The following is a 55443-nucleotide window of genomic DNA, read 5'->3' as shown; positions in this document are numbered from 1 at the left end:
TTTAACTCAAAAATCTCTTTTAAAATTTTAAATCAGATAATTTTAGAGTTAAATAAAAGAAAAAAATATTTCGTGGTTGCTATGAATAATTCAGGAAAAAGTATTCCGATTAATAATAAACTAAATCTACCAATGATCATCTTATTATTTTTGCTTAATTTCTTTAAATCAGCCATTGTATTTTGACCCCTTTCTACTTTAATCTTGCTCAAATTTATATTTTCAAAAACAATTCTATTTTCTGCTTTCATTTAGATTTCTCTTAAAGCTTCTGTTGGCTCCAGTTTGGCAGCTCTTCTAGCCGGAATAATCGCAGTTAAAGTTGTAACAACTACTCCGATTGCAAAGGCAAAAAGCATATGCTCCACTTTGTAAGTCGGATAGATAACTGGATTCATCAAAACATCAATATCCTCAAAAGCTGCACTGTAATCAAAACCAACTCCTGCCAGATAATAATTTAGAGCTCCACCTCCAAGGGCACCAAGAAAACTACCAATCAATGCCATAGCTGATCCTTCTAGAATAAAAAGCTGTAGAATTTCTCTGCTTTTCAGTCCCAGCGCACTCATCATTCCTATCTCCTGAGTTCTCTCTTTAACAATCATCACCAGAGTATTAATTACCACAATTGATGACAGTAGAACCAAAAAGAGATAGATGAAATTATAAATTGTCTCACTGACTTCAAGCAGCTGAATAAAGGTATTGCCTTCCTTCCAGCTCTGGGCCAGATAATTATTTCCACCACCCTGACTTAGATAATTTCTCACCTGCGGCAGAAACTCTCCCGCTAGCTCGCGGTCTTCAGTCACCAGCAGCAGTTCAGTCGCCTCATCATTTAAATAAAGAAGATTTTGAGCGGTATCAATCGGCATAAAAACAACCTGTTCATTTAAAAGCGGCAGATTACTCTGAATCTCACCGACTATTTCAAAAGTGGCTCCCTGAAAAGAGCTGAAGGCTGTCGTATAAACCATTGTTACCTTTTCACCTACACTGCGGTTAATCTTTTTTAAAAGTTCAGAACCCATTACAACTTCTCGCTGGCCCGGCTCCACCATCCGTCCCTGGCTTAGTTCTCTCTCCAGATTGGTAAATTTCAGTTCTTTAGCTCCATCTACTCCCCAGGCCAGCATCTGCACCAGTTCTTCTTCCGTACTGACTGCTGCTCCAAACTTCAGCCTGGGTATAACCATCTCAATTCCTTCCATCTCACTTAGATCAGCCTGCATTTCACTTAAACTCTTGTTTTCCAGTCCCTTGACTGTATAATTTAGAGAAAGCAGTTTTTCCTTCTGCTCATACTCTTCGTCAATAATTTTAATATGGCCTGTATCATAGTGAATATAGAGTGAATAAGTGTCACCAATCATTCCATCGATCAAGCCCCTGGTAAAGACAATTACCATCACAGCAAAGGCAATAGCCAGGATTGAAACTATAGTTCTCAATTTATTTCTGAACATATTTTTAAAAGCAATATTAATTAAAAATGTCATTTCCCAACCTCCTTAGCGGTGATATATAGCTTTTACCGGGTCTTTGCGCGCGGCCCATAAAGCAGGTAAAACACTTGCCAGCACAGAAACAACAACTCCATAGACAAAGACAAAAATAAATGATTCAAGCTCCCAGCCAGCATAAATTGTTCCACTTAAAGGAAAGCCATAGGTCATATCGCCACCACCGGTCATAGTTGCCATATCAATACCATTAATATTGAAAATCGCCAGACCAATAATTCCCATAATAACTCCCATTACTCCACCAATCAGACCGATCCCGGCTGCTTCGCCCATAAATGTATATACAATTTCTCGCTCGTGCATTCCTAAGGCCTTCATCATCCCCAGCTCTTCCATCCGCTCCAGAGCAGATAAAATTACTGTATTAACGATTCCAACTGCTGCCAGAGTTAAAATTATAGCCAGAATAATCTGAGTCTCTATATCCTGCATTTCAAGCATTGTTACCAGGCTCCGGGCTGCATCCCGCCAGGAGTAAGCCTGATAGGGAGCACTAAGTCGAGAACTTAGCTCTTCTGCTGCATTACTAGCCAGGTCCTGATCATTTAAACGGACTACATAGTGGCTTATTTTATCCTCCACATTCAACCTCTCCTGGACTGTTGACAGCGGCAGAAAAACATTGCTTTCATTTAAACTGGGATGGGGAGTGTTAAACAAACCCACAATCTCACCATCAATTGTATTAAAAGTTTTTTCTTCAGTTCTAATCAGCATTATCGCATAGTCTCCGAGCTGAAAATCCATCAATTCTGCCAGCTTGGCTCCCATAATAATTTCGGTACTTCCCGCTTCCGGCATCCTACCTTCTACCAGATGCTGGTCCAACTCAAAGACTCTACTGTCAGTCTCCAGATTAATCCCAACCCCGGTAACTGGAAGCTCGTCGATGCCATTATTAAGATTAACTGCAAAGTTTAAGCGCCTGGTTAAAGCCTCAAAACCATCAGTCTGACTGATTTTATTCTCGATCTCTGCTGCCGGAGTGATTAAATTTTTAAGCTGCAGCTCTTTTCTATCTTCCCAGTAATTTTGATCTGCAACCTGCAGGTGACCACTTTCTAAATTTATAATATTATCAAAAGACATTTCTGTCATGCCAATCATTAAGCCTTCTGTAATTACATAAATTAAAATCGCAAAGGCAATTATCAGAGCAGTAATGATAGTTCTCCTTTTGTGACGTGTTAGATTTTTAAACGCCATTTTAAGAAAAAACATTACTAATCCCTCCTCTGGTCTTTGCTGATTTTTCCGTCCTTAATTTCAATTAAACGGCGGGCATAATCCATTACCTGAGGGTCATGGGTGGAAAAGATAAAGGTTGTATTTAACTCTTCATTCATTTCTTTCATTAGCTCTAAAACCTCTTTGCTGGTTTCAGAGTCAAGGTTAGCAGTCGGCTCATCAGCCAGAACCAGTTTTGGCTCTTTGATTAGAGCTCTGGCAATTGCCACCCGCTGTTTTTGCCCCCCCGAAAGCTCATTTGGACGTCGGTCAGCCATATCTCCCAGCCCCACTTCTTCCAGCAGCGACATTACTTTATCTCTTCTTTCTTTTTTGCTGTGTTTGTCAATTAAACGAATTGCAAACTCAACATTTTCAAAAGCTGTTAAAACAGGGATTAAGTTATAGCTCTGAAAAACAAAGCCCAGATTATAGCGGCGGACTTCAGCCAGCTCCTTACTGTTCAGATCATTGATTGAATGTCCGTCAAATACAATTTCTCCGGCTGTTGATTTATCAAGACAGCCAATCATATTTAAAAGAGTTGTTTTACCTGAACCAGAAGGACCAAAGATAGTTGTAAATTCTCCTGATTCAATCTCCATATCTATTCCTCTTAAAGCGGGAACTTCAATCTTACCCTGCTGATAAATTTTTTCTAAACCTGTTAATTTAATTAATGACATTTTTATCCCCCTTTGCTATACCATTTTTCATGATATAGAGCATTTTATCTGCATAATCCATAATCTGGTCTACATTTTCTGGATTATGATTTTCAAAAAAATAACTTACAATGCTGATTGAAAAATCAGTTAACATAAAAGCTGTGAGTTTTATATCAATATTTGGATCAACTTCTTCTTTCATAACTGCTTCTTCTAATAACTCTTCAAAAAACTGGTTGCTTTTTGGCCGACTGTCAGCATAAATTTCTTCTTTTAGACTTTCATTACTTCCATCGAGAAGATAATCCCCTATTTGAGAAAAAAGTGGGTACTCTCGTTTGAATTCAATTCCAGCAATAAAGAGTTCTCGTAAAAGCTCAAAAAACTCAAGCTTTTGGTAATCCTGAAGCTTCTGAGCCAGAAATTTCATCTTGGCATCTGATGCCTGATCAATAACATATTTATAAAGATCTTTTTTGTTGCTAAAATACTGATAAAAACTACCCTTTGAAATATCTGCCCGCTCAATAATCCGATTAATGCTTGTCTTTAAATAGGGATGAGCAGCAAATTCGTCAACCGCAGCCTCAATAATCCGCTCTTTTTTTGCTTCTTTCAGGTTGAAAAAAGTTTGTTTGGGCATTGCTTCACCTTCTTTTTTAAAATAAAATTAATTTTCAGATTTTATATGACTTTTAAGTCACATGACTTTGTAGTCACATTATATTCTTTTAAATTTAGTTTGTCAACTTTTATTTTTAAAAAAAAGAGCAGCTGCCAGAAACAGCTGCTCATCTAAGTTAATTATTCTATATTTTTATATGGTTTTTGCAGGACACTAACTTTTAATTTCTATAATACTCAGCAATAATTTGATCCATCACCCGTGTTGTTCTGGCTGCACTTTCACCAGTAGAAGGCGACTCTCCCTTACCCAGTAAACTGGCAACTACTTTTTCTAAAAGCGGCTGCTGAACATGTTCCGGATAAGGAAATTCTATTTCCTGGCGTCCGTCTTCATTTTCTAAAATTATAGCTTCTTCACTAAATGAAGAAAATAAAAGTCTGCCTTTACTGCCGATTATCTCATTCTGGTCCAGATCATGAAAACCATTGAAAGTCCAGCTTCCAATTCCCTGAATCCCATTTTCAAATCTAAAGGTCATTACAACATTATCTTCTGCAGGATAATAACCAGCCTGATTGGAAGCAAAACCAGCCGCTGCATCGATTGGGCCAAAATAATAATCAAATAGATCAAGGGTATGTGCTGCCAGATCTAAAAACTTGCCTCCTCCTGCAATTTCAGGTAATACTCTCCAGGGAAGACTGCTTTCATCTTTTTCTTCTGCTGCTACTGGCTGGGCCAGCCTGATATTTACTGTTCTAATTTCCCCAACTGCTCCTGAATCAAGCAGCTCTTTGATTTTTAAAAATCTGGGCATCGCCCGGCGGTAATATGCTGCATGCAGCTGCACATCATTTTCTTCACAGACTCTGATCATTTCTGCTGCTTCTTTGTAGTTTCTGGCCATTGGTTTTTCTACATAAACCGGCAGTCCTGCCTCAGCTGCCATAATAGTATATTTCTTATGGGTGGAAGGCGGGGTGGCCACATAAACAGCATTAACCTCTGGATCATTAATTAAATCTTCTGCTTTATCATACCAGCGGGGGACATTATGCCTTTCAGCATAATCCTCTGCCAGTTCACCCGTCCTTCTCATTACAGCAACTAAGTCTGAATTCTTTATTTTCTGCAGTGCTGGTCCACTCTTCTTTTCTGTTACATCACCACAGCCAATAATTCCCCATTTTACTTTTTCCATTTATAATTACCTCCCTCTAATAATTAAAAAATCTATATAAATACTATCATCAGATACAAATTTATTGATAGATAAAGTTTTCACTATTTACCTTCATGTCCGATCGGCTCAATATGAACATAAACTAAATCGACCTCTTCCAGTCCTTCAACAGCCTGCCTCACATCTTCTCCAATTTGATGGGCTTTGCTCAAAGGAATATCGCCATCGACATTTATATGCATATCGACCCTTAATTGAGGACCTACATATTCAGCTACAATCCGATGCACATCTGCAACTTCAGTTACTGAAAAGGCAGCTTCGGCTATTTTTTCAGTTAATTCTAGATCAGCTCCTCTACCGATAAGATATCCTACATTTTCCCAGGTGATTTCCCAGGTGGCTTTGAAAATCCAAAGAGCTACAATAAGACCAGCAATGGGATCTAAATATGGATGGATAAAGTGGGATCCCAGGACACCTATCAGAGCAAGAGTTGTACTTATAATATCAACCAGATTATCCCGAGCACTGGCTTGAATAGCCGGGCTATATACTTTCTCTCCAATCCCGGAAACAAGATAATACATTATATATTTTACAACAATAGCTATCACCATCACCAAAGATGTCCATCCCAGAGCTGTAGGCTCTGTTTGCCCCAGAAAATTTTGAATGCTCTGCCAGACTGCAGCAATTCCCGCAGAAGCCATAGCTGCTGCAATAAAGAGGCTGACCAGTGGTTCAAACTGACTGTGCCCCTGAGGATGTGTTTCATCGGCTGGACGCTGGGATACATAGAGTCCGATTCCCATAATTATGCTGTAGAGCGCATCTGATAAAGAGTTTGCTGCATCAGAAAAGACAGCACTACTGCCTGAGAGCCAGGCCACTATGCCTTTAATGACTGCTAATAAAAGATTACCCCCAATTGCATAAATTATTGCTTTTATATATAATCTGCTCCGTTTAGAATCAGAGACATCAGTTCTGACTCGTTCAATACAGCGGCTATTATAGTATGCTGTCTTTTTCCCACAGTCTTCATCCATTTCCCGTTCTCTATCTTTTTGTTGATTATCATTTGACCCTGATTTGGTCATTTTTATCGCTCCTTAACTCTACAAATTTAAACAGTTTTTAAAAATAAATCTGTTCATTTTAAAGAAGAGTCTAATAATAATTTAATCAAAAAAATATCTTACATAAATTATTTTTTGATTTTCAAAAAACTGAATATTGATATTTTTTCAAAATTATGCTATTCTTAGTATATAGTTTCAGTGTTCCAGTCACGAAAAAGGTAACCTTTGAGCGAAAGCTAAAGGGCGCAAAGCTCTGGAGCCTAAGATCACTTTTTTGTTGATTATGGCTGCCTGGCTGCCGAAGCAGGAACAGGATTTTTGTTTCTCAAAAAAATAAAACTTTTTATTCTGTTCCTCCAGTAGGGGTAAATCCATCGGGAGATGGAGACACAAAGCCACGGGTCTCAAAAAGAGATAGCCGGGTTACAAAAGGAGGCAAAAAAATGTTTAAAAAATCAGTAGTTTTAGCAATTGTAATGGTGATGTTAGTTTCTTTTTCAGCAGCGACTATAGCTGAAACAAAAACAACTACAGGTGAAGGACAGGCTCCCAACAATAAAGCTGGCGTAAGGGTTTTAGTTGATGATAACAATGATGGAGTAAAAGAAATTCATTTCCTTCCTGCGGTTAACGAGAATGGTAAAGAAAATGGCAAGCCAACTAACCCAATAGCTGTTGCGGGAAAATAAATTTTTAATTTATTACTTCTACTGCTTACTTTTAAAAGTAAGCAGTAGATTTTTTGTTTTTAACTCTGACCAACAAATTTCTTTTCTGCTTTTAAAAAAGCCTCTACAGCTCGCGGCGCAAACTGTTTACCCTTTTCTCTCTTAATTTCTGCCAGAGCCTCTTTTCTTGTAAGAGCCCTCTGATAGGGCCTTTCATAAACCATAGCATCATAAGCATCAACAACTGTTAAGATCTGCGCTTCGATTAAAATCTCATCACCTTTTAGACCCTGAGGATAACCCTGACCATCATAACGCTCATGGTGTTGATATATGATTTCAGCTACCTGTTCAAAATATTTATTACTAAAACGCTCAAGCAGAATTGTCTTACCCCATTTAGCATGCTTTTTCATAATCTCCCATTCTGACTCTGTTAATCTTCCAGGTTTCTGCAACAATGATTTCGGTACTTTTGCCTTACCAATATCGTGAAGAAAGGAAGCATAACCTAAATTAAATAATTTTTCTTCACTCAAGTCAAGTTCTTTTGCTGTTAGTCTGCTTAATCGCTGCAGGCGATCACAGTGGTCATGGGTTTCGGTATCTTTATCAGCGATTTGTTCATTCAGTGCTAAAAGCTCATTAATTTTCTTCTGCTCACTGGCAAAAATAGGTGTAGATGAAATATATAGCAAAGTTACTTCAGTTAAAGTCTTAAAATATTTTTCTTCTTCACCACTTTTGGCAGTAATTGAATCTCCAGCTGCTAAAGTAATTTTTTCATCCTCAGAAGCAACAGTTCCTTCTAAAATATAAAAAAGTTCAAAACTATTCTCTTCTCCAGCTGCTATCTGAAAAGTCTTATCAGCTGTAATATGCTGTTTGATAACCTCAAGGTTGTCATTTTTAGCAATCAAGAAGAGCTGTGTCGATCTTTTTTCCACTTTATCAAGATATTCGTCTTTTCTATTTATAATAATATTGTTGGGGTTTAAAGGAAATTTATTCTTTTTACCTTCGATTTCTTCCATATTTTGATATCTCCTTTTATATTGAAGCTAAATTTTAGACTTTATAGCATTTAATAACTTTATTAATATAATTATATTCTTTTTCACCAATATTATCAAACATCATTCTTTATAAATCGACATCTTTTAAATTTAGTTTTTCTACTCACTTACTCAAAACTTTTTTAATATCTAAAAACTCCCCTTTAATTAAATTATTATTAAAGAGGAGTCATAAATTCTTAACAGTTATTCAATTAAATGTTTTTTCTTACTTTACAACCATCACTGAAGTCTTCGCATGTCTAACTATCTTGTCACTAATACTGCCAAGCAGGAAGCGCTCTACCTTGCCGTGCCCTTTATCAGCAACTATAATCAGCTCAAAATTATTTTTTTCTGCATAATCACAAACTTCATCTGCAGGATCACCATGAAGCAGTACTTTTTCAGGTTTAATACCCCTATCTTCAAAAAACTCAGCATCTTCATCAAGTATCTTCTGCCTCTTTTCTTTTATTGTATCTTCCTGCTGAGACATAATCTCTTCCATTGTTTCTGCAGATAGATAAGAGGCCACTTCGTTAAACTGGTTAACTGGAATCTGAGCAGATTCCGCGTAAACATGAATCAGGGTTACTTCGGCCTTTAAATCTTCAGCAAGCTCTGCAGCTTTCTTTGCAGCCTTTTGAGCACTTTTAGAACCATCAACAGCCACCAGAATTTTTCTCATAATATCGACCTCCTGTAATTATATAATTCTCTATCTACTAAAAAAGTCCTTGTTAGCTGAATAAATTATAATAAATGTAACTTAGTTAACTAATTCTGCTTTTCTTGCTGCCTTTTTATTATACTCATGAACTATCGAATATAGATATTCCTTTTCTGAAAAATTGATCGGCTGACTGTAAACTTCAACCTCTTTAATCTCACCTGAGGCTAATTGATGTTTAAATAAAAATCTATTTTTATTATTTGCTTTAGCATTTTCCATTTCTGCCTTTATTTCAGCTGGACTTAAACAGTTGATCTCTGATATCTTTTTTGACTTCAATTCAGTCCTGCTCCAGCCATAAAAGTTTTCAGCTGCTGGATTAGCATCAACTACTTGACCTGTTTCGGGGTCAATAATTAGAATAATAATATCTTCGTTTTCAAATAAGGCTCTGTATTTCTGCTGTGAATTAAAGTATTTTCTTTCTAAATCTCTAAATTCGCTTATATCCTGATAAATTATATAATACCCTGTTTTCCCTCGGGCCAGTGAAATGGGAAAACCCTGGATAGAAACTTCTACTTTTTCGCCACTACTGTCTTCTCTAAATGACCTGGCATTAACTCTTTCCCCACTTTTAACAAGCTCCATAAACTTTTCAGTCTCATCACTTTTTTCTCCAGGAACCACAACATCTTTAATGTGTCTGTCTAAAACTTCATACCTTTGATAATCAAACATATCTAAAAAATACTGATTGCTTTTTATTATTCTAAATTCACTGTCTAAGACTACAATTCCTTCTGCACTTTCTTCAAAAAGATATTCAAAATAATCTTCGTTAAAACTGAGAGAAGATTTGCTGCTTCTAGAATCTATTGCAGAATTTTTGATAGAAAAATTATCTTTTGATACAAGTTCTAAAAATTTATCAGCAACCTCAGGTGAAAACTGGCTGCCTCTGTTATTTTCAATCTCTGCCAGTGCCTCTTCTTTTGTTAAGGGCTTTCTATAAGATCTTTCTGATCTCATTGCATCCCAGGCATCAGCAACAGCAATAATTTGAGAGACCAGTGGTATCCTGTCTCCTTTTACTCCCTCAGGATAACCGCTGCCATCCCAGCGCTCATGATGATATAAAATATATTTTGAAATATGCTTTAAAACAGCAGAATCTGCAAGAGCCTGGCTTCCCCAGACCGGATGTTTTTTAATCAGCTGATACTCTTCTTCTGTAAGTCTTCCCTTTTTATTTAAAACACTGACTGGAACTAAAAGTTTACCGATATCATGGACCATTCCTGCCCAGTAAGTATCGACAACCATTTTGCGGGAAAGCCCTAATTTTTCGGCAACCCCCGCTGCCAGGTTAGCTACATTTTCCGAATGACCTTTTGTATAACTATCATAAATTTCTAAAATCTGAATTATAGATGAAATTAATTCTTTGGTGAATTCTCCCTGCAGTTTATCAAATCGCTTAAAAGCAAAAAAGGAAGAAGCTAAAGTTGCAAAAGACTGAAGAACTTTCTTGGTGGTATCTCTAAATTTGGCACTGCTTTCGGCAGCTATATCCAGAGAAATTCTGCCGACAACACTTTCATTAACATTGATATTGATAAACAGAGAATCTTTAATTTCTTTTAAAGCCTTTTCAAATTCCTCCTGATGTTTTCGCGGGATTTTATCTAAATTTATTGAATACTGCTCAGAAGTAAAAATACCTTTTTCATCATAATGAAATAAACTTTTCTGATCGATTTTTAGATTCTTTAAAATTTCAATGTCATGACCCACAGCATCAACAAATCTGCAGACTCCATCTTCTATCAGATATACCTTACCATAATCAGCTTCCGGCACAATTTGAACTGCCTGTTTTAATAAATGTGACAGAAATTCAACCTGATCTAAGTTGTTCTGCTTATCCAGATCTGAAACCAGATTAATCATTGAAATAAACTTTTCGTTTAATTCGTTCAACTCATCTAAAGACTGGTCCAGTTCCTCATTCATTGCTAGCAGCTCTTCATTATATGCAGTTAGCTCCTCATTTAAAGAATTAACCTCGCTTTTTTGTTCTTTTAAATTATCAGCATAGCGTTTAATTAGTAAATAAAGCAAAACTGCAGTTGCCAGAACATAAAAGGCACCTTTAAAAGACTGAAGGATATTAAACTGCTCCAAATCACCTGTTAAAACAAGTAAAAGTCGGTCTGAAAAATATATCCAGGCAAAACCGATAATTACATAAATTATTATAATCTTATTTTCTTCTTTAAAAAAATTTTTCATTATTTATACCCCCAGCAATTTAGAACAATTAAGATCAAATAAACTGCAGTACTTTTTCTATAATTCTAGACTTAGAGATAATATCCTCTTTTGAATTAGATTAACAGAGAAAGATCTGCTTAGAAAGTTAAAGCAAACTTTTCTTTTGATATTTTGAAGGAGAAAGCCCAACTTCTTTGCTGAACTGTTTGTAAAAATGAGAGTAGTTTCCAAATTTTAATTTTTCGGCAACCATACTGCAGCTGTAATCCCGGGCCAGAAGTTCTTTCGCCTTCATTATTTTTTTATAATTAATATACTGAATAATTGAAAAGCCTGTGTTTTCTTTAAACAGGTGGGATAGATAATATTTATCTAAGTAAAATTCCCTGGCAATGTCGTCAAGACTGAATTTTTTCTCCAAATTCTTATTAATATATTCTATTACTTTAGTTATTTTTTCATTATATTCGATTGAGCCTTCATTTAATTTATCATCTTTAACAAAAGCTTTGTTTAAAAGGTACAGAAGTTGAACAAAAAGGCTTTCCAGCATAATTCCCTTACCCTTCTCCTCTTTTGCTAAATAGCTTTTAATCTGCTCATAATAACTATCGATATTATATTTCTCTGCTCTTTGAGCGGGAATCAAATTGAAATAACCGGATTTACGATTTTCAAAACATTTTAAAATATTAAAATCATCTCTATTATATTTCGAAAAATACCAGGGAGCAAAATGAGCTGTTATTCTCTCATATTCTTTTTGAGAGTTAAATACTGGTTTGTGCATTTCCTTATTATTTATTAATAAGGTATCTCCAGGCTTAACCTGATAAACATGTCCTTCAATATGATAGCTAACATCACCTTCAATAAAATAATAAATCTCATATAAATCATGAATCTGCAGTTCGTAATATTCTGCCCTTTCACCTGGTATAGTCCGTGCATAATTAATATTAAAATCCTGACTTGATATGCCCAGATTAGTAATCTCAGCTGGAAAACTTCTAATAATATTTTTCAATTTAATTTCTCCTTTTCCACTTTTAAAACAATTATATAACAAGATTTGAAATATTTAAAGCAATATAGCTAAAGATATATACTATATAATATTTTATAATAGTCTTACAATATTGAATAATTGAAATTTTAATTGAACTGATGAAAAATTATTAGCATCATCAGGTAATTTAAATGAGGAGGGATTTTATTGTATTTTTCAGGATTCGCTGATGAAGCAGCTGATTCAATAGAAAAACAAATTCAGGTTACTAAAGAATTAGGCTGGCAATATATCGAGTCAAGAAATATTGATGGTACTAATATTACTGAAATCAGTGAAGAAAAATTTGAAGATGTTTATCAAAAATTAGAAGCTGCCGGAATTAAAATTAACTGTTTTGGCAGTGCAGTTGCCAACTGGGGAAAGGATCCTCGTGATGAGAAGTCTTTTACTGAGAGTAGAGAGGAATTAAAAAGAGCTATTCCCCGAATGAAGAAACTGGGAACAAAAATGATCAGAGGTATGAGTTTTGGTATTCCCCGGGATTTAGCTCCCAGAAATCCAGAATTAGAAAAAAAGATAATTTCTGAACTCAAAATACTAACTGCAATGTGTGAAGATGCAGGTATTACCTATGTCCATGAAAACTGTATGAATTACTTTTCTCAGTCTTATCAACATATGGATTATCTCTTAAACGAAATTGATTCTCCAAACTTTAAAATAGTCTTTGATACAGGCAACCCGGTAATGGCAGATAATAAAATGGGGTCTGAGCCCTACCAAAAGCAGACCAGCTGGCAGGCCTATCAGCAGCTCAAAGATAGAATTGCTTATGTACATATTAAAGATTGTGTATTTAAAGAAGACACAGGAGAAATTTTCCCGGAGATGGATTACAAATTTGCCGGTCAGGGTGATGGCCAGGTTAAAAAAATAATTAAAGATCTCTTAGAAAATGGCTATGACGGCGGTTTTTCTATTGAGCCTCACATGGGAGCTGTCTATCATGATCAGGCTGAAAGTGGAGAAGAAAAAGCAAAATATAATACTTATCTAGAGTATGGAAAAAGATTTATGCAGCTGATGACTGAAATTAAAGCAGAAGTAAATAAAAAAATTAAGAGGAGAGATACTATGGAAAAAGTAAGATTAGGTATTATTGGTTTTGGAACTCAGGGTTCCTATTACGCAGAATTTTTAAATGAAGGAAAAATAGAACAAATGGAGCTTGCTGCTCTCTGTGATATTGATCCTGCTAAAAAAGAAGAGGCTGCAGAAAAATATCCTGAGCTGCCTTTTTATGAAGATTATCTAGAAATGCTGGAAAGCGGAGAAGTTGATGCAGTTGTAACTACAGTTCCCCACTATCTGCATCCAGAGATGGGAATTGAGGCTTTAAAGCGAGATATTCATGCTCTATTAGAAAAGCCGGCTGGTGTTTACAGCAAACAGGTTAAAGAATTAAATGAATTTGCTGCTTCAAAACCTGATTTAACTTTTGCAATCATGTTTAATCAGCGCACAAATCCGCTTTATCAGAAAGTTAAAGAAATTGTAGACAATGGAGAAATTGGTGACCTTCGTCGAGCCAACTGGATTATCACAAGCTGGTGGAGACCACAGAGCTATTATGATCAGAGTGCCTGGAGAGCAACCTGGGGCGAAGAAGGTGGCGGTGTTTTAGTTAATCAGGCACCTCATCAGATTGATTTAATGCAGTGGATCTGCGGAATGCCTAAAAAAGTATATTCTAATGTTAAATATGGTTATCAAAGAGATATTGCAGTTGAAGATGAAGTAACCGCTTTATTTGACTATGGTGATGGAGCAACAGGCAGTTTTATTACCTGCACCCATGATCCAATTGGTACCGATCGCTTTGAGCTCTTTGGTGACAAAGGAAAAATCATCGTAGATAACAGCAAAAAAGTTACTATTAAACGCCTTGTTAAATCAGAACAGGAAATGAGCGATAATATGACAATGATGGAGGTATATAATCTGGTTCAGGGTGGAGATACCGACGAAATGTATACAGAGGAAGTAATTGAATTCGAAAGCAACTGGCAGGAACAGCATCCTAATGTTATGCGCAACTTTGCTGCAAATATTCTGGATGGAGAAGAATTGTTGGCCCCAGGTGCTGAAGGAATTAACGGGGTTACAGTGGCAAACTCTATTCATCTCTCCAGCTGGCTTGACAAAGAGGTAGAACTTCCAATTGACGAAGAATTATTCTTAGAAGAATTAAATAAAAAAATCGAAGCAGAAAAAACAAATAATTAATATAGTAATTTTGAATTGAAATTATAGAGGAGGATTTTTAATGAGTAAGGGAAAAATTGGTGTCCAAATGATGATGCTCAAAGAAAAAGTTGAAGAGATTGGTATTTATAAAACGATGCAGAAAATAGCTGAGCTAGGCTACAGTTGTGTTGAAGTTTCTCAAATTCCAATGACAGAAGAAAATGTGGCTGAGCTCAAAAGATCTCTAGCTGACTTTGATTTAGAAGTGGCAGCTTTATCTGCTAATCTAGAGCCCATGATGCCGGGAATGGAAGGTGAAACTTTAAAAGATGATTTCGATAAAATTGTAGCTGACTGCAAAAAATTAAACTGTAATTTCTTGAGAATGGGTATGCTCCCCTTAAGCTTGATGGGTAGTAAAGAAAAAGCCCTTGAATTTGTAGAAAAAGCTGATGCTGTAGCTGAAAAATTAGCTGAGCATGATATCAAACTATATTATCATAATCATCATGTTGAGTTTCAAAAATTTGAGGGTGAATACTTATTAGATATTATCAAGGATAATACTTCTCACATCGGTTTTGAGCTTGATGTCCACTGGATACAGCGTGGTGGTGAAGACCCTGTAGATTTTATTAAAAAATATGATGGAAGAGTTACACTTCTTCATCTAAAAGATTACCGGATTGGAGAGCTTGATAAGAGCAGTTTAGAAACTGGAGATATGGAGCAGTTTATGCAGGACTTTAAAGCTGTTGTGCAGTTTGCAGAAGTTGGAGAAGGTAATCTTGATATGAAAGCAATCATTGAAGCTGGACTGGAAAGTGGTTCAAAATATTTCTTGATTGAGCAGGATGACCAGTATGGCAGAGATCCTTTTGCCTGTCTTGAAACTTCTAGAGATAATCTAAAAGAATTAGGCTATGGTGGCTGGTTTAAAAACTAGAACATTTTTAAAAAAATAAAAACAGGGGGAAAATAAATGAACACTGGAAGATTAGAAACAGCAGTTGAGCCGGAAGGGAAATTTGAGTATACAAAAGCTAAAACCTGGGAGATAGCTGCCTTTGCAGCCAATAATAGTGCTACTAATGTATTTTTATTCTTAATGATGTATGTTGCCTACTATGCCTCTGGAATTGTAGGTCTGGGAACAGTTCTGGTTTCTAATGTAATTGCGGGCAGCCGCTTTTTTGATGGAATTACTGACCCAATAATTGGTCTCTTAATAGATAAAACAGATGGTAAATTTGGCAAGTTTAGACTTTTTATGATTGTTGGCTACTCTATTATGTCTATTTCTGTCTTAACTATGTTTTTTACCACTCATTTAGTTCCAGAAGCCTTTAGTTTAATCTACTGGGCTTTATTATATGTAATTTATATAATTGGTTATACATTTCAAACTGCCTGTACAAAATCAGGCCAGTCAGCCCTGACCAATGATCCAGATCAGAGACCGCTATTCTCATTATTTGATATTAGTTATACCTCACTTCTATTTTCTGGAGCCGCAGTTTATGTATCAAACTATCTGGTCCCCAAACACGGTGGCTTTACCGAAACTTTATTTTATGAATTTGGAATAACTATTATTATTTTTTCTGGAATTTTAACTGCACTGGCAGTTGCCGGAATTTGGTCCCATGACAGAACAGAGTTTTTTGGTTCAGGTGGCCAGAACAAAAAAATTGGTTTTAAAGAAATGTTTGGTATTTTAAAAGGAAACCGTCCTCTGCAGATGCTTGTTGTGGCAGCTTCTACGGATAAACTGGGGCAGAGTATTTCTGGCAATTCCATTGTTATGGTTATGCTTTTTGGAATCATTATTGGTGACTATGGAATGTATGGTAAAATGGCAATGTTAACTTTAATCCCAAGTTTAATAATTGTTTATTTTGGTACCAAATTGGCTCGTAAATCTGGTACTAAAAAAGCTTATGTAGTGGCGACCTGGCTCTGTATTATTCTCTTTAGCGGCATGTTCTTTTTGCTCTGGCTCGGAGATGCAAGTCAGATAAGCTTATCAAACTTTAATCTAATGACAATCAGCTTTTTAGCTCTCTACATTATCGGCTATGGTGTGCGAACAGTCTCTGGAGGACTGGTTATTCCAATGATTCCGGATGTAACAGACTATGAGACTTATAAAAATGATCGTTATGCTCCTGGAGTAATCGGAACCCTTTTCTCCTTTGTAGATAAGCTGATCTCTTCTTTAGCCCAGTCTGTTGTCGGCTTAGCTGTGGCAGCAATTGGTTTTACAGAGGTTTTCCCGGATATAAATACTCCTTACTCAGATGATATCTTTATGGTAACGATGTTCTTATTTGTGGGAACTCTGCTGGCTGCCTGGATTGCTTCGCTAATTGCCATGAAATTCTATGAACTCGATGATAAGAGAATGGTTGAAATTCAAGAAGCAATAGAAAAAAGCCGTCAGAGTGCTTAAACTTTAATTCTGATCTAAAACTTAAAACACTAAAAACCACAGCCTGAAATTCAGAACTCAACAAGTTAATATTCGGGCTGTGGTTTAAAAGTTTAGACTAAAAAAATTAGAAGGTGAAATATAAATGAAAAAATTGAAAACTGCAATTATCGGCTGTGGAAATATTCATCAGGTTCATGCAGATATAATCAAAAATTCGGATAATACTGAGCTGGAATATGTAGTTGATATAAAAGAAAATAGAGCTAAAAAATCTGCTGAAAAATATAATTGTAAATATTTAACTGACTATAAAGACCTACTGGATAAAAATTTGGATTCCGTCCATATCTGTACCCCACATTTTCTGCACAGCTCAATGGCAATCGATTTTTTAAACAGCGAAATTAATGTTCTCGTAGAAAAACCGCTGGCTTTAAATTATAAAGAAGCACAAAAAGTTATTAAAGCTGATCAAAATAGCAGTGCTAAATTAGGAGTCTGCTTTCAAAATAGATTTAATGAAAATATTCAGCGTGCCAGAGAAATTATTGACTCCAGTGAACTCGGTGAGCTAAAAGGAATAAAAGGTATTGTTACCTGGCACCGAGATCAGAACTATTACCTCAAAGATGACTGGAAAGGCTATTATAAAACTGAAGGGGGAGGAGTTCTAATTAATCAGGCTATACATACGCTGGATTTAATACAGTGGTTTGGAGGAGAGATTGAAGCAGTCAAAGGAAATATAGACACTAGAGTTTTAGAAGATATTATAGAAGTTGAAGATACAGCTGATGCAACCTTATATTTTAAAAATAATGCTGTTGGAATCTTTTATGCTACTAATGGTTTTTCTGCCAACAGTCCGGTAGAAATAGTTGTTGATTTTGAAAAAGGGAGTTTACGCTTATTTGGAGACCAGCTCTTTGTTCAAAAAGAAAATGAAATAAAACAGTTTAGTGAAGAAAAAGAAAGTAAATACAAAGCTTACTGGGGTTACGGCCACCAAAAACTGATAGAGTCCTTTTATCAAGCTATAATAAATAATAATAATAAAAATCTAATCAAAGCTGAAGAAGGAATCAAGACTTTAGAGCTCATTAATAAAATTAATAATTCTTCTAAAAAAAGAAAAAAATATTATCTAAACCAGTAGTTTTAATTACAAAAACAATATATTTAATAAAGAAAAACTCCTCATAAAGCTTTATATTAATCAATAAGCTTTTTGAGGAGATTTTTATATCCATTAATACTTTAAAAAAACATTTTTTTAGGTCGTCTGTAACTTAAATCTTTAACTAATTCAACTGCCAGTTCTTCTGGAACCTGACCAACTTCCACCAGCTCTCCCACATAATCTGCCAGCACTCTGCGGAAAATTTCATTTCTGGAATCATAAGACATCACTTTCCTGGAATCGGATACCATACCGGCATGTTTTGTTAATAAATCTACATTGGCAGTATACTCCAGGTTTTCTCTAATCCCAGCAGCGGTATCAGAGAGCCACCAGGCAGCCCCCATATAAAGATTTGGGAAAGCTCTTACAATTGAAGCCATTGTTGTTAAATAAACAGGATCCATACAGTAAAGTACTGAATCCAGCTCTCCATCCATTAAGTTAAATAAATATCTCAAATTATCAACAATATTTAAATCCTGTCTGCAGATATCTCCACCTGCATCAGCTCCAAGCTCTTCATCTAATTTATCACTGTAGTTTCTGACAGCACCGATATGTAAATGCATAACCCAATCTTTTTCTTTATTTAAGTCGACAAAATATTCCATTAAAAAAGCCTGGAAATCTAATACTTCCGTTTGATTAAGCTCTTCTTCTCTTGCTTTATTATATATTTCTTCTGCTCTCTTTTTAGCAACTTTTTTTGTATAAGGTGAAACCAAATCATGATCAGTCGATAAACAGCCCTGTTCTGCAAAATAATCATGAGATCCCTTTAAAGCTGCTAAAAACCCGTTAAGTGTATTGCTCTCTTCGCTATACATTTCTGTTATATCATCTACAAAGTTATTCCAGTTCTCATTTTGAGCAACTTTAAATGCAGGATCCGGACGCCAGGTGGGAAGAATTTTAATCTGATCCAGTTCTTCAGCAGCCCTTTTGTGATATTCTAGTTCAGAGCGGGGATCATCACTGGTACACATGATTTCAACCTTCATTTCTTTCAGCAGCTGCTGAGGTTTCATTTTTTCCTGCTTAAGTATTTCTTTACTTTGATCCCAGATTTCTGCAGCAGTTTCTTTAGAAATTAACTTTTCTATCCCAAATCTTCTTTTCAAATCTAAATGAATCCAATCATAAGTTGGATTCCCTATGAATTCAGGAAAGACTTCTGCTAAAGCAAACCATTTTTCTTTATTATTTGCTTTTCCTGTTATCTTTTCTTCCTCAACTCCACATCGCCTCATTAGTTCCCAGACATAATGATCAGTTTCTGCTTCAACTTCCCAGATATCATTCCAGCCCTGATTATCAATTATTTCTTTAATATCTCCGTGGTTATGAGCATCAATAATTGGTAATTCTTTCACTTCTCTATATAATTTTTTTGCTGTTTCAGTTCTTAATAAATAATTTTCATCCTGAAAGGACATTATTATTCCTCCTAAATTTTTTGAAAGTGTTTTCGCTTATAACATCTAATTTTTTTACATTATCCAAATTAATAATTTTATAATTTCATGGTACTCTCTCTTTTTATCAATTCTACAGTAAGGGTTATGTCCTTTTCTGCTATTTCTTCATTTTCCTCTTTATTTAATCTCTCCAGTAATATCCGGGCAGAAATTTTTCCAATCTCATCAATTGGTCTGCTGATAGTTGTCAGAGCTGGACTTGAGTATTCAGCAAAATTAACATTATCAAAGCCAACAACTCCAGCCTCTTTGGGAACATTTATCCCCCTTTTTTTCAGTTCTTTTAAAACCCCAAAAGCAGCTGCATCATTGGCTGCAAAAATCCCGATCCTTTTATCTTTAAGATTTTTCGAATCTAAAAATTTAGCAATATTTTGAGCTGCTTCTGATTCTACAAAAGATGAAGAAATAACTTTATAGTCAGATTGATCAACATTATTTTCCTGCATACAATCTTTAAAACCTCGCGCTCGATCTGCAGCAGTGACTGTGAATTCAGCTCCCTGCAGGTGAATAAAATAATTATAGTTGCATTCTATGAGATGTTCTGCAGCCTGATAGCCGCCCTTATAGTCATCGATTCTAATTTTATCTATTTTATCTGATTCAAGCTCACGATCTAAAACTACCAGTGGAATATCTTTTTTTATTAGTTGATTTAAATAAGAAGAGTTTAAGGATGTTGAGGCGAGAATAAAGCCATCAACCTGCCGCTGCATTAAGTGCCGCATATATTCTTTTTCTCTTTTGGAATCCCATTCAGTGTTTCCAATTATGGCGTAATAACCAGCTGCTCTAAGCTCTTTTTCTATACTTTTAACCAGATAAGAATAATAGAGGTTGGCAATATCAGCAATTAGAACTCCAATTGATTTGCTTTTTTTAGTCACCAGCCCCTGGGCCAGCCCATTTGGAATATAATCTAGTTCATCAACAGCCTTTAAAACTGCCTTTTCCTTTTCACGTGAAACATTAGCATTCTGATTAATGACTCTGGAAACAGTAGAAATTGACACATTTGCTTTTTCTGCTACATCATTTATTGAAACCACTTTCTTTCACCTCGGTTTAATTATCCTAGTTTTTTATTTTTATACAGATTCTTAATTCTACTTCTTACAGTTGATTTTATTAAAGTTATTTTTCTGACTAAATATAACTCAAAATACAGACCTGCTAAGTGCTTAGCCTGTTTAAACTACCAGCCAGATAAACACCGGCAGAGTAACTGCCATAAAAACGATAGTTGCAAAAATTGCTGCAGAAGCAAATGCACTCTGATGCCCGTACTTCTCCATAATAACCGAAGAGCTTGCAAAAACAGGCATTGCAGCCAGAATTGTCATTACACTTCTTAATAGAGATTGAATCGGAAAAAGTCCCAGACCATAATAAACTAAGGCAGGAAATAATAAAAGCCTCAAAAAAGATAGTAAATAGACCTTTTTGTTGCCCATCACCTCAGCAAAGGTGCTTTTGGCAAGCTGTAAGCCAATGAAAATCATTGCCAGCGGCACAGTAATTGCCCCAATACTATCAGTGATATTAATTACTGCTTCCGGCATAGTTGCTCCACTGAAGACAACAACTAAACCAAGTAAAAGGCCGACAATTGGAGGTGAAAAGATATTAGCCAGAAAATGACTCTCTGCATTCTGACCGCTGTCTTTTAATAGCCAGATCCCAACAGTCCATAAGATTAGCTGCATGCCAAAATCATATAAAATTGCTAAAATCAGGCCCTGGGCTCCAAAAAGCGCCAGACAAATTGGTGCTCCTACAAAAATATTATTGCTGAAGACGGTAACAAAAGCAAACTCTTCCTGTTCTCTTCTCGAATATCCCAGACTGCGACTAATAATTAAAATTATAAAAATTGAAATCACAGTAATAATCAGTGCTGAAACCGGTACAATCAAATACTGCCTCAACCTGCTGAGATCAAAATCTCTTACTATATTGGTAAAAATCAGCGCCGGAAAGGCAATATCTATTGTCAGTTCAGCTATTCCGTTTTCTGCCGCCTGTTTAATTTTACCTGAGCGATTTAAGTAAAAGCCAAGCGCTATTAAAACTCCCATCAACAATAATTGTTCTAAAACTGGATAAAAATCAGTCATTAATCAAACTCCTCTATTTTTATAAGCTAATTTTATCTTTCTATCTCCCCATTAAGAGCAGGGCCAGCTCATTATATTCTATATCTGAAACCTCTACTGTGCCAACATTTTTGCCTTCTTTTAATACAGTTACCTGATCTGAGCTACTAAACACTTCTTCAATTTCTTTGGTAAAATAGATAATAGTAATCTCATTTTTCTTCAAAATCTGCATGAAATTAAAAAATAGTCCTTTTTCTTTTTTAGAAAGCTCCACAACTGCCTGATCAATAATAACGAGCTCTGTTCCAAATGATAGAGCCTTCAGCAGCTCCACCAGCTGTTTTTTTAGCGGACTTAATTCCTGCATTTTCTGTTCTGGATAAATTTTTACTTCCAGCAGCTCCAATAGTCTTAAAGTCTCTTCAAACATTTTTTCATTATCAATTGATTTGAAAAACAAAAATTTCTTTATGGGTTCTCTACCAAAAAATATATTTTCAGCTACTGTCATCTCAGGGAAAACTGTTGACCTGTTTCCCGACTCGCCTTTTTTGTTAAATTTAAAAATTCCAAGGGGATCTTTTTCCGGATTAACAGCAGAATACTGATTGATAAAATAAAAAGTTTTTCTCCCCAGTTCCTGCAGCTCCTGCTGGCTGAGATTCTTATTTTTAAATCTTAATTCTCCCTCTCCACAGTCACTTTCACCTTTTAAAAACTCAAGCAGCTTATTTTTGCTTTCTTCATTTTGAAAGATCACTGAATGAATACTTTTACTTTTAACCTCTATTTCAAAGTCGTCTAAATAGTCATTACCATCTCTACTGAAGTTTAAATTTTCAACCTCTAAAATACTGCCTGCTGTCATTTTAAATCACCTTCTATAAATTTTATTTTCCCAAGTTAAAACTAATATAACATAATGTTTCTGATAAATGAAGCAGATCAGCATAATTTATAAGCAAAAAGGAGCCCGATTACAGCTAACCAGGCTCCTTCATAACTATTAATCTCTTTTTTAATTACAGAAGATATTTATTTAATGTTTTTCTCACTGCACCTTCTTCTGCGATCATTTCTTTAAAGTAGCCTTCGATTTTTTCTCCCAGACCAACTTCGTAAAGGTCAACTGCCATCAGTTTTTCGTTGCTTAAGATGTTATGCAGTTTATCTCCGACAGAATCTGGATTACCAATCTCAATACCTTCTAACTGAGGTGTCAGTTCATCCAGCATTGGGTCTGAACTTAAAGGCATCTCCTTGCCCTGGTCATCTACTGCCAGCAGATATCTTAACCAGCCTGCAATCGCGAGAGGTACTACAACCAAATCTGCTGGATCTAAGTCTTCAGCATCACGGTAGGATTTAATTGTCTCGCCAAAGCGGATTGCAACTTTCTGGGAGGTATCCTTAGCTATTCTCTGAGGTGTATCAGGAATATAAGGGTTAACCAGTCTTTCTTTAACTACCTCATCAATAAAATCCTTAGGGTCAAGCACACCTGGATCTACAACAACCGGTAGGCCTTCCTTGTAGCCAATCTGTTCTACTAAAGCTCTGATTTCCTGATCTTCCATTTCTTCTGCAATTGAAGTGTGTCCTAAAAGACAGCCGTAAACTGCCATTGCTGTATGAAGTGGATTTAAACAGGTAGTCACCTTCATGGTCTCAACCTGATTTACAGTATTGCGATCAGTATAGATTGCTCCTGCCTTATCAAGTGGAATCTTACCATTGGGGAAACTGTCTTCAATAACTAAGTATTCAGGTGCTTCTGCATTAACAAAAGCTGCAATTTCTGTGTTTTTATTTGTTTTTACAATCTCTGTATTTTCAAAACCAATTTCTTTAAGTTTTTCCTGAACTTCTGGCGCTGGTCCTGGAGTGATTTTGTCGATCATTGACCAGGGGAAACCAACCTTTGATTCATCACTTAAATAACCCAGGAATTCTTTTTCTACCAGCTCATTTTCCACCCACTTTTCAGCTACAGTTAAAACTGCATCTTTTAACTTCTGACCGTTGTGGGAACAGTTGTCCATACTGGCAAAGGCAAAGGGATAAGCACCTGCTTTGTAGCGCTCATAGGCTAAAGCTGTTACTTTTGCCATCAGGTGATTTAGATCTCCCTCAGGTCCAGTTTTGAAATCTTCTAAAACAAAGGGGAAAAATTCGCCCTCCATATTATCCAGAGCATAACCTTTTTCAGTCACTGTGAAACTGGCCATCTTTAAGCTCGGATTTTTAAAAATTTCTTTTAGTTTTCCCCAGTCTTCTTCAAACTGTGAATCAGCCTTTAAACCTTCAGTAATGCTGGCCAGCAGCGTCTTATCTAAATTGCCATCAGCAGACATCTTAACAACCAGACTCAAATTATCTGCCGGCTTATAAACTTTATCGATAATCTCATAGTCAAAGCCTTCGGCAGCTATGATACCTGTTTCGACTTCTCCTTCATTTAGTAATTCCTGCTGCAGACGGGCAATAAAGGCTCTAAAAATATTGCCTGCACCAAAATGCACCCATTCTGGATTTTCTTTTGTGTTATCTATTAAATTCTGATAGTCAAACTGCGGTGGATTAATTCCCGCTTCTTCCCACTGAGCTTGATCTTTTAATTCTTCTTTTTTAAGTGTTAACATATCGCTCTCCTTTCTTTTTACTTACTGCTTTTCTTAATTGCTTCCCAGAGTCCATTCAGATAAGTTGCTCCTAAAGCGCGATCATAAAGTCCATAACCAGGTTTTCCGGTTTCTCCCCAGATCATACGGCCGTGGTCAGGACGCAGAGGCCCTTCAAAACCTACATCATGGTAGGCCTTCATGATCTCATACATATCCAGTGAACCCTTTTCACTTAAGTGAGCAGCCTCTTCAAAACTGTCTTCACCGGTGATTTTAATATTTCTTACATGAGCAAAGTGGATTCTGTCTCCAAACTCTCTAATAATTGCCGGCACATCATTTTCGGGATTAACTCCCAGTGAACCGGAACAGAGTGCAAGTCCATTGGCAGGAGAATCAACTAATTTTAAAAACTTACGCAGATTTTCCTTGCCGACAATAACTCTCGGCAGTCCAAATATAGACCATGGTGGATCATCCGGGTGAATTGCCATTTTTATATTTTCTTCTTCAGCTACCGGAATAATTTCTTTTAAGAAATACTCTAAATTATCCCAGAGCTTATCCTCATCAATTTCTCTGTAGGCTGTCATTAAATCATTTAATTCGTCTTTGCCATAACTGGTATCCCAGCCGGGCAGATCAAGTTCTCCTCCAACTGGATCCATTTTATCTACTTCTTCTTTTTTGTAGATTAAAGCTTCTGAGCCGTCTTCAAGCTCATAATCAAGCTCTGAGCGAGTCCAGTCAAAAACAGGCATAAAGTTATAGGTTACAACCTCAATTCCTGCTTTAGCTAGGTTTCTTAAAGTCTCTTTGTAGTTTTCAATATAGCGGTCCCGGGGCTCAACACCCATTTTAATTGCTTCCGGCACCGGCACACTTTCGATTGCTGAAATTTCAAGTCCAGCTGCCTCTACCTTATCTTTCAACTCTTTAATTTTCTCATAAGGCCAGGCTTCTCCTGCTGGAATATCATAAATAGCTGTAACAATCCCTACCATACCAGGAATCTGTCTGATTTTTTTTAAGGTTACAGGGTCATCATCACCATACCAGCGAAAAGATAATTTCATAAGATCACTCCTTTTATTAGATAATTTTGTAATTTGAAAGCGTTTTCAAGAACAATAAAAAAATCTTTTTCTTTTTGCTTATTTAAATAATTCAAGGTTGAATTTAAAATTCCTGCCTGATTTTTTAATTAAGCAAAAAAAGATATATTCTGCAATAATTTATACATCTTTGATTAAAAAAGTTAAACCCCAGGCTTAAATCCAGACTGGGGTTTTAGTAGCTTACTTTTCTTTTACATTAACCTTTAAATCAGCTGTAATATCATCATATAGTTTTACTGGTACAGTATGCATTCCCAGTGATTTAATAGAATCATCAAGCTCAAGCTTGCGCTTGTCAATATCATAACCTTTAGCTGCTGCTGCCTCAGCAATATCTTTGGTATTTACTGAACCAAATAGTCTGCCATTGTCACCAGCTTTAACCTTGATTACAAATTTTTCTGATTCTAATTTAGACTTCAATTTGTTAGCATCATCTCTTTTTTCTGATTCAAGACGATTTTTCTTGGCTTCTTTTTCTTTCAGTTCTTTAATTTTCTGCTGAGTTGCTTCTACAGCCAGACCGCGGGGCATTAAATAATTGCGGGCATAACCATCAGCCGCATCTACAACATCACCTTTAGAACCTAACTTTTTAACATCTTCTGTTAATACTACTTTCATAATCTTTTACCTCCTTAAGCATTTTAACCGGGTTGATTAGTCTGCTTTCTAAAATTAAACCACATATCCAGCATTCCAAGTAAAATAAGAATAATCGGTACCGGTGGAAAAATAAAGATTAAAAATATCAAAAATGATTTCAGTAAAAAGGAATTACCCTTGGTTGATAAATAATACATTAAAACCGAAAATCCCTGCAGAAAAGCCAGGAAAAACATAAAAATATTTATATTTAAAAAGATTGGATTTGAAGTTAATAGAAGAGAAATAACAATTAAAATTGAAACAATCCAGCGGGGAAAATACCAGCTGCTGACTGCCTTATATAATTCTATATTTAAACCTCTTCTTCTTAAGTACCAGGCCGAAACATAATAATTTAAAATACCAGTCACTGTTGCCGATACAGCAAGCAGGGCAGGGAAAATCATTCTAATTAAACTCATTTGAGCTGTAACTAGCTGTTCAACTGACTGCTGGTCAAATTCGCTGCTTAAACTCTCTACAGCCTGCTGCAGTAAAGTTTGATAATTTAAATTAAGCATTCCCGATGAAACATAAAATATTAAAGCCTGTGATATAATTACTGTAATTACAGCTGTGATTAGGGTTTTTAGAGGTGATAGCCCCTCTTTGATCACATTACCAATTACAAAACCCACCAGTCCAAAACCAATTACAGTCATCAGACCCATTACGGTTCCGAATAAAAATCCATTTATTAATGCAGCAATTACAATTACCGTAATTACAGCATTACTTTCTTTTTTCTGCACAAGATAAACTATTGGCACCGGCCAGAGTATCATAACTGCCATTGATAAAAATGGAATAAAGTAGTTAACTGCAGTTAATAAAATTATGTAGGCCAGAGTTCTAATACTGTCTTTATAGTTTCTAATATCCATCTAATTTATCACCTCATCTGCCGGCAAAATAACACTAGTATTAAAGAAAGGAGGCGCCATCATAGATTTTGCCTCCTTAATTAAATGCTTATTCTTTTACATATGGCAGTAGAGCAACTGATCTAGCTCTTTTAACTGCCTGTGTAATTAATTTTTGGTGTTTGGAACAATTTCCTGTTACACGACGCGGCATAATTTTTCCGCGATCTGTCAGGTATCTATTTAAAGTTCTTAAGTCTTTATAGTCAATTTTTTTATCTTCGTTTGCACAAAAATGGCAAGATTTATTTCTACCTCTAGGCATTAAGATTTACCTCCTTTTTAAAATGGTACATCAAAATCATCAGCATCAAAATTATCATCAAATTGGGCATCAAAATCATCCTGCTCCTGTTTCTTATTCTGCTGAGCCTGATTATTATTCTGCTGCCTGTTATTCTGATTATTCTGAGACTGTCCCTGATTATTATTTCGGCTACCGTTATTGTTACCGAAATCTAGAAAACGCACATTATCAGCATTTACTTCAGGATTTATATAAGTTCTGTTGTTATTTTCACTCTTACGAATCTGTAAGGATCCGTCAACTCCAACCAGTCTACCTTTACCGAGATGACGGGCACAATTTTCCGCCAGACCCCGCCAGGTTACAATATTGATGAAATCTACATCTCTATCACCATTGCGGTTGGTATAATTTCTCTCCACAGCCAGTGTAAAATTACAGACGGGAGTTCCATTACTGGTATAGCGAAGTTCAGGATCTCGTGTCAGGCGGCCGATTAAAACAATTCTGTTTAACAAGAGTATTCACCACCTAAATTTATATTATGCATCATTTCTAACTACTAAATAACGAAGTACACCATCCATAATCTTAAAGATTCTCTCTAATTCATTAACTACAGTAGTTTGAGCATTGAACTCTAAGATTGTGTAGTCACCAGAACGATAATCTTTAATCTCATAAGCTAACTGCTTTTTACCCCAGGCATCAACCTCGGTTACTTCTCCTTCGTGCTCAGAAATAGCATCCTTTACACGCTGAAGAATTGTTTGCTTTTCTTCATCTTCAAGATCTGGCTTAAGTACAAAAGTTGTTTCGTAATCTCTTTTTCTTGTTTCCATTTACATTCACCTCCTCCACACGGACTAATGGCCCTGCTGCTAGCAGAGCGTGGGTTTTTAACCAATCTAAATTATAACACCTCTTTACTTAAAATGCAAATAAAAAATAAAGCATTAAAGCAATTAGCCAGCCTCCCAAAATATCGGAAGGGTAATGAACCCCAACCATGATTCTCGTAAAAGCAGTTATCACTGCCAGAACAAACATTATAATCCCCAGTTCAAAGCTGATCTTTAAAACAACCAGCGAAATAATCAACGAACTGGCTGTATGAGTACTGGGAAAAGCATGATCCTCCCGCTGTTTAACTAAATTTTGCAGACCGTACTCAGCAAAAGGTCGCCTCCGGTTATATAAGCCTGGGATTAATTTTACTATCAAATATACAGACGCCGGAATTAAAATAAAAGTTCTGAGCCTGGGATCACTGTTATAGATCAGCCAGCCACCAACTGCAAAATAAATTGTTGAAAAAAACTTAGAAGAAAATTTTGTAATAAAAACTGCCAGCTTTGAAACCAACTCATGGCTGACAGTAAAATTATACAGTCCGAAAAATAGTTTTTGGTCAATTTTATTTATCATAGCTACTGCCTCTTAACTTTCCTGCTGCTTTAGAAAAATCAGTATTTAAAGCTTTATACTACCTAGGTTATTTCTTTTCTAATTCACTACTTCAATCGGAATAGGCTGAAATATATTACACGGAGATTATTACCACTTTATTTTATGAATTCAATCGAAGTAGATTTTTAGATAAGTGTTTAAAGCTTTATATTACCTAGATTGTTTGAGTTATAATTTGCAACTTCAATCGGAATAGGCTGAAACATAGTTGATTATGTTAAAATTATTTGCTGTTTGACCGAAGGGAGTTCAAATAATTAATAATCAACTATCTATTGAAGCCGTCAATGGAGATTGTGTGCAAATTATAACTCAAATAAGATCAGACATTAAACCTAAAGTGACAAACATCTCCATCCTGCATTATATAATCTTTACCTTCCAGGCGTAGAAGACCTTCCTCTCTGGCATCAGCCATTGAGCCAACTCTCTTTAAATCTTCGAAACTTACAATTTCAGCTCTGATAAATCCTTTTTCCATATCACTGTGAATTCTACCAGCTGCCTGAGGTGCTGTGGATCCCCTCTCTACTGTCCAGGCCCTGCACTCTTTTTCACCTGCAGTTAAAAAAGTAAGTAAATTTAATAATTCATAACCTGCTTTGATTACTCGATCCAGACCAGAATCATTAAGGCCGAGCTCATCCAAAAACATCTCTTTTTCATCTTCGTCCAGCTCAGCAATATCAGCTTCAATCTTAGCACTAATTTCAACTACCTTGGCACCATCACGCTCAGCATGTTCTCTTACCTCTTTTACAAGCTGATTCTGACCGGTGTTAATATCATCTTCATTAACATTTGCCAGATAAATAATTGGCTTCGCACTTAAAAGCTGCAGTTCTTTAACCAGCCGCTCTCCGGTTTCGGAAAGTTCAAGCTGCCGGATGTTTTTACCCTCTTCCAGAGCATCTGAAATCTTCTCCAGAGATTCAACTTCTTTGAGATATATTTTATCTCCACTTTTAGCCTGCTTTTTAGATTTTTCGAGTCTTTTTTCTACCTGAGCCAGGTCAGCCATCATTAATTCTGTATTAATAATGTCAATATCTCTATCTGGAGATATTTTACCGTCAACATGGGTTATATTTTCATCATCAAAACAGCGAACTACCTGAGCAATCGCATCTACTTCTCTGATGTGAGCTAAAAATTTATTACCCAAACCTTCACCTCGGCTGGCTCCCTCTACAAGTCCAGCTATATCTACAAATTCAATCACTGTAGGTGTTTTCTTTTCTGGCTGATATTTATCTGCCAGCCAGTCCAGGCGCTCATCAGGTACCGGTACAACTCCCACATTAGGATCTATAGTACAAAAAGGATAATTTGCCGCATCAGCACCTGCTTCTGTCAGAGCATTAAAAAGAGTCGATTTACCTACATTTGGCAGTCCAACAATTCCTATTTTCATTAAAAAATCTTCCTTCCTAAATAATTAAAGTTTTTTCTTAACACTTTTTTCGAATTTATTTCTTGGTAACATAATTACTCGCTCACAGGTCTCACATTTTGCTTTAAAATCCATGCCGACCCTCAAAATTTCCCAGGTCTTACCTCCACAGGGATGTGTTTTTTTAAATTCTACCCTGTCACCTACTGAATAGTCTTCCGGCATTTAAAGACCTCCTTTATTTTCTATTATTTTCGCTCCTATGATTAAAAATCTAACTTAAAAGTAAATAAAGAATTAAAATCAAAGCTGCCACTAAGAAAATAACAAAAAGACAGCCAGGATCTTTATAAAACGGCTTATCTGCATTGATATCATAACTAAAGCTTCCTTTTTTTCTGGCTTTTTTAAGATATTTAATAGATTCCGAATAATTTCCCTCTTCCCGATAAATCACACCCAAATTATTATAGGCAGGTCCATATTCTTCATCTAACTTAATTGCCTTCTGATAAAGTTCTTTGGCTCTCTTTGAATTACCCATCTCTCTGGCTATACTGCCGAGGTTAGTTATAGCAGGAGCAAAATCTGGATCCTGCTGCAGTATTTGATTGAGCAGTGACTGAGCCTGATTAAATTCTTTATTATAGATGTGAATAACGGCCTTTTTGTTCAGAGCAGGCACAAAATTTGGCTTTTCCTTTAAAAAATGATCAAGCTTTTTTTTAGCTTTTTTTCGGCGCCCTTTTTCCATTAAATTGACACATTCCTGATAAAGTTTTTTGTTCTCATCTTCCAGCTGATTTTTATATGTTTCTTCTCTCATTTTATCCACCTACTTTTAATTAACTTCAATTTAATATTATATCACACAGTTACCTAAAACTGCAAAAATGGCCCTAAGTGGGCCATCTGCAGATATTAATTTTTTAGCTATTATTTTTTGTTTAGCTAAAGTTCTAAAGTTCTTTTAAGTATCAAACCAGCATCATTTACCAGTGCAAATCAGGATTTCTAGCAGCTGCTGTTTCATCAAGCTTTCTAACAGTTGTTGTATGGGGGGCATTTATAACCAGTTCTGGATCTTCTTTTATTTCCCGGGAAATAGTCAGCATAGTTTCCACAAAATGATCCAGAGTTCCTATATTTTCAGTCTCTGTCGGCTCAATCATCATAGCCTCTTTAACTACCAGCGGGAAATAAATTGTTGGTGCATACTGATCATAATCTAATAATCTTTTTGCTATATTAAGGGTTGATGCCCCTTCCTCCTTCTGCCGGCTGCCGGAGAGGACAAACTCATGCAGGCTTTCTTCAGCATAGGGAAGTTCAAAGTCCTTTTTAAGTCTCGCTTTTAAATAGTTAGCATTTAAAACAGCATTTTCTGTTGTCTCTTTAAGTCCTTTGCCACCTACAGTTTTAATATAGGCCCAGGCTCTGAGCATTACACCATAATTTCCATAAAAGCTGTGCACTTTCCCAATTGATTTTGGCCGCTGATAATCCCAGAAATATTTTTCTTGATCCTTTTTTAAAACTGGCTTAGGCAGATATGGAGCTAAAAAGTCCTTTACTCCAACCGGACCAGAACCAGGTCCACCTCCACCGTGAGGAGTTGAAAATGTCTTATGCAGATTAAAGTGCATTAAATCAAAATCCATCAGCCCGGGTTTAGCATAACCCATGATAGCATTCATATTAGCGCCATCATAATATACAAGGCCTCCGACTTCATGAACCATTTCAGTTATTTTTAAAATATCCTCTTCAAAAATACCAAGAGTATTGGGATTGGTCAGCATTAGAGCAGCAGTATTTTCATCGAGCGCTTCTGCCAGGGCGTCCAGATCAACCATACCTCTTTCGTTAGAAGCAATTTCAACCACATCAAAACCAGCCATTGCTGCACTGGCAGGATTGGTTCCATGAGCTGAATCCGGTACAATTACTTTTGTTCTATTTTCTTCACGATCTTCAAAATATTTTTTAACTATCAAAAGAGAAGTAAATTCGCCGTGTGCCCCTGAGGCAGGCTGAAGTGTGATTTCATCCATAGCACTTATTTCTGCCAGATCTAACTTCAACTGATATAGTATTTCCAATGAGCCCTGCAGCTGTTCTATCGGCTGATAGGGATGAATATTGCTCAGGCCAGAAATTCTGGCCACTCTTTCATTTCTTTTAGGATTATATTTCATAGTACAGGAACCAAGTGGATAAATTCCGGAGTCAACCCCATAATTCATTTCGCTTAATGCCGTATAATGACGAACTACATCAACTTCACTAACTTCCGGCAGTTCAATCTCTTCTCTTAAATAACCAGCTAAATTTTCGTTTATATCGCTTTTTCCCACCTCAAGCGGAGGTAGAGAATAACCTCTGCGTCCAGGACTGCTGTAATCTTTTATTAATTTTTCCTCCACTTAAAGCACCTCCAGTTTTTCTACTAATTTATCCATTTCTGCTTTGCTTCTTTTTTCAGTTACACAGACCAGAATCCCTTCACTGCCCGCCTCTTTTAAATCATAACCGGCAATTATATCATCAGCTAAAAGTTCCTTAATCAATTCTGTACTGTCCTTTTCAGTTTTTAAAACAAATTCATTGAAGAAATTTTCCTTATTTAAAACCTGATAACCGGCCAGCTGATCAAGTTTATCAGCTAAGTAATGAGCTTTATGATAGGACTGCTCTCCAACTTCTTTTAGACCTGCTTTACCCATTGTGGAGAGATAAATTGTAGCCATTAAAGCGTTTAGGGCCTCATTTGTACAGATATTGGAAGTTGCCTTTTCTCGGCGAATATGCTGTTCCCTGGTCTGCAGAGTTAGCACAAAACCTTCTTTTCCGTCAACATCAGTTGTTTTTCCAACTATTCTACCCGGAAGCTGTCTGAGCATCCTCCTATCATCTTTACAGGCCATAAAACCAAGGTATGGTCCTCCATAATTGAGGCCACTGCCGAGGTTTTGTGCTTCTCCAACTACAATGTCAGCACCAAAATCAGCAGGTGCTTTTAAAACTCCAAGTAAGACTGGATTGGCGATTACCAGCAGTAAAGTTTTTTTGTTGTTTTTAACCATTTTTGAAATTTCTTCCATTTTTTCTATAGAGCCATAGAAATTTGGATACTGCAGAACTACAACTGCAGTCTGATCATCAAGATTTTCTTTAAGCTGAGTCGGGTCAATAAACTGATCCTCTGTTTCTAAATCAACAAAATCAAGATCTACTCCGGCTCCATAAGTTTTGATAACTTCTCTATAAGCAGGATTAATTGTGTCAGGCAAGATCACCCTGGAATTTCTGGTGATTCTCGCAGCCATCGTAACCGCTTCTGCAGCTGCTGAGCCGCCATCCAGCATTGAGGCGTTAGCAATACCCATCCCTGTTAGATCACAGATCATACTCTGGTATTCGTAAATTGCCTCCAGAGTCCCCTGGCTCAATTCAGCCTGATAAGGGGTATAGGCCGTATAAAATTCCGAACGAGAAATTAAAGCATCTATTATACCGGGAACATAATGATCATAGGCCCCTGCTCCCAGGAAAGAAATCTGTTGATCAAGGCTTTTGTTCTTAGCTGCCTGTGCCTGAGCCTTTCTCATCAATTCCATTTCGGAAATTCCTGACTCAATATTTAATTCATCATCTGCTGATACTGCTTCTGGTATCATCTGAAAAAGATCTTTAATCTCTTTAATTCCAATCTCCTTCAGCATTTTATTTTTTTCTGCTGCTGTATTGGAAATATAATCCATGCTTATTCCTCCTCTATGAATTCAGCATACTCCTCTGCAGATAAAAGTTCATCCAGCTCAGAATCATCAGCCGGATCAACCTTAATTAACCAGCCTTCACCATAAGGGTCATCATTGATCAATTCAGGATTGTCAAGTAAGTCTTCATTAACTTTGATAACTCTACCACTAACAGGGATAAAGGTGTCAGAAACAGCTTTAACTGACTCTAAAACTCCAAAACTATCATCTTTATCAAACTCTTCATCAACTTCTGGTAATTCAACAAAAACGATGTCTCCCAGCTCTTCCTGAGCAAAATCAGTAACACCAATTACAAGATAGTCTTCTTCTTCTCTAACCCACTCATGATCCTCTGAATAATATAAATCTTCTTTTACACTCATTTTTATTCCTCCTTATAATTTTTAATGCAGCAATTAATTACTCTTAATTATTTTTAAAGATCCTAAACTAGACAAAAGGACCTTTTACTACCTCAGCCTTGATTTTTCTATTTCTCACTTTGATCTCAATCTCACTACCTACTTCCGTATGTTCGCTTTTTAGGTAAGCCAGGCCTATTCCTTCTTCTAATGTAGGAGAATAACTGCCGCTGGTTACTTCACCAATCTTTTCTTCTCCAGCATAGACTTCATAACCGTGGCGAGCCATACCTCTACCCCTGATTACAAATGGTGTTAGTTTTCTCTGACAGCAGTTTTCCTTTATATCTATTAATTTCTTTCTACCAATAAAATCTCCTTTGTCGAGTTCAACTGTCCAGCTTAATCCAGCCTCAAAAGGGTTGGTGCTTTCATCTATATCATTACCATAGAGAGCATATATTTTTTCAAGCCTCAGAGTATCTCTAGCGCCGAGACCACAGGCCTGCAGGCCAAAATCTGAACCTGCTTCCATTAACTCATCCCACATTTTTTCAGCTTCTTCAGGCTCAAAATAAAGTTCATAACCTAATTCACCTGTATAGCCAGTCCGTGAAACTATCATATTAACACCGGCGACTTTCGCTTCTCTAAACCTGTAATAACTGAGGCTGTTTAAATCAATATCTGTTAATTGAGTCAATATTTTTTTAGAGTTTGGTCCCTGTAGTGCCACCATCGCATAGTTAGCTGATAAATTTTCAGCAGTCGTATCTTCAAGCAGGTGTTCTTTTATCCAGTTATAATCTTTTTCAATATTAGAGGCATTTACAACCAGTAAAAACTGATCATCCTGCAGAGAGTAAACAAGCAGATCGTCAATAATTCCCCCATCTTCTTTACAGATTGGCGTATAAATAATTTTACCTTTTTCCAACTTATTTAAATCATTTGCAATGATTTTCTGCAGCGATTTTTTAGCATTTTTACCACTGACAAGAATTTCTCCCATATGAGAGACGTCAAAAAGACCGCATTTATTTCTGACAGCCTTATGTTCTTCAATAATACCGGTATATTCTACCGGCATTTCCCAGCCGCCAAAATCAGTCATTTTTGCTCCCATATTCTTATGTACCTGATTGAGTGGAGTTTTTTTCATTTATTTGACCTCCTTTAAATTTTGATAAAAAGAAAACAGGAAGCCGGAAAGAAATCCGACTCCCTGTTCATTAATAATTTGCTATGTCCAGAGTTACGTCCAGCTGAATTCTTTTTGCCTGAGAGTTTCGGTCTCCCTTGCTCCTTCGGCGCCATCTAGGGTCTCTCATCCAGCCTTCACCCGTTTATTAAATTCTATGTTACAATTATATATTATTTTTTTAAATATTGCAAAATTAAAATACAAATGCTGTCAGTACTACAGCTACAAGCAGTGCGGGCAGAAGATTACCAGCTTTAATTTTACTGACTCCCAGCATATTTAAACCAATCGCTGTAATTAAAAGGCCTCCGCTGGCTGTCATTATTCTAATCATATCTTCGGTCAGATATACAGCAGCCCAACCAGCCGCTAAAGTAATGCTCCCCTGGTAAAGCAGTATCGGAATTACTGAAAAAGCAACTCCAATCCCTGTGCTGGCTGCAAAAGCAATCGAAGTTATGCCGTCCAGCAGTGATTTGGTGAATAAAATGCTGGGATCTCCATTAAGCCCATCCTGAATCGAGCCCATAATAGCCATTGCCCCTACACAGTAGATTAAGCTGGCCTGAACAAAGCCCTGAACAAAAAGATCATCTTCTCCCCCAAACTTTTCTTTTAAACCTTCACCAAAATCATTTAACCTTTTCTCAAGCTGCAGAAGCTCCCCAATTACTGCTCCAATCACCAGACTAAAAATAACCAGTAGAATATCCGGATCTTTTTCGATACTAAAAGCCATCTTCATCCCAATTAAAATTACAGCCAGACTAATTCCATGAATTACAGTTGTCTGTACTTTTTCAGGAAATTTACCCCGGAAAAGAACTCCGACTGTGCTTCCGGTTAGCACTGATGCTACATTAACTATAGTTCCTATCATTATATCACCTATCTACTCTCTTCTATATATATTTGTTTCACATGAAACACTATTAAAGTTTTTTAACAAGTTCATTTAATCTATCTACACTATCAAGCTCAATAGTCAGCAGATTGTTTTTCTTGCGCTGTTTAATCTTAACTTTTGTCCCTAATTTCTTTTCTAATTCTGCTGCTGCCTGCTGCCAGGCCTGAGGCAGTTCTTCTTTTTCTTTTTTCTTTTCCTTATCTTTTAAGGGGTTTTTAAGTTTCTCCACATACTTTTCTGTCTCCCTGACAGTCAAATCCTGAATTATAATATTTTCGCAGGCTGCAACCTGAGCGGCTTCCTTATCCAGGGATAGTAATGCTCGCGCATGACCGATGGTAATTGTCCCCCGCTCAAGGTGGTTTTTGACTTTTTCAGCTAATTTTAATAATCTAACCATATTTGAAACATTAGAGCGACTTTTACCTACCTGTTTGGCCAGCTCGGCCTGAGTGATTTCAAAATTATCGAGCATTTCCTTATAAGCTTTTGCTTCTTCCACCGGGTTTAAATCTTCCCGCTGTATATTTTCAATTAGAGCTATTTCCAGCATTTCCTGATCGTCAAAATTTCTAATTACTGCCGGGATTTTGTTTAAACCAACAAGTTTTGATGCCCGCCAGCGCCTTTCTCCTGCTACAATCTGATACTTTTCTGCTTTAATCTTGCGGACAGTAATTGGCTGAATAACACCCTTTTCTCGTATTGAATTTGCCAGTTCATTTAAAGCATCCTCATCAAATGTACTCCGCGGCTGAAATGGATTTGCTTCGATTTGATCAACAAAAACTTCTTCAACCCTGTTTTGATCAACATTTTCTTCATTATTTATTAAAGCACTTAAGCCTTTACCAAGTCTTTTTTTACTCAAGAGAGATCACTTCCTCTGCTAATTTTCTGTATGCTTCCGCTCCTTTGGAGGAGGAGCTGTAGTCTAATATTGGCTTACCAAAACTTGGAGCCTCACTTAAACGAACATTGCGAGGAATTATCGTCTCAAAAACAAGTTGAGAAAAATAATCTTTAACCTCATCAATTACCTGTTCAGAAAGATTGGTTCTGGCATCATACATGGTCATTAAAACACCTTCGATTCTTAAATCTGAATTCAAATTTTTTCTGACCAGCTCAATAGTATTCATCAGCTGCCCCAGCCCCTCCAGGGCATAATATTCGCACTGAATAGGAACCATAACACTGTCGGCTGCGGTCAGAGCATTTAAAGTTAAAAGTCCTAAAGAAGGAGGACAATCAATAATTATATAATCATAATCACGGTCAAGATTTTTTAATGATTTTTTTAATCTGCTCTCCCTGGAGATAATAGAAACAAGCTCTATTTCAGCCCCTGCCAGCTCAATATTGGCAGGAATGATGTCCAGATTTTTGCTTTCACTCTGCAAAATAGCCTTCGCCGGCGGCTCAGATTCAATTAATAAATCATAGATTGTATATTCAACCTCAGATTTTTCAATTCCCAGGCCACTGCTTGCATTCCCCTGAGGATCAATATCAATCAGTAAAACCTTATTATTTTTTTCTGCCAGGCCAGCACTTAAGTTAACTGCTGTTGTGCTCTTGCCAACCCCACCTTTCTGATTGACAATTGCAATTTTTTTAGCCATTATTTCACCTCTTTGTGAACATTATTTAAATCTATAAATTCTTATTTGGAAAGTTTGATATAATATTCGATAGTATCCTGATCATCACTGCGCTCAAATTCAACATTTATCCCTGAATCCTTAATCTCTGAAATTCTTTTTTCGAGAGAATTAGCAAAAAGACGAAGATCATCAGAAATATGTTTTATCTTTTTTCTCTTTGCAGCCGGCTGCTTTCTTTTCTTGATCAGTTTTTCAGTCTCTCTAACATTAAGCCCTTTTTTACTTATTTCTTCAACCACTGCCAGCTGTTCTGCCGGACTGTCCAGCTGCAGAAGAGATCTCCCGTGTCTCTCACTTAAATCAGCTGCCAGAATTTTTTCTCGAATCTGCTCTGACAGATTTAACAAACGCAATTTGTTGGCTATAGTCGACTGGCTTTTAGAAACTCTTGCCGCCAGCTCTTTTTGAGTTAAATCAAATTCATCCAATAATCGCTGATAGGCCTTAGCTTCTTCTAAAAAATTTAAATCTTTACGCTGCAGATTTTCAATCAGAGCTATTTCTGCCATCTGCTGGTCATTAAAATCCTTAACCACAGCCGGAATAACTTCCTTATTTAATAATCGGGCAGCTCTCAACCTTCTCTCACCAGCAATTAGTTCATATTCATTTTCTTTTTCCCTAACTGTAATTGCCTGGATTAAGCCGAAATTCTTAATTGAATCTGCAAGCTCTTTAATTTCAGCCTGATTAAACTCCTGCCGCGGTTGAAAAGGATTAACTTTGATTTCTTCTACTTTAATTTCTACAATCTGATCCCTGTTTTTTTGGTCTTCCTGATTAAAGAAAGGAATTTTCATTCATAATTACCCCCACATAAAAATATATTTCTCTAAATTACTTAAATCTCCTTTATAAATATTTAATTTAGCCAGAATTAAGTCAATTCCAAAACTATTTCCCGGGAAATAAATTAAAGGGGGCGTTTTTTTGGAATTCCAGCCCGGCGAGGATATTTTTCGGGAGTTTTGGCTGTTTTTTTAACCACAATTAAATATCTCTCAGCTTCTAAACCCGGCACATCAAGCTCTATTATTTCTTCAACCTCAGCTCCAAGTGTTTTTAAAGCAGCCTGAGCTGCTTCAATTTCCTCTTCATATTCCGGTCCTTTATAAAGATAAGCCAAACCACCTATTTTTAAAAAAGGGACTGCATATTCCAGCAAAATATTTAAAGATGCAACTGCCCTTGAGCAGACATAATCAAAAGAAGACCTCCATTCACCAATTTGTGCCAGATCTTCAGCTCTACCGTGGGTAGCATCAATACCCTTAAGCCCCAGTTTATAACTCAGCTGATTTAAGAAATTAACCTTTTTTGCTGAAGAATCGAGCAAATAAAAACTGTCTCCAGGTAAAAATAATTTTAAAACCATACCTGGAAAGCCAGCTCCACTCCCGATATCAAGCCATCTCTTACGACCTTCTAAATTAAGCTGTTTTAATATCACCAGCGAATCTAAAAAATGTTTTTTGATAACAGCATCTGCTTCTGTAATTGTGCTTAAATTATATTTCTTATTTTCCTCAATAAAGAAAAGGTAGTATTCCCACAGCTGCTCAAGCTGCTCGCTGCTGTAGGAAATATTTAACTCTTCTATTCCGTCTTTTAATTTTTTTATGAATTCCTTTTTATTTTTCTCCATTCTGATCATCCTTTTTAGTTCTATTATACTGCTCCAAATAAATCATTAAAGCAGAAATATCAGCTGGAGAAACACCTGAAATCCTTGACGCCTGGCCGATAGAAAGCGGTCTAATCTTATTCAACTTTTCTCTAGCCTCCAGACGCAGATTATCAAGCTGATTATAATCCAGTTCTTCAGGAATTTTTTTCTCTTCCATTTTTCTAAACTGCTCTACCTGAGCTTCCTGGCGTTCGATATAACCTTTATATTTAACCTGGATTTCTACCTGTTCCTGAACATCTTTTTTAATCTCCGGCAGATCTTCAGCAAAAAACTTCAGATCTGAATAAGAAATTTCAGGCCGGCGCAGAAGTTTTTCTAGACTTACAGGTTTACTTAAGTTTCCACTTCCCAACTCTTCCAGTCTGGCTCTAACTTCTTTAGTCGGATTAACCTGGTTTTCATCTGCTCTTAAAAATCCAAGGGCTTTTTTTACACCCTCCATTTTTTCCTGATAATTTTCATATCTCTGATCACTGACCAGACCAATTTCTCTTCCCAGAGGAGTTAAACGCTGATCTGCGTTATCCTGGCGCAGCAGCAGCCTGTATTCTGCTCGAGAAGTCATAATTCTATAGGGCTCAGGTGTTCCTTTTGTTACCAGATCATCGATTAAAACACCTATATAGGCCTGAGATCGTTTTAAAATCACCGGCTCTTTATCCTGCAGACTCAAAGCAGCATTAATACCTGCTATTAAACCCTGGCCGGCAGCTTCTTCATAGCCGGAGCTACCATTAATTTGACCGGCTGTATATAAACCCTTTACTTTTTTTAGTTCTAAATCAAGTTTTAATTCTTCCGGATCTACACAGTCATACTCAATTGCATAACCAGGCCTCATTATCTCTACATTTTCTAAACCAGGTACAGTTCTTGCCATTTCAATCTGTACATCATAAGGTAAGCTGGTAGAAAGGCCAGAAACATAATATTCATCAGTTCCCAAACCCTCCGGCTCAATAAATAACTGATGCCTTCCTTTATCAGGAAAACGAACTACTTTATCCTCAATCGAAGGACAGTATCGCGGTCCAACCCCATCAATCACTCCACTGAATAAAGGAGTTCTCATCTTATTATCATTAATAATTCTGTGGGTTTCTTCCGAAGTATAGGTCAAATAACACATCGCCTGCTCACCGGTTAAAGGCTCAGACTCAAAAGAAAAACTCAAACCTTCTTCTCCCGGCTGCGGCTCCATTTTTGAAAAATCCATAGACTTTTTGCTCACTCTTGGTGGGGTTCCAGTTTTAAAGCGGCGCAGGTTGATTCCCAGATCTTTTAAGCTTCCGGAAAGTTTATTTGCCGGATACTGCTGGTTTGGGCCGGCATTAAATTTAGCCTCCCCAATTATTATTCTTCCTTTTAAAAAGGTTCCTGTTGTCAAAATAACCTTTTTGCCGGGGAAAAAGACTCCGGTTTTAGTTACAACCCCTTTAACTTCTCCATCTTCAACAACTATATCTTCTGCTATCTGCTGTTTTAAATCTATATTATCTTCCTGTTCTAAAACCTGTTTCATTCGCTTGTGGTATTCATCTTTATCTGATTGGCCCCGCAGACCATGAACTGCTGGACCCTTACTTGTATTCAGCATTCTGATTTGAATCATTGTTTCATCCATGTTTTTGGCCATTTCTCCGCCTAAAGCATCAATTTCTCGCACTATATGAGACTTACCAGGTCCTCCGAGTGAAGGATTACAGGGCATAAATGCTACATGATCCAGACTAACTGTTAGGGTTAAAGTCTTCATACCCATTCTTGCAGGTGCCAGAGATGCTTCACAACCGGCATGACCGGCTCCAATGACAATTACATCGTACTCTTTTGGATATCTATGAAAATCCATTATATCTCTCCCTTACTTTTAAAATTATTTTCCCAGACAAAAGTCATTAAATATTCTATCTAAAATATCATCTGCGACTGTTTCTCCTGTTATCTTTCCAAGTCCATCAAGGCAGTCTTTTAAATCAATAGTTAAAAAATCATAGGGCATATTTGTTTCATGTGAAACAATTACCCGTTCAATTGCTTCTTCAGCCTTAACCAGAGCATCACGATGTCTGCTCTGAGTGACTACCGTTTCAGCATCTGTATCAATTTCCTCATCCAAAATTTCAGCTAAAATATCATCTTTTAGTTCATTTAAACCTTCTTCTTCTAAAAGTGATATCCAGAGAACACTGTGTTCGGAAAATTCTTTTTCAATCTTTTCTTTTTCAATTTTTGCTGGCAGATCAGTCTTGTTAACTATTATTATCAGGGGCTTATCTTTAATTAATTTATAAATTTCTCTATCTTCTTCTGTGATCCCCTGATTTATATCAAGCATAAAGAGCACCAGATCCGCTTTTTCGGCTGATTTTCTGGTCCGCTCAACACCAATTTTTTCTACAGCATCTCTTGTTTCTCTAATCCCAGCTGTATCAATAATTTTTAGTGGGATCCCCTGCAGATTAACATATTCTTCAATAACATCCCTGGTTGTTCCGGGAATATCTGTTACAATTGCCCTTTTTTCTTCTAAGAAATAATTTAAAAGGCTTGATTTACCTACATTTGGCTTGCCAACAATTACAGTTTTCAAACCTTCTTTATAGATCTTACCCTGTTTACTACTTTTTAATAATTTTTCTATCTCTTCTTTTATATAATTAAATTTATCACCCAGCTCAGCCGGAGAGAATCCTTCAATTTCATCTTCTGGATAATCAATGGCAGCTTCCAGATGAGCAAGTATTTCTACAGCCTCTTCTTTAATTTGATCAACTTTTTTAGAAAGTTTTCCGTTCAGCTGGTCAACAGCCAGATCCAGACTTTTTTCCGTTTTAGAATTAATAACTTCGATAATAGCTTCTGCCTGAGCCAGGTCAATTCTGCCGTTCAGAAAAGCTCTCTGCGAAAATTCTCCCGGTTCAGCCAGCCTGGCTCCGTGTTTTAAAGTTAAGTCCAGGACTGCTCTCAGGGGAGTCATCCCTCCGTGACAGTCAAATTCGAGTACATTTTCTCCGGTAAATGAGTGGGGGCCCCTCATCATCACTGCCACCACCTCATCAATTGTTTTCTCAGTCTCCGGATCTTTGATATGTCCATAGTGAGCAGTATAAGTCTCCTGCTCAGAAATCTTTTTCTCTTTTTTGACAGAACTAAAAATCTTATCTCCAATTTGATAAGCCTGGGGTCCACTAATTCTAATTTTACCGGTCCCTCCTGTGCCAAATGGAGTTGCAATTGCTGCAATAGTATCTTCTTTTAATATATCCAATTTCTAAACACCTCCTAAAAGATAACCCAGCAGAGAAAATCCCTGCTGGGTTAATGATAAAAGCCATCTGCTTCTTTTATTTTCTGTTTATTAACTGCTGCACCAAAGTAATACAGCACTTTATTTAGATTAGATAATTTTATTTATCTAATGGTTCTATCATAACTTTACGGTAGGGTTCTTTTCCCTCACTGTATGATTTAACATTTTTATTTTCCTTAAGTGCTATATGAATAATCCTTCTTTCATGTGGCGGCATCGGCTCTAAAACAACTTTTCTCTTTTTTCTTTCTGCCTTTGCTGCCAGTCTTTCTGCCAGTCTTTCTAAAGTTTGCTGGCGGCGATCACGATAACCTTCAGCATCAAGTAGAACTCTAAAATATTCTTCCAGCTCTTTATTAATATAGATAGAAGTTAAATACTGCATTGCATCAAGAGTTTCTCCTCGATGACCAATAACCAGACCCAGTTCTTTTTCTCCTGTTAGGTTGTAAACTACCTGTTCAGCATCACTTTTTTCTTCCATGATTTCTACACCAACATTAATATTGGCTTTTTCTAAAAGGCTTTCCAAAAACTCTTTGCCCTTTTTGACAGGATCGAAAACTTCTTTTACCTCTACAACAGCATCTTTAGTTCCGATTAATCCAAGTAAGCCTTTACTACCTTCATCTATAACATTAATTTCAGCATCTTCTCTTGTAATTCCTAATTTATTCAGAGCTTTTTCTACAGCTTTTTCTACATTTTTAGCTTCTACTTTTATGCTTTTCATTTTTATTCTGCATCCCCCTTGATTCTGCTAGGTTCTTTGGATAGAAAATACTGCTGACCTACAGTAAATAGGGTTGATGTAAACCAGTATAATAAGACACCAGCAGGTAATGAGAAACCAATAAATACTATAAAGAGAGGCATCATGTACATCATCTTATTACTCTTGCCTTCTCCTCCAGAAATTTTCTGAGTCATATATGTCTGTCCCAGCATTACAAGTGCATTTAAAAGCACAATCGCAATATCCGGCTCAGCCAGTGACCCATTAGTAATTGTTCCAATCCATAAAAATGCTTCATTTGCCATTTTGTCACCTAAAGCAAAAATAGTCCTGTATAAAGGAATCAAAATTGCCATCTGAACAATCATCGGCAGACAACCTGCAGCTGGATTAACACCATGTTCCTGATAAAGTTCCATCATTGCTTCCTGCTGCTTTTCCTTATCATCTTTATATTCTTCCTGAATTTTTTTCATTTCAGGCTGTATTTCCTGCATCTCTCTCATTGAACGCGTCTGTTTAGCTGTTAAAGGATAAAGAACCAGCTTAATCAACAGAGTGAAAATAATAATTGCCAGACCATAATTACCAACAATATTGTAAATAAAATCTAAAGCGTATGCCATTCCATTAATTAACCAATCAAACATTTAATAAATTCCTCCTATTCTACCGGATCATATCCCCCAGGATTGAAAGGATGACAGCGCAAAATTCGCTTTAATCCCATCCAGCCTCCTTTTAAAGCTCCGTATTTTTGAACTGCCTGTTTTGTATATTCTGAACAGGTAGGACGAAAACGACAGCTTTTGGGAGTCCAGGGTGAAATAATCTTCTGATAGATTTTAATAAAAAACAAAAATAATTTTTTCATTTTACCACCTTATTTAACCAGTTTCATAATCATTTTGTTACTAATAATTATGTAGAATTAGATAAATAAAACTAATAAGCTCCAATTTCTATGTAATTTAAATTATATTCATCTTTTGGTACAACTTTTTTACATCTTTTTTTAAACGATGATAATCAAGATTAACAACTGGTTTTCGGGCAATAAAAATTATATCATAACCTTTAAATTCTTTTTCTCTTTCAAATTCTCTAATAATCTCTCTCAATCTTCTTTTCAGCCTGTTTCGGACAACAGCATTACCAATTTTTTTGCTGACTGATAAACCGTAGCGGTTCTTTTTTCCTTTTTCGTAATTTAAGCAGTAAATTACAAGATTTCTTGTCGCATATGAACTTCCATTTTCATATACTTTTTTAAACTCCTTATTCTTTTTAAGACTCTCCACCAAATAACCTCCAGCTAAAATAATCCACAACTAAGCTAATTTTTTATTCATACATTTAAAATTATATGCTATTTAGATAGTAGAGTCAAGGAGATTTAACTTTATCCACAAGATAAATTTTTAAAGCCTATGTTGATAATTTGTTGATAATCTGTTATTATTAATATGGTTATTTGGATTAAATTTTTATCCTTACCGAGCTAATAGTTAAGAGATTATTAACAATCTGTTCATAAAATAATCAACATAGCCATAAAAACCAATCAAATACAGCAACTTATCCACAATTTCTTAATTTTTTATCCACAAACTGTTAATAACAATCATTCTTTGTGGATATCTTTTGTCTTTTTATTAACAAATTTTTATTCGAATTTTAAATTTAGAAAGTGATTTTACTGCTTTAACAGTGAAGTTATATTTCTTTTTTCTGTGGATAATTTATATAGTTGTCCACAATTTTGTGGATAAACCCCTATTTATCCCCGTTGATTGGGGATAACTTTAACTTAAGCACAATTTTTTAGAATTACAGGAGGTATTTTATGTCTTTCTCGCAAAAAGAATTAGATCACATCTGGAAGAAAACTTTAGAAAATATTAAAGAAAAAATTACAAATCCCAGTTTTAATACCTGGTTTTCAGAAACTAAGGCAGTTATGACTACTGCAGAAAATCAGCTGGTACTGCAGGTACCAAATAATTTTATCCAGGAATGGATAGAAAGTCAGTATACTGATTTAATAGAAGAAATCCTCGAAGATTTAACTGGTAATCAGTGGACTCTACTTTTATTAACTCCCAAAGAAGTAAAGAAATTTAAAGAAAATAAGGAAAATAATAAAGATACAGCTGAAGAAAAAACGCAGGAAGTTGAAATAGTTGAAGAAAATATTGAAGAAGACAGTATAGAATCAGAATTAAAGCAAAATGGCTTTAATCCAAAATATACATTTGATACTTTTGTAGTCGGTAACAGCAACCGCTTTGCTCATGCAGCATCTCTTGCCGTTGCCGAAGCTCCAGCAAAGGCATATAATCCTCTTTTTATTTATGGTGATGTAGGACTTGGAAAAACCCACCTGATGCAGGCTATTGCCCATTTTATTTTGAAAAATAATCCTGATTATAAAGTTGTTTATGTTTCTTCGGAAACCTTTACCAATGAACTTATTAACTCTATCAAGGATGATTCTACTGTTGATTTTAGAGATAAATACCGAAATATTGATATTCTACTGGTTGATGATATTCAGTTTTTGGCCGGCAAAGAAAGAACACAGGAAGAGTTTTTCCATACCTTTAATACATTACATGAATCAAATCGCCAGTTAATTATATCAAGTGATCGACCCCCAAAAGAAATTCCTACTTTAGAAGAAAGGCTCCGTTCCCGCTTTGAATGGGGTTTAATTACTGATATTCAAAAACCTGATTTAGAAACCAGAATTGCTATTTTGAGAAAAAAAGCAGATATAGAAAATCTAACTATTCCAAATGAAGTAGTTATTTATATTGCCAATAAAATTCAATCTAATATTAGAGAATTAGAAGGGGCTCTGGTTAAGGTAATTGCCTATTCATCCCTTGTTGACAGGGAAATTGATGTCGATCTGGCAAGAGAAGCTTTAAAAGATTTGGTTAATAAAAAGAAAAATGAATCAATAGAAGTTAATATTGAAAGGATCAAAAAAATTATAACTGATGATTATAATTTAAAAATGGAAGATATGGAATCCAAAAAAAGAACTCAAAATATAGCTTTTCCCCGTCAGATAGCCATGTATTTGAGTCGAGAATTAACTGATTTTTCTCTACCTCATATTGGTAATGAATTTGGCGGCCGTGATCATACAACTGTAATCCATGCTCACAATAAAATTAAAGAAAAAATAGAAAATGAAGATGATTTTAGTAATAAAATTGAAAGATTAATTGATACAATTAAGCACGGTTAAAACTTTTTTTGCTGTTAATTTTTTAATACTTAGCTCCACATTTTATCTATTAACATTTTCTGTGGATAATTATTAAGGTGCCTGTTGATAGATTGTTGATAATTTTTAACTGTTAGTATGTGGATAACTCTTGTCCTATCGACTAACAACTTATCTACAGGTGAAATCAGGCTCTCAATAGTACTTAAGGGCTTATCCACATATTCACAGCCCCTACTACTATTACTACTAGTTTTATTAATAAATTAACCATTATTATATATTTTCGTTTTTGTTAATAACTTTTAATCAGGAGGGATATACTTTGAAATTTTCAATCAATCAAAAAGATTTATATAATGCTCTGAACATAGTTAGAAGAGCTGTAGCTAAAAATCAAACATTACCTATTTTAACTGGAATCTTTTTAAAGCTGGAAAATAATAAATTAACTTTAAAGTCAACTGATCTGGAGCTGGGAATCAAATATGATTTAAAAGTAGAGGCAGAAATTGACGGATCAATTGTGCTGCCTGCTACTCAATTTTCAAATATTATTAGGGAACTGCCTAATGAAGAAGTAAAGATAGAATTAAATAAGGATAAATGGCAGCTGCAGATTAAATGTCTTAATTCTTTATTTAAAATAAATGGTTATGATCCAGATGAATTTCCCAATTTGCCGCAGGTAGAAGAGAGTGCAAAGTTTACTCTGCCTTCAAGTAAATTTAAAGAAATGATCAAAAAGGTTAGAATTTCAACCTCAAAGGATGAAACTCAGCCTGCTTTAACAGGTGCTTTATTTGAAGTTGAAGCAGAAAAAGTAAAGATGGTTTCTACAAATACATACCGTCTTTCATATATTGAAGCTCCTTTACAGACTTCAGTTAATGAAAAAATTGCTGTTATTTTACCAGGCAGCACCTTACAGGAATTAAATAATTTACTGGAAGATGAGGGAAGTGTTGAGATAGAGGTTGACAGTAATTATGCTCGTTTTAATTTTGCTGGAATAGAGGTTATTTCCCGCTTAATCGAGGGTAAATTTCCAAATTATGAGCTGGTTATTCCGGATGAATCAAACAGTAAATTTTCTGCAGATCTCTCCCAGCTGCACGGTGCAGTAAAAAGAGCTTCTCTGATTGCAAAACTTGATGCAAATATAATTACCCTTCAGGCAGATGATGGCTTAATGGAGATCAATTCAGCAGAGGGTAGTTCTGGTTATGCACATGAGGAAGTAAAGATTGATATTGAAGGTCCGGAGCAGAAAATTAATATTGACGCCGGCTATTTCATTGATGTCTTAAAAGTATTAGATTCTGACGAAATTAATATAGAAATGATAGGACCATTAAATCCCCTTGTTGTTAATTCTCAAAAAGATGGGGATAAGTTTATTTATCTGATTATGCCGGTCCGTTCACAATCATAATTAAAAGCTAATAAAGTGTAATGGTCTGTTGATATCTGGAAAGTTATTAAAGGGGGTACACTTACTGTAATTGAGGAGGTTATTTAGAAATGGAAGAAGTAAAAATAACAAGTGATACAATTAATTTAGATCAATTTTTAAAATGGGCCAATATTGTAATGAGTGGTGGCGAAGCTAAACATTTAATTCAGGCAGGAGAAGTAGAGGTTAATGGAGAAATAGAATTAAAGAGGGGTAAAACTTTAAAAGCTGGAGATATAGTTAAATTAAAGGCTGAAGATAAAAAATATAAAGTAAGTCGGGGATAATTAATGTATTTAGAAAGAGTTCTCTGCCGAAATTTTCGTAATTTTGAAGAGCTGATGATTGATTTAAATCCAAATTTAAATATTTTCTTGGGTGCCAACGGCCAGGGGAAGACTAATTTTTTAGAATCAATTTATTTAATGGCCACTGCTAACTCGCATCGGAGTAGTATTACTTCCGAAATGATCAACTGGGATCAGGAAAAAGCACTTGTTCAGTTGCTTTTACGGCGCAGAGAAGGTAAAATAAAGTTAGCCATGCGTTTAGAAAAAAGTGGACGCCAGGTTGAAATTAATGATAATCCTCTGGATAAAGTGAAAGAACTGCTGGGATATTTAAATGCAGTTTTATTTTCTCCTGAGGATTTAAAGCTGGTTAAAGAGGGACCATCGCACAGAAGAGAGTTTATAGATCTTGAAATTTCTCAGGTCAGCCGCTATTATAATCACCTTTTAAATAAATATGATCATCTTTTAAAACAGCGAAATAATTTATTAAAATCAATTAGAGATGGAAAGTCAACTGATCGGGAAATGCTTTCTGTCTGGGATGAACAGCTGGCGGCAGTAGGCTCAAAAATAATTTTAAAAAGAATTGAAGTTGTAGATAAACTAAAAATTCTGGCCAGACTTTCTCAGCGTAAAATTACTGAAGGAAGGGAAAATTTAGAGCTGGAATATGATATTTCTCTTAATAATTTTTCTAAAAAACTGGGAGAAGCAGAATTAAGAGAAGTTTTTATAGATGCCCTAATTTCAAAGCGTGATCAGGAAATTTCTCGAGGTTATACAGTAGTTGGACCTCATAGAGATGATTTAATATTAAAGGTTAATGATATGGATCTTCGCAAATATGGATCTCAGGGACAGCAGAGAACTGCTGCTCTATCGTTAAAACTGGCAGAACTGGAATTTATGAAGTCAGAGACCGGAGAATATCCAGTCCTGCTTTTAGATGATGTTTTTTCGGAATTAGATGGTTTAAGAAGAAAAGCATTGATTAATATTATAGCTGATAAAATTCAGACTATAATTACAGCAACAGATGGAGAAAATTTATCCGGAATTAAAAATAACTCCTATAATGTTTATCAGGTTAAAAAGGGGAGAATAAAAAAGAGGGTGAATTAGACATATGTTTTTACATCTTGGTGATGGTTATATGATTCCATCAAAAGAAGTAGTATTAATTGGTGATTTAGAGAGTACGACTTCATCTGAGATAACTGAGGAATTTTTAGAGATTTCTGATGAAGAAGGATTTATTGTTGATTATTCCGGGGGAGATCCCCGTTCTTTTGTGTTAACAGGAGAGACAATTTATCTTTCAATGATCTCATCTAAGACACTTGGAGATAGAGTTGATAAGTTTACAGAAGAAAATGGGGGATATTGATGGATATTAAGGACAGAAGTAATTACGAAGCAGAACATATACAGGTATTAGAAGGACTGGAAGCGGTTCGTAAAAGACCGGGGATGTACATTGGTTCTACAAGTATAGAAGGGCTGCATCATTTAGTCTATGAGGTAGTTGATAATAGTATTGATGAAGCTATGGCTGGCTACTGTACAGAAATCTCAGTTGAAATCAAGCCCGGAAATGTAATTAAAGTTCAGGATGACGGCCGGGGAATCCCAGTTGAAATCCACCCTAAAGTTGATAAACCAGCTGTAGAGGTAGTAATGACAACACTTCATGCAGGTGGTAAATTTGGTGGAGAGGGGTATAAGGTTTCAGGTGGTTTACATGGTGTTGGTGTTTCAGTTGTAAATGCACTCACCGAGTGGATGGAAGTTGAGATTGCCTGGAAAGATGGTAAGGTTTATAAGCAGAAATACGAGAGAGGGATTCCTCAGCATGAGCTGCAGGTAGTAGGAAGCTGTGACAGTGAATGTACAGGAACCACTATTGAATTTAAACCTGACCCACTTATTTTTGAAGAAATTGATTTTGAATTTAGAGTCTTAGCTCAGCGCTTAAAAGAGCTGGCTTTTTTAAATAAAGGTACAACAATAAAAATCAAGGATACCCGTCAGGAAGAGGTTGAAGAGGAAGAATTCCACTTTGATGGTGGACTGGTTTCCTTTGTTGAATATTTAGCACAGAGTAAGAAACCTCTGCTTTCAGAACCAATTTACATAGAAGATGAAGGTGAAGAGGGTTCAATTGAAGTTGCAATTATGTACCATCAGGGATATAATACTTCACTTTATACCTTTGCCAATAATATTAACACCAAAGAGGGTGGAACTCATTTAAGCGGTTTTAAATCAGCTACTACCCGTACTTTTAATGATTATGCCCGCAGCAAAAATATTTTAAAAGATGGGGATGACAACCTCAAAGGTGAAGATATTAGAGAAGGTATGATTGCTATTATTAGTGTTAAATTATCTGAACCCCAGTTTGAAGGACAGACTAAAACCAAGCTCGGTAACAGTGAGATGCGGGGTTTTGTTGATTCTGCCGTTTCTTCATTTTTGAAAACATATTTAGAAGAAAATCCTAAGGTAGGTAAGGCGATTATTGAGAAGGCAATGAGTGCAGCTCAGGCAAGAAAAGCTGCCCGGAAAGCCAGAGATTTAACCAGAAGAAAAAGTGCCCTAACATCTACAGCTCTACCGGGGAAACTGGCAGACTGTTCAAAAAGGAAGGCTGATGACACAGAAGTATATATCGTTGAGGGTGACTCTGCCGGTGGTTCTGCTAAACAGGGCCGGGACAGAGAATTTCAGGCTATTTTGCCGCTTAAAGGTAAAATTTTAAATGTAGAAAAATCACGATTAAATAAAATTTTAAATAATGATGAAATAAGAGCTCTAATTACTGCTATTGGAACAGGGGTAGGAGAAGAGTTTGATATAAATAATATTCGTTATGATCGAATTATAATTATGACTGATGCCGATGTTGATGGTGCTCATATTAGAACTTTACTTTTAACCTTCTTTTATCGGTATATGCGCCCTTTATTAGAAAATGGAAATATCTATATTGCACAACCACCTTTATATAAGGTCAAAAAGGGTAGAAGAGAAGAATATGTTTACAATGATAAAGCACTTAAGGAGCTGCTTGAGGAAATAGGAAAAGACAGAGTTTCCATGCAGAGATATAAGGGTCTGGGTGAGATGAATCCTTCTCAGCTCTGGGATACTACTATGGATCCAGATAATAGAATTTTACTCCAGGTAGATATAGAAGATGCAATCATGGCTGATGAGACCTTCTCTATTTTAATGGGGGACAAGGTTGCTCCAAGACGTGAATTTATTCAAAAACATGCCCGAGAAGTTAAAAATCTTGATGTATAAATTTATTATAAGATAAAGGTTGGTGAAATATTTTGGATCAAAAAGCAGCAAGAGTTAAAAAAATTGACATAGATAAAGAAATGAGAACTTCCTACCTTGATTACTCAATGAGTGTAATTGTAGGAAGAGCTCTGCCGGATGTTAGAGATGGTTTAAAGCCGGTCCACAGAAGAATTTTATATGCCTTAAATGACCTGGGGATGACTCATACCAAACCTCATAAAAAATCTGCTCGTATTGTTGGAGAAGTACTGGGTAAGTATCACCCACATGGAGATACAGCAGTTTATGATACGATGGTTAGGATGGCACAGGATTTTTCCTACCGCTATATGCTGGTAGATGGTCATGGTAACTTTGGTTCGATTGACGGTGATAGTGCCGCAGCTATGCGTTATACAGAGGCCAGGATGGCTCCTATTGCCTCAGAGATGATGACTGATATCAATAAAGAAACAGTTGATTTTATTCCTAACTTTGATGAATCGCTGGAAGAACCGGAAGTATTACCCGCTAGATTTCCTAATTTATTAGTTAATGGTACTTCAGGAATTGCAGTTGGAATGTCAACCAGTATTCCACCTCATAATTTAGGTGAAGTAATTGATGGAGTAATTAAATTGATCAACAATCCGGGGATTACAACCAAGGAATTGATGGGAACTATCAAGGGACCTGATTTTCCTACAGGCGGTCAGATTATGGGCCGCGGCAGCATCTATAAGGCCTATAAAAATGGGCGCGGTAAATTAACTGTAAGAGCAAAAACCAGAGTTGAAGATTTATCTGTAAATAGAAAGCAGATCATTGTTGATGAACTGCCTTATCAGGTAAATAAGGCTCGTTTAATCAAAAGAATTGCTGAGCTGGTTAAGGATGAAAAACTTGATGCGATTTCTGATATCAGGGATGAATCAGATCGTGATGGAATGAGAATAGTAATTGAATTAAAAAGAGAAGCTACTCCCAAAGTAGTTTTAAATCAGCTATTTAAACACTCCAGACTTCAGGTTACCTTCAGTGTGATAATGATAGCTCTGGTAGATAAAGAGCCCAAGGTTTTATCCTTAAAACAAATTTTAGAACATTACTTAGAACATCAAAAAGAGGTTATCAGACGCCGAACTCAGTATGATCTGGATAAAGCCTTAGATAGAGCTCATATTCTAGAAGGTTACAGGATTGCCCTGGCTAATATTGATGAAATAGTGGAAATGATTAAAAATGCTGATGAAGTTGATACAGCCAGAATTAAATTAATGGAGAACTATGATCTTTCTGAGACTCAGGCCAATGCTATTTTAAGAATGAGACTGCAGAGCCTGACCGGATTAGAAAGAGATAAAATAGAAACAGAATATAAAGATTTACAGGAAAAAATAACATATTATAGATCTGTTTTAGCAGATGAAGGAAAATTATTAGAAATTATTAAAGAAGAAATTTTAGCAATTAAAGATAAATATAATGATGAGCGCCGAACTGCAATTATGAATAGAGCTACAGACCTTGAATTAGAGGATCTAATTGAAGAAGAGCAGATTGTAGTAACTATGACCAATCAGGGATATATTAAGCGGATGCCGCTTGATTTATACCGCAGTCAGCGCCGGGGTGGTAAAGGAGTAATAGGAATCAGCACCAAAGAAGAGGATTTTGTGGAGAATATCTTTACAACTACCACTCACTATAAATTCTTATTCTTTACCAACCAGGGGAGAGTTTACAGATTAAAGGGATATCAGATACCGGAAACAGGTCGTCAGGCCAGAGGTACTGCTATTGTTAACCTGCTTGAATTAGAGGCAGAAGAAAAGATTAATGCAGTTATCCCAATTAAAGAGTTCCCGGAAGATGCCTATTTAATTATGGCCACCAAAAATGGTTTAATCAAAAAGACAGCTTTAGAAGAGTATGATACCAATTATACCGGACTAATTGCTGTTAATTTAAGAGAAAATGATGAACTAATTGGGGTCAGAATTATTGAAGAGGACGAAAACATCTTCCTGGTTACCCGTAATGCCAAGGCTATTCATTTTAATGAGGCTGATGTTCGCTCTGTAGGTAGAAATTCTTATGGAGTTAAAGGAATTAATTTAGCAGAAGATGATCGGGTAATCGATATGGGAATAGATTCTGCAGGAGAAGAACTACTGGTAATTACTGAAAATGGTTATGGTAAGCGGACTCCAATTTCTGACTATAGAATTCAAAATAGAGCCGGTAAAGGTATAATTACCGCTAATATTACTGAGAAGAATGGTAAGCTTGCTGCAGCCAGAATTGTTGATGACAGCCTGGAAATGATGGTTATAACTCAGGATGGTATTATTATTAGAGTTCCAGCGGCTGAAATATCAACTACTGGTAGAAATACAATGGGTGTTAAAATAATCAATGTTGGCGAAGATGATAAAGTTGTATCTTTAGCCAGAATTAATGATGATATTTTAGAAGATGAAGCTGAAGATAAGGAAGAAAAAGAAAAATTAAGCCCGGAAGAAATTGCAGAAGCTCGTTTTGACAGGATTGTTGAAAAAATAGACAGAGAAGCAGAGGAAGCTCAAGCTGCAGAAGAGGCTGAACTTGAAGCAGAGGAAGAAATTGAAACAGATAATACAGATACAGAAGAATAATTACTAATATGATAAGTTAACTCCACAGAGATCAAAATTCTGTGGAGTTTTTTTCAAATGTAATCAATTTTACTTTATATAACTATGAATTAACATAAAATGAATACAGATAAGTAAAGTTGAGTAAATAACTCATATTAATTTTAATAATTGTTAACTACTTTACATCATAATAATTCTTATTCGATATAATGTACTCAATAAGAAAATAAGAAAGTTAATAAAACCTATAATTTTACAAAACTACAAGGGGTGATATAAGATGCTAAGAAAAGTAAAAGATTTTATTTTTGAAGCAGCAGAATTAGAAATGAAGGCTAGAGGTTATAGAAAGTAATAAGTTTTAAGAAAAAAATATAATTTTAAAAGAAACCTATAATTTAAAAATACTATAAGAGGTGATAATTATGAATAGAGTGGAAAGATTTCTTAACAATTTCGCTGAAACAACTGCAATGGGATTTGGTTTAGCTAGAAATATCGATAAAGATAGCGACGAATATATTGATTATTTTGGTTAAAATCAATTTTTCTCGATAAGAAAACAATAAGAAAACAATAATTTTATAATACTATAAGGAGTGATAACTATGAGAAAGTTTGAGAAATTTGTTAATGAGTTTGCTGAGATCGCTGCATTTGGGTTTGGAATTAATACCAAACAGAAAAATACTGATAATGATGATTATATAGATTATCTTGGTTAAAGTAGTAAATTATAATGAAAAAATATATAAAAATGATCTTTAAAAACAAGAATAATAAGAACTTCCTTTATAGTAGATAGCTTTAATAGAAATTATTATCTACTTGGAGGAAGTTTTTTTATTTTTTTTTTGACAGCAGTGATCATAGATGTTACTATATTATTTGTCGCCGAAAAACAAAAGACTTTTCCGGCCGACAAAATTATTTTAAAAAGTTCTTGACAAAGTTAAAAGAGCTTGATAAGATAATAAGCGTCGCACAAATAATCTCCACTAAAAT

General features: G+C 35.9%; 53 protein-coding genes, 1 pseudogene and 3 riboswitches. Of the genes and pseudogenes, 13 read left to right on the top strand and 41 right to left on the bottom strand.

Features of this window, described 5'->3' with window-relative positions; all coding sequences use genetic code 11:
- Positions 1-32: 32 nt before the first annotated feature.
- From C8C76_RS09275 to C8C76_RS09245, 7 genes are all read right to left on the bottom strand, one after another.
- Positions 33-251, bottom strand: a complete 219-nt coding sequence (locus C8C76_RS09275) for a hypothetical protein (protein ID WP_108140989.1) — start codon at positions 249-251, stop codon at positions 33-35.
- A complete protein-coding gene (locus C8C76_RS09270; RefSeq protein WP_108140987.1) occupies positions 252-1502 on the bottom strand; it encodes an ABC transporter permease in 1251 nt (416 codons plus the stop codon).
- 12 nt (positions 1503-1514) lie between these two features.
- Positions 1515-2750, bottom strand: coding sequence for an ABC transporter permease (locus tag C8C76_RS09265; RefSeq protein ID WP_108140986.1), 1236 nt, complete (start codon positions 2748-2750; stop codon positions 1515-1517).
- A gap of 2 nt (positions 2751-2752) precedes the next feature.
- A complete protein-coding gene (locus tag C8C76_RS09260) occupies positions 2753-3442 on the bottom strand; it encodes an ABC transporter ATP-binding protein (protein WP_108140984.1) in 690 nt (229 codons plus the stop codon).
- Entirely contained in the window at positions 3429-4067 is a 639-nt protein-coding gene (locus C8C76_RS09255) for a TetR/AcrR family transcriptional regulator (RefSeq protein WP_108140982.1), read from the bottom strand. The genes C8C76_RS09260 and C8C76_RS09255 overlap by 14 nt, the downstream gene beginning before the upstream one ends.
- 202 nt (positions 4068-4269) lie before the next feature.
- On the bottom strand, positions 4270-5253 hold the full coding sequence (locus C8C76_RS09250) for a Gfo/Idh/MocA family protein (RefSeq protein WP_108140980.1): 984 nt from the start codon (positions 5251-5253) through the stop codon (positions 4270-4272).
- A gap of 83 nt (positions 5254-5336) precedes the next feature.
- Positions 5337-6338 (bottom strand): cation diffusion facilitator family transporter, encoded by a 1002-nt coding sequence (locus tag C8C76_RS09245; RefSeq protein ID WP_108140978.1) that lies wholly within the window; start codon positions 6336-6338, stop codon positions 5337-5339.
- A gap of 189 nt (positions 6339-6527) precedes the next feature.
- A riboswitch (cyclic di-GMP riboswitch) is annotated at positions 6528-6623 on the top strand.
- 51 nt (positions 6624-6674) lie between these two features.
- A riboswitch (cyclic di-GMP riboswitch) is annotated at positions 6675-6751 on the top strand.
- A 12-nt stretch (positions 6752-6763) separates the two neighbouring features.
- Here C8C76_RS09245 and C8C76_RS09240 point away from each other — a divergent pair.
- Positions 6764-7009 carry a hypothetical protein gene (locus C8C76_RS09240; RefSeq protein WP_108140976.1) on the top strand — a complete coding sequence of 82 codons (246 nt, stop codon included), beginning with the start codon at positions 6764-6766 and terminating at the stop codon, positions 7007-7009.
- Positions 7010-7068: 59 nt separating this feature from the next.
- Here C8C76_RS09240 and C8C76_RS09235 read toward each other — a convergent pair whose 3' ends face one another.
- From C8C76_RS09235 to C8C76_RS09220, 4 genes are all read right to left on the bottom strand, one after another.
- Positions 7069-8022 (bottom strand): HD-GYP domain-containing protein, encoded by a 954-nt coding sequence (locus C8C76_RS09235; RefSeq protein WP_108140974.1) that lies wholly within the window; start codon positions 8020-8022, stop codon positions 7069-7071.
- 250 nt (positions 8023-8272) lie between these two features.
- Complete coding sequence (locus tag C8C76_RS09230) at positions 8273-8734, bottom strand: universal stress protein (RefSeq protein ID WP_108140972.1); 462 nt, start codon at positions 8732-8734, stop codon at positions 8273-8275.
- An 81-nt stretch (positions 8735-8815) separates the two neighbouring features.
- Positions 8816-11014 (bottom strand): HD domain-containing phosphohydrolase, encoded by a 2199-nt coding sequence (locus tag C8C76_RS09225; RefSeq protein ID WP_108140970.1) that lies wholly within the window; start codon positions 11012-11014, stop codon positions 8816-8818.
- A gap of 127 nt (positions 11015-11141) precedes the next feature.
- On the bottom strand, positions 11142-12023 hold the full coding sequence (locus C8C76_RS09220; RefSeq protein ID WP_133530174.1) for an AraC family transcriptional regulator: 882 nt from the start codon (positions 12021-12023) through the stop codon (positions 11142-11144).
- 189 nt (positions 12024-12212) lie between these two features.
- Between C8C76_RS09220 and C8C76_RS15505 the strand changes: the two are divergent.
- From C8C76_RS15505 to C8C76_RS09200, 5 genes and pseudogenes are all read left to right on the top strand, one after another.
- Positions 12213-12989: pseudogene (locus tag C8C76_RS15505) on the top strand (sugar phosphate isomerase/epimerase family protein); the annotation flags it as partial.
- A 153-nt stretch (positions 12990-13142) separates the two neighbouring features.
- Positions 13143-14294 carry a Gfo/Idh/MocA family protein gene (locus tag C8C76_RS15500; RefSeq protein WP_133530176.1) on the top strand — a complete coding sequence of 384 codons (1152 nt, stop codon included), beginning with the start codon at positions 13143-13145 and terminating at the stop codon, positions 14292-14294.
- Positions 14295-14334: 40 nt separating this feature from the next.
- Entirely contained in the window at positions 14335-15201 is an 867-nt protein-coding gene (locus C8C76_RS09210; RefSeq protein WP_108140964.1) for a sugar phosphate isomerase/epimerase family protein, read from the top strand.
- A gap of 36 nt (positions 15202-15237) precedes the next feature.
- On the top strand, positions 15238-16707 hold the full coding sequence (locus C8C76_RS09205; RefSeq protein WP_108140962.1) for an MFS transporter: 1470 nt from the start codon (positions 15238-15240) through the stop codon (positions 16705-16707).
- 124 nt (positions 16708-16831) lie between these two features.
- Complete coding sequence (locus tag C8C76_RS09200) at positions 16832-17845, top strand: Gfo/Idh/MocA family protein (RefSeq protein ID WP_108140960.1); 1014 nt, start codon at positions 16832-16834, stop codon at positions 17843-17845.
- A gap of 101 nt (positions 17846-17946) precedes the next feature.
- Here C8C76_RS09200 and uxaC read toward each other — a convergent pair whose 3' ends face one another.
- From uxaC to rnpA, 30 genes are all read right to left on the bottom strand, one after another.
- Entirely contained in the window at positions 17947-19308 is a 1362-nt protein-coding gene (gene uxaC, locus C8C76_RS09195; protein ID WP_108140958.1) for a glucuronate isomerase, read from the bottom strand.
- 77 nt (positions 19309-19385) lie between these two features.
- Positions 19386-20402, bottom strand: a complete 1017-nt coding sequence (locus C8C76_RS09190; RefSeq protein ID WP_108140956.1) for a LacI family DNA-binding transcriptional regulator — start codon at positions 20400-20402, stop codon at positions 19386-19388.
- Between the two features lie 141 nt (positions 20403-20543).
- Positions 20544-21470, bottom strand: coding sequence for an AEC family transporter (locus C8C76_RS09185; RefSeq protein WP_108140954.1), 927 nt, complete (start codon positions 21468-21470; stop codon positions 20544-20546).
- A gap of 40 nt (positions 21471-21510) precedes the next feature.
- On the bottom strand, positions 21511-22320 hold the full coding sequence (locus C8C76_RS09180) for an ATP-binding cassette domain-containing protein (protein ID WP_108140952.1): 810 nt from the start codon (positions 22318-22320) through the stop codon (positions 21511-21513).
- A 154-nt stretch (positions 22321-22474) separates the two neighbouring features.
- Positions 22475-24094: a mannitol dehydrogenase family protein gene (locus C8C76_RS09175; RefSeq protein ID WP_108140950.1), complete on the bottom strand. Its 1620-nt coding sequence runs from the start codon at positions 24092-24094 to the stop codon at positions 22475-22477.
- A 17-nt stretch (positions 24095-24111) separates the two neighbouring features.
- Complete coding sequence (uxuA, locus tag C8C76_RS09170) at positions 24112-25152, bottom strand: mannonate dehydratase (protein ID WP_108140948.1); 1041 nt, start codon at positions 25150-25152, stop codon at positions 24112-24114.
- Between the two features lie 222 nt (positions 25153-25374).
- Positions 25375-25818, bottom strand: coding sequence for a 50S ribosomal protein L9 (gene rplI / locus C8C76_RS09165; RefSeq protein ID WP_108140946.1), 444 nt, complete (start codon positions 25816-25818; stop codon positions 25375-25377).
- A gap of 23 nt (positions 25819-25841) precedes the next feature.
- Positions 25842-26726 (bottom strand): DUF2232 domain-containing protein, encoded by an 885-nt coding sequence (locus C8C76_RS09160; RefSeq protein ID WP_108140944.1) that lies wholly within the window; start codon positions 26724-26726, stop codon positions 25842-25844.
- An 88-nt stretch (positions 26727-26814) separates the two neighbouring features.
- Positions 26815-27030, bottom strand: a complete 216-nt coding sequence (rpsR, locus tag C8C76_RS09155; protein WP_073157999.1) for a 30S ribosomal protein S18 — start codon at positions 27028-27030, stop codon at positions 26815-26817.
- A gap of 17 nt (positions 27031-27047) precedes the next feature.
- The gene (locus C8C76_RS09150) at positions 27048-27530 is read right to left on the bottom strand and encodes a single-stranded DNA-binding protein (RefSeq protein ID WP_108140942.1); all 483 of its coding nucleotides are present in this window, start codon (positions 27528-27530) and stop codon (positions 27048-27050) included.
- 24 nt (positions 27531-27554) lie between these two features.
- Positions 27555-27854 (bottom strand): 30S ribosomal protein S6, encoded by a 300-nt coding sequence (gene rpsF, locus C8C76_RS09145; protein WP_108140940.1) that lies wholly within the window; start codon positions 27852-27854, stop codon positions 27555-27557.
- Positions 27855-27942: 88 nt separating this feature from the next.
- Complete coding sequence (locus tag C8C76_RS09140) at positions 27943-28440, bottom strand: phosphatase PAP2 family protein (RefSeq protein WP_108140938.1); 498 nt, start codon at positions 28438-28440, stop codon at positions 27943-27945.
- Between the two features lie 364 nt (positions 28441-28804).
- Complete coding sequence (gene ychF / locus C8C76_RS09135; RefSeq protein ID WP_108140936.1) at positions 28805-29896, bottom strand: redox-regulated ATPase YchF; 1092 nt, start codon at positions 29894-29896, stop codon at positions 28805-28807.
- Between the two features lie 24 nt (positions 29897-29920).
- Entirely contained in the window at positions 29921-30100 is a 180-nt protein-coding gene (locus C8C76_RS09130) for a DUF951 domain-containing protein (protein WP_108140934.1), read from the bottom strand.
- Positions 30101-30149: 49 nt separating this feature from the next.
- Entirely contained in the window at positions 30150-30701 is a 552-nt protein-coding gene (locus C8C76_RS09125) for a tetratricopeptide repeat protein (RefSeq protein ID WP_108140932.1), read from the bottom strand.
- A gap of 166 nt (positions 30702-30867) precedes the next feature.
- Positions 30868-32301, bottom strand: coding sequence for an aminomethyl-transferring glycine dehydrogenase subunit GcvPB (gcvPB, locus tag C8C76_RS09120; protein ID WP_108140930.1), 1434 nt, complete (start codon positions 32299-32301; stop codon positions 30868-30870).
- The gene (gene gcvPA / locus C8C76_RS09115; protein ID WP_108140928.1) at positions 32302-33639 is read right to left on the bottom strand and encodes an aminomethyl-transferring glycine dehydrogenase subunit GcvPA; all 1338 of its coding nucleotides are present in this window, start codon (positions 33637-33639) and stop codon (positions 32302-32304) included. It lies immediately after the preceding gene.
- A 2-nt stretch (positions 33640-33641) separates the two neighbouring features.
- Positions 33642-34025, bottom strand: coding sequence for a glycine cleavage system protein GcvH (gene gcvH / locus C8C76_RS09110; protein WP_108140926.1), 384 nt, complete (start codon positions 34023-34025; stop codon positions 33642-33644).
- A 67-nt stretch (positions 34026-34092) separates the two neighbouring features.
- Positions 34093-35166 (bottom strand): glycine cleavage system aminomethyltransferase GcvT, encoded by a 1074-nt coding sequence (gcvT, locus tag C8C76_RS09105; RefSeq protein WP_108140924.1) that lies wholly within the window; start codon positions 35164-35166, stop codon positions 34093-34095.
- A 96-nt stretch (positions 35167-35262) separates the two neighbouring features.
- Positions 35263-35346, bottom strand: a riboswitch (glycine riboswitch).
- A gap of 55 nt (positions 35347-35401) precedes the next feature.
- Positions 35402-36088, bottom strand: a complete 687-nt coding sequence (locus C8C76_RS09100) for a DUF554 domain-containing protein (protein ID WP_108140922.1) — start codon at positions 36086-36088, stop codon at positions 35402-35404.
- Between the two features lie 52 nt (positions 36089-36140).
- Positions 36141-36986, bottom strand: coding sequence for a ParB/RepB/Spo0J family partition protein (locus C8C76_RS09095; RefSeq protein WP_108140920.1), 846 nt, complete (start codon positions 36984-36986; stop codon positions 36141-36143).
- Entirely contained in the window at positions 36979-37740 is a 762-nt protein-coding gene (locus tag C8C76_RS09090; RefSeq protein WP_108140918.1) for a ParA family protein, read from the bottom strand. Before C8C76_RS09090 ends, C8C76_RS09095 begins: the two co-directional genes overlap by 8 nt.
- A gap of 41 nt (positions 37741-37781) precedes the next feature.
- On the bottom strand, positions 37782-38582 hold the full coding sequence (noc, locus tag C8C76_RS09085) for a nucleoid occlusion protein (protein WP_108140916.1): 801 nt from the start codon (positions 38580-38582) through the stop codon (positions 37782-37784).
- Positions 38583-38695: 113 nt separating this feature from the next.
- Entirely contained in the window at positions 38696-39427 is a 732-nt protein-coding gene (gene rsmG / locus C8C76_RS09080) for a 16S rRNA (guanine(527)-N(7))-methyltransferase RsmG (protein WP_108140914.1), read from the bottom strand.
- Complete coding sequence (gene mnmG, locus C8C76_RS09075) at positions 39414-41324, bottom strand: tRNA uridine-5-carboxymethylaminomethyl(34) synthesis enzyme MnmG (RefSeq protein WP_108140912.1); 1911 nt, start codon at positions 41322-41324, stop codon at positions 39414-39416. The genes rsmG and mnmG overlap by 14 nt, the downstream gene beginning before the upstream one ends.
- A 24-nt stretch (positions 41325-41348) precedes the next feature.
- On the bottom strand, positions 41349-42743 hold the full coding sequence (gene mnmE, locus C8C76_RS09070; RefSeq protein ID WP_108140910.1) for a tRNA uridine-5-carboxymethylaminomethyl(34) synthesis GTPase MnmE: 1395 nt from the start codon (positions 42741-42743) through the stop codon (positions 41349-41351).
- Between the two features lie 139 nt (positions 42744-42882).
- Positions 42883-43518 carry an RNA-binding cell elongation regulator Jag/EloR gene (jag, locus tag C8C76_RS09065; RefSeq protein WP_108140908.1) on the bottom strand — a complete coding sequence of 212 codons (636 nt, stop codon included), beginning with the start codon at positions 43516-43518 and terminating at the stop codon, positions 42883-42885.
- 2 nt (positions 43519-43520) lie between these two features.
- The gene (locus C8C76_RS09060) at positions 43521-44171 is read right to left on the bottom strand and encodes a YidC/Oxa1 family membrane protein insertase (protein WP_108140906.1); all 651 of its coding nucleotides are present in this window, start codon (positions 44169-44171) and stop codon (positions 43521-43523) included.
- Between the two features lie 14 nt (positions 44172-44185).
- A complete protein-coding gene (gene yidD, locus C8C76_RS09055) occupies positions 44186-44395 on the bottom strand; it encodes a membrane protein insertion efficiency factor YidD (RefSeq protein WP_108140904.1) in 210 nt (69 codons plus the stop codon).
- A 97-nt stretch (positions 44396-44492) separates the two neighbouring features.
- Positions 44493-44822 (bottom strand): ribonuclease P protein component, encoded by a 330-nt coding sequence (rnpA, locus tag C8C76_RS09050; protein ID WP_108140902.1) that lies wholly within the window; start codon positions 44820-44822, stop codon positions 44493-44495.
- A gap of 545 nt (positions 44823-45367) precedes the next feature.
- Between rnpA and dnaA the strand changes: the two genes are divergently transcribed.
- The 7 genes from dnaA to gyrA all read left to right on the top strand — a co-directional run bounded on the left by dnaA (position 45368) and on the right by gyrA (position 54456).
- Positions 45368-46780, top strand: a complete 1413-nt coding sequence (gene dnaA / locus C8C76_RS09045) for a chromosomal replication initiator protein DnaA (RefSeq protein ID WP_108140900.1) — start codon at positions 45368-45370, stop codon at positions 46778-46780.
- A 304-nt stretch (positions 46781-47084) separates the two neighbouring features.
- Positions 47085-48194, top strand: coding sequence for a DNA polymerase III subunit beta (dnaN, locus tag C8C76_RS09040; RefSeq protein ID WP_108140898.1), 1110 nt, complete (start codon positions 47085-47087; stop codon positions 48192-48194).
- A gap of 89 nt (positions 48195-48283) precedes the next feature.
- On the top strand, positions 48284-48502 hold the full coding sequence (locus C8C76_RS09035) for an RNA-binding S4 domain-containing protein (protein WP_108140896.1): 219 nt from the start codon (positions 48284-48286) through the stop codon (positions 48500-48502).
- Between the two features lie 3 nt (positions 48503-48505).
- Positions 48506-49630: a DNA replication/repair protein RecF gene (gene recF, locus C8C76_RS09030; RefSeq protein ID WP_108140894.1), complete on the top strand. Its 1125-nt coding sequence runs from the start codon at positions 48506-48508 to the stop codon at positions 49628-49630.
- Between the two features lie 4 nt (positions 49631-49634).
- On the top strand, positions 49635-49895 hold the full coding sequence (remB, locus tag C8C76_RS09025; protein ID WP_108140892.1) for an extracellular matrix regulator RemB: 261 nt from the start codon (positions 49635-49637) through the stop codon (positions 49893-49895).
- Positions 49895-51817 carry a DNA topoisomerase (ATP-hydrolyzing) subunit B gene (gene gyrB, locus C8C76_RS09020; RefSeq protein ID WP_108140890.1) on the top strand — a complete coding sequence of 641 codons (1923 nt, stop codon included), beginning with the start codon at positions 49895-49897 and terminating at the stop codon, positions 51815-51817. Before remB ends, gyrB begins: the two co-directional genes overlap by 1 nt.
- Positions 51818-51849: 32 nt before the next feature.
- On the top strand, positions 51850-54456 hold the full coding sequence (gene gyrA / locus C8C76_RS09015; protein WP_108140888.1) for a DNA gyrase subunit A: 2607 nt from the start codon (positions 51850-51852) through the stop codon (positions 54454-54456).
- Positions 54457-55443 lie beyond the last annotated feature (987 nt).

This window comes from Halanaerobium saccharolyticum, assembly GCF_003053565.1.
Lineage (GTDB): Bacteria > Bacillota > Halanaerobiia > Halanaerobiales > Halanaerobiaceae > Halanaerobium > Halanaerobium saccharolyticum_B.
Note: the sequence above shows the minus strand (reverse complement) of the source record. Positions and strands in the feature narration are given on the sequence as shown.

Coding starts and splice junctions, on each gene's coding strand:
- C8C76_RS09275 (WP_108140989.1), bottom strand. CDS start 251: ATGAAAGCAGAAAATAGAATTGTTTTTGAAAATATAAATTTGAGCAAG.
- C8C76_RS09270 (WP_108140987.1), bottom strand. CDS start 1,502: ATGACATTTTTAATTAATATTGCTTTTAAAAATATGTTCAGAAATAAA.
- C8C76_RS09265 (WP_108140986.1), bottom strand. CDS start 2,750: ATGTTTTTTCTTAAAATGGCGTTTAAAAATCTAACACGTCACAAAAGG.
- C8C76_RS09260 (WP_108140984.1), bottom strand. CDS start 3,442: ATGTCATTAATTAAATTAACAGGTTTAGAAAAAATTTATCAGCAGGGT.
- C8C76_RS09255 (WP_108140982.1), bottom strand. CDS start 4,067: ATGCCCAAACAAACTTTTTTCAACCTGAAAGAAGCAAAAAAAGAGCGG.
- C8C76_RS09250 (WP_108140980.1), bottom strand. CDS start 5,253: ATGGAAAAAGTAAAATGGGGAATTATTGGCTGTGGTGATGTAACAGAA.
- C8C76_RS09245 (WP_108140978.1), bottom strand. CDS start 6,338: ATGACCAAATCAGGGTCAAATGATAATCAACAAAAAGATAGAGAACGG.
- C8C76_RS09240 (WP_108140976.1), top strand. CDS start 6,764: ATGTTTAAAAAATCAGTAGTTTTAGCAATTGTAATGGTGATGTTAGTT.
- C8C76_RS09235 (WP_108140974.1), bottom strand. CDS start 8,022: ATGGAAGAAATCGAAGGTAAAAAGAATAAATTTCCTTTAAACCCCAAC.
- C8C76_RS09230 (WP_108140972.1), bottom strand. CDS start 8,734: ATGAGAAAAATTCTGGTGGCTGTTGATGGTTCTAAAAGTGCTCAAAAG.
- C8C76_RS09225 (WP_108140970.1), bottom strand. CDS start 11,014: ATGAAAAATTTTTTTAAAGAAGAAAATAAGATTATAATAATTTATGTA.
- C8C76_RS15500 (WP_133530176.1), top strand. CDS start 13,143: ATGGAAAAAGTAAGATTAGGTATTATTGGTTTTGGAACTCAGGGTTCC.
- C8C76_RS09210 (WP_108140964.1), top strand. CDS start 14,335: ATGAGTAAGGGAAAAATTGGTGTCCAAATGATGATGCTCAAAGAAAAA.
- C8C76_RS09205 (WP_108140962.1), top strand. CDS start 15,238: ATGAACACTGGAAGATTAGAAACAGCAGTTGAGCCGGAAGGGAAATTT.
- C8C76_RS09200 (WP_108140960.1), top strand. CDS start 16,832: ATGAAAAAATTGAAAACTGCAATTATCGGCTGTGGAAATATTCATCAG.
- uxaC (WP_108140958.1), bottom strand. CDS start 19,308: ATGTCCTTTCAGGATGAAAATTATTTATTAAGAACTGAAACAGCAAAA.
- C8C76_RS09185 (WP_108140954.1), bottom strand. CDS start 21,470: ATGACTGATTTTTATCCAGTTTTAGAACAATTATTGTTGATGGGAGTT.
- C8C76_RS09180 (WP_108140952.1), bottom strand. CDS start 22,320: ATGACAGCAGGCAGTATTTTAGAGGTTGAAAATTTAAACTTCAGTAGA.
- C8C76_RS09175 (WP_108140950.1), bottom strand. CDS start 24,094: ATGTTAACACTTAAAAAAGAAGAATTAAAAGATCAAGCTCAGTGGGAA.
- uxuA (WP_108140948.1), bottom strand. CDS start 25,152: ATGAAATTATCTTTTCGCTGGTATGGTGATGATGACCCTGTAACCTTA.
- rplI (WP_108140946.1), bottom strand. CDS start 25,818: ATGAAAGTAGTATTAACAGAAGATGTTAAAAAGTTAGGTTCTAAAGGT.
- C8C76_RS09160 (WP_108140944.1), bottom strand. CDS start 26,726: ATGGATATTAGAAACTATAAAGACAGTATTAGAACTCTGGCCTACATA.
- rpsR (WP_073157999.1), bottom strand. CDS start 27,030: ATGCCTAGAGGTAGAAATAAATCTTGCCATTTTTGTGCAAACGAAGAT.
- rpsF (WP_108140940.1), bottom strand. CDS start 27,854: ATGGAAACAAGAAAAAGAGATTACGAAACAACTTTTGTACTTAAGCCA.
- C8C76_RS09140 (WP_108140938.1), bottom strand. CDS start 28,440: ATGATAAATAAAATTGACCAAAAACTATTTTTCGGACTGTATAATTTT.
- ychF (WP_108140936.1), bottom strand. CDS start 29,896: ATGAAAATAGGAATTGTTGGACTGCCAAATGTAGGTAAATCGACTCTT.
- C8C76_RS09130 (WP_108140934.1), bottom strand. CDS start 30,100: ATGCCGGAAGACTATTCAGTAGGTGACAGGGTAGAATTTAAAAAAACA.
- C8C76_RS09125 (WP_108140932.1), bottom strand. CDS start 30,701: ATGAGAGAAGAAACATATAAAAATCAGCTGGAAGATGAGAACAAAAAA.
- gcvPA (WP_108140928.1), bottom strand. CDS start 33,639: ATGGATTATATTTCCAATACAGCAGCAGAAAAAAATAAAATGCTGAAG.
- gcvH (WP_108140926.1), bottom strand. CDS start 34,025: ATGAGTGTAAAAGAAGATTTATATTATTCAGAGGATCATGAGTGGGTT.
- gcvT (WP_108140924.1), bottom strand. CDS start 35,166: ATGAAAAAAACTCCACTCAATCAGGTACATAAGAATATGGGAGCAAAA.
- C8C76_RS09100 (WP_108140922.1), bottom strand. CDS start 36,088: ATGATAGGAACTATAGTTAATGTAGCATCAGTGCTAACCGGAAGCACA.
- C8C76_RS09090 (WP_108140918.1), bottom strand. CDS start 37,740: ATGGCTAAAAAAATTGCAATTGTCAATCAGAAAGGTGGGGTTGGCAAG.
- noc (WP_108140916.1), bottom strand. CDS start 38,582: ATGAAAATTCCTTTCTTTAATCAGGAAGACCAAAAAAACAGGGATCAG.
- rsmG (WP_108140914.1), bottom strand. CDS start 39,427: ATGGAGAAAAATAAAAAGGAATTCATAAAAAAATTAAAAGACGGAATA.
- mnmG (WP_108140912.1), bottom strand. CDS start 41,324: ATGGATTTTCATAGATATCCAAAAGAGTACGATGTAATTGTCATTGGA.
- jag (WP_108140908.1), bottom strand. CDS start 43,518: ATGAAAAGCATAAAAGTAGAAGCTAAAAATGTAGAAAAAGCTGTAGAA.
- C8C76_RS09060 (WP_108140906.1), bottom strand. CDS start 44,171: ATGTTTGATTGGTTAATTAATGGAATGGCATACGCTTTAGATTTTATT.
- yidD (WP_108140904.1), bottom strand. CDS start 44,395: ATGAAAAAATTATTTTTGTTTTTTATTAAAATCTATCAGAAGATTATT.
- dnaA (WP_108140900.1), top strand. CDS start 45,368: ATGTCTTTCTCGCAAAAAGAATTAGATCACATCTGGAAGAAAACTTTA.
- C8C76_RS09035 (WP_108140896.1), top strand. CDS start 48,284: ATGGAAGAAGTAAAAATAACAAGTGATACAATTAATTTAGATCAATTT.
- recF (WP_108140894.1), top strand. CDS start 48,506: ATGTATTTAGAAAGAGTTCTCTGCCGAAATTTTCGTAATTTTGAAGAG.
- remB (WP_108140892.1), top strand. CDS start 49,635: ATGTTTTTACATCTTGGTGATGGTTATATGATTCCATCAAAAGAAGTA.
- gyrB (WP_108140890.1), top strand. CDS start 49,895: ATGGATATTAAGGACAGAAGTAATTACGAAGCAGAACATATACAGGTA.